General features: G+C 43.4%; 48 protein-coding genes and 2 pseudogenes (1 of these 50 running past the window's edge). 11 read left to right on the top strand and 39 right to left on the bottom strand.

From position 1 onward, the window contains the following. Both UQ64_RS09880 and UQ64_RS09875 read left to right on the top strand, forming a co-directional pair. Nucleotides 1-62, top strand: the 3' end of a protein-coding gene (locus UQ64_RS09880) for a YpdA family putative bacillithiol disulfide reductase (protein WP_060623325.1). The gene continues 943 nt to the left of window position 1, outside the view; 62 of the gene's 1,005 nt are visible here — the last part of the coding sequence; the start codon falls outside the window, past its left edge; its stop codon occupies nt 60-62. 1 nt (nt 63) lies between these two features. Then, complete coding sequence (locus UQ64_RS09875) at nt 64-507, top strand: DUF441 domain-containing protein (protein WP_042188929.1); 444 nt, start codon at nt 64-66, stop codon at nt 505-507. Nucleotides 508-568: 61 nt separating this feature from the next. Here UQ64_RS09875 and UQ64_RS09870 read toward each other — a convergent pair whose 3' ends face one another. The 3 genes from UQ64_RS09870 to UQ64_RS09860 all read right to left on the bottom strand — a co-directional run bounded on the left by UQ64_RS09870 (nt 569) and on the right by UQ64_RS09860 (nt 3,902). Then, nucleotides 569-1,507: a hypothetical protein gene (locus UQ64_RS09870; protein WP_060623324.1), complete on the bottom strand. Its 939-nt coding sequence runs from the start codon at nt 1,505-1,507 to the stop codon at nt 569-571. Continuing rightward, nucleotides 1,500-2,018: a sigma-70 family RNA polymerase sigma factor gene (locus tag UQ64_RS09865; RefSeq protein WP_060623775.1), complete on the bottom strand. Its 519-nt coding sequence runs from the start codon at nt 2,016-2,018 to the stop codon at nt 1,500-1,502. The genes UQ64_RS09870 and UQ64_RS09865 overlap by 8 nt, the downstream gene beginning before the upstream one ends. Nucleotides 2,019-2,153: 135 nt before the next feature. Next, entirely contained in the window at nt 2,154-3,902 is a 1,749-nt protein-coding gene (locus tag UQ64_RS09860) for an ABC transporter ATP-binding protein (RefSeq protein ID WP_060623323.1), read from the bottom strand. Between the two features lie 124 nt (nt 3,903-4,026). Here UQ64_RS09860 and UQ64_RS09855 point away from each other — a divergent pair, with 124 nt between their 5' ends. Further along, nucleotides 4,027-4,542, top strand: a complete 516-nt coding sequence (locus UQ64_RS09855) for a hypothetical protein (RefSeq protein WP_042128412.1) — start codon at nt 4,027-4,029, stop codon at nt 4,540-4,542. Nucleotides 4,543-4,618: 76 nt separating this feature from the next. Here UQ64_RS09855 and UQ64_RS09850 read toward each other — a convergent pair whose 3' ends face one another. Next, nucleotides 4,619-4,936, bottom strand: coding sequence for a HesB/YadR/YfhF family protein (locus tag UQ64_RS09850; RefSeq protein ID WP_060623322.1), 318 nt, complete (start codon nt 4,934-4,936; stop codon nt 4,619-4,621). A 546-nt stretch (nt 4,937-5,482) separates the two neighbouring features. On the opposite strand from UQ64_RS09850, the gene UQ64_RS09845 reads away from it, so the two are divergent. The 3 genes from UQ64_RS09845 (at nt 5,483) to UQ64_RS09835 (ending at nt 10,711) form a co-directional block, all read left to right on the top strand. Further along, the gene (locus UQ64_RS09845) at nt 5,483-7,231 is read left to right on the top strand and encodes an ABC transporter ATP-binding protein (RefSeq protein ID WP_060623321.1); all 1,749 of its coding nucleotides are present in this window, start codon (nt 5,483-5,485) and stop codon (nt 7,229-7,231) included. A 46-nt stretch (nt 7,232-7,277) separates the two neighbouring features. After that, a complete protein-coding gene (locus UQ64_RS09840) occupies nt 7,278-9,365 on the top strand; it encodes an ABC transporter ATP-binding protein (RefSeq protein ID WP_060623320.1) in 2,088 nt (695 codons plus the stop codon). Between the two features lie 107 nt (nt 9,366-9,472). Beyond that, complete coding sequence (locus UQ64_RS09835) at nt 9,473-10,711, top strand: winged helix-turn-helix domain-containing protein (protein ID WP_060623319.1); 1,239 nt, start codon at nt 9,473-9,475, stop codon at nt 10,709-10,711. Here the strand turns inward: UQ64_RS09835 and UQ64_RS09830 are convergent. From UQ64_RS09830 to UQ64_RS09820, 3 genes are all read right to left on the bottom strand, one after another. Next, entirely contained in the window at nt 10,703-11,167 is a 465-nt protein-coding gene (locus UQ64_RS09830; protein WP_060623318.1) for a hypothetical protein, read from the bottom strand. The two genes, UQ64_RS09835 and UQ64_RS09830, sit on opposite strands and share 9 nt — an antisense overlap. A gap of 241 nt (nt 11,168-11,408) precedes the next feature. Beyond that, nucleotides 11,409-11,756: a four-helix bundle copper-binding protein gene (locus UQ64_RS09825; RefSeq protein WP_060623317.1), complete on the bottom strand. Its 348-nt coding sequence runs from the start codon at nt 11,754-11,756 to the stop codon at nt 11,409-11,411. Nucleotides 11,757-11,850: 94 nt separating this feature from the next. After that, a complete protein-coding gene (locus tag UQ64_RS09820; RefSeq protein ID WP_060623316.1) occupies nt 11,851-12,876 on the bottom strand; it encodes a CobW family GTP-binding protein in 1,026 nt (341 codons plus the stop codon). Nucleotides 12,877-13,048: 172 nt separating this feature from the next. Here UQ64_RS09820 and UQ64_RS09815 point away from each other — a divergent pair, with 172 nt between their 5' ends. Beyond that, nucleotides 13,049-13,561, top strand: coding sequence for a MogA/MoaB family molybdenum cofactor biosynthesis protein (locus UQ64_RS09815; protein WP_156417504.1), 513 nt, complete (start codon nt 13,049-13,051; stop codon nt 13,559-13,561). A gap of 543 nt (nt 13,562-14,104) precedes the next feature. Here the strand turns inward: UQ64_RS09815 and UQ64_RS09810 are convergent. From UQ64_RS09810 to UQ64_RS09790, 5 genes are all read right to left on the bottom strand, one after another. Beyond that, the gene (locus UQ64_RS09810; protein WP_060623314.1) at nt 14,105-14,809 is read right to left on the bottom strand and encodes a hypothetical protein; all 705 of its coding nucleotides are present in this window, start codon (nt 14,807-14,809) and stop codon (nt 14,105-14,107) included. A 94-nt stretch (nt 14,810-14,903) separates the two neighbouring features. After that, nucleotides 14,904-15,908, bottom strand: coding sequence for a carcinine hydrolase/isopenicillin-N N-acyltransferase family protein (locus UQ64_RS09805; protein ID WP_060623313.1), 1,005 nt, complete (start codon nt 15,906-15,908; stop codon nt 14,904-14,906). Next, a complete protein-coding gene (locus tag UQ64_RS09800; RefSeq protein ID WP_209445745.1) occupies nt 15,905-16,411 on the bottom strand; it encodes a helix-turn-helix domain-containing protein in 507 nt (168 codons plus the stop codon). The genes UQ64_RS09805 and UQ64_RS09800 overlap by 4 nt, the downstream gene beginning before the upstream one ends. 130 nt (nt 16,412-16,541) lie before the next feature. Beyond that, nucleotides 16,542-18,848 (bottom strand): thiamine pyrophosphate-dependent enzyme, encoded by a 2,307-nt coding sequence (locus UQ64_RS09795; RefSeq protein ID WP_060623311.1) that lies wholly within the window; start codon nt 18,846-18,848, stop codon nt 16,542-16,544. A 25-nt stretch (nt 18,849-18,873) separates the two neighbouring features. Next, nucleotides 18,874-19,884: a 2-oxoacid:acceptor oxidoreductase family protein gene (locus tag UQ64_RS09790; protein WP_060623310.1), complete on the bottom strand. Its 1,011-nt coding sequence runs from the start codon at nt 19,882-19,884 to the stop codon at nt 18,874-18,876. A 322-nt stretch (nt 19,885-20,206) separates the two neighbouring features. On the opposite strand from UQ64_RS09790, the gene UQ64_RS09785 reads away from it, so the two are divergent. Beyond that, nucleotides 20,207-21,550, top strand: coding sequence for an amino acid permease (locus tag UQ64_RS09785; RefSeq protein WP_060623309.1), 1,344 nt, complete (start codon nt 20,207-20,209; stop codon nt 21,548-21,550). 113 nt (nt 21,551-21,663) lie between these two features. On the opposite strand, the gene UQ64_RS09780 is transcribed toward UQ64_RS09785, so the two are convergent. From UQ64_RS09780 to UQ64_RS09705, 16 genes are all read right to left on the bottom strand, one after another. Next, a complete protein-coding gene (locus UQ64_RS09780) occupies nt 21,664-22,350 on the bottom strand; it encodes a DUF6273 domain-containing protein (RefSeq protein ID WP_060623308.1) in 687 nt (228 codons plus the stop codon). A 100-nt stretch (nt 22,351-22,450) separates the two neighbouring features. Continuing rightward, nucleotides 22,451-23,902: a nicotinate phosphoribosyltransferase gene (locus UQ64_RS09775; protein WP_082651053.1), complete on the bottom strand. Its 1,452-nt coding sequence runs from the start codon at nt 23,900-23,902 to the stop codon at nt 22,451-22,453. A 52-nt stretch (nt 23,903-23,954) separates the two neighbouring features. Next, nucleotides 23,955-24,494 carry a cysteine hydrolase family protein gene (locus UQ64_RS09770; RefSeq protein ID WP_060623307.1) on the bottom strand — a complete coding sequence of 180 codons (540 nt, stop codon included), beginning with the start codon at nt 24,492-24,494 and terminating at the stop codon, nt 23,955-23,957. A gap of 30 nt (nt 24,495-24,524) precedes the next feature. Then, nucleotides 24,525-25,295 (bottom strand): NUDIX domain-containing protein, encoded by a 771-nt coding sequence (locus UQ64_RS09765; protein ID WP_042128449.1) that lies wholly within the window; start codon nt 25,293-25,295, stop codon nt 24,525-24,527. A 165-nt stretch (nt 25,296-25,460) separates the two neighbouring features. Continuing rightward, nucleotides 25,461-25,925, bottom strand: coding sequence for a YlbF/YmcA family competence regulator (locus UQ64_RS09760; RefSeq protein ID WP_410477492.1), 465 nt, complete (start codon nt 25,923-25,925; stop codon nt 25,461-25,463). 13 nt (nt 25,926-25,938) lie between these two features. Beyond that, entirely contained in the window at nt 25,939-27,525 is a 1,587-nt protein-coding gene (gene miaB / locus UQ64_RS09755) for a tRNA (N6-isopentenyl adenosine(37)-C2)-methylthiotransferase MiaB (RefSeq protein ID WP_060623305.1), read from the bottom strand. 472 nt (nt 27,526-27,997) lie between these two features. Further along, a complete protein-coding gene (locus UQ64_RS09750; RefSeq protein WP_060623304.1) occupies nt 27,998-29,218 on the bottom strand; it encodes a VWA domain-containing protein in 1,221 nt (406 codons plus the stop codon). 2 nt (nt 29,219-29,220) lie between these two features. After that, the gene (locus UQ64_RS09745; RefSeq protein ID WP_060623303.1) at nt 29,221-31,560 is read right to left on the bottom strand and encodes a DUF5682 family protein; all 2,340 of its coding nucleotides are present in this window, start codon (nt 31,558-31,560) and stop codon (nt 29,221-29,223) included. Further along, on the bottom strand, nt 31,560-32,654 hold the full coding sequence (locus UQ64_RS09740) for an ATP-binding protein (RefSeq protein WP_060623302.1): 1,095 nt from the start codon (nt 32,652-32,654) through the stop codon (nt 31,560-31,562). The genes UQ64_RS09745 and UQ64_RS09740 overlap by 1 nt, the downstream gene beginning before the upstream one ends. Nucleotides 32,655-32,660: 6 nt before the next feature. Then, nucleotides 32,661-34,538: a HEAT repeat domain-containing protein gene (locus tag UQ64_RS09735; protein WP_060623301.1), complete on the bottom strand. Its 1,878-nt coding sequence runs from the start codon at nt 34,536-34,538 to the stop codon at nt 32,661-32,663. Between the two features lie 54 nt (nt 34,539-34,592). Continuing rightward, a complete protein-coding gene (locus UQ64_RS09730; RefSeq protein ID WP_060623300.1) occupies nt 34,593-36,032 on the bottom strand; it encodes an SWIM zinc finger family protein in 1,440 nt (479 codons plus the stop codon). Between the two features lie 102 nt (nt 36,033-36,134). Further along, nucleotides 36,135-37,229 carry an NADH:flavin oxidoreductase gene (locus UQ64_RS09725; RefSeq protein WP_060623299.1) on the bottom strand — a complete coding sequence of 365 codons (1,095 nt, stop codon included), beginning with the start codon at nt 37,227-37,229 and terminating at the stop codon, nt 36,135-36,137. 167 nt (nt 37,230-37,396) lie between these two features. After that, nucleotides 37,397-38,242, bottom strand: a complete 846-nt coding sequence (gene rhaD, locus UQ64_RS09720) for a rhamnulose-1-phosphate aldolase (RefSeq protein WP_060623298.1) — start codon at nt 38,240-38,242, stop codon at nt 37,397-37,399. A 49-nt stretch (nt 38,243-38,291) separates the two neighbouring features. Beyond that, nucleotides 38,292-39,548 (bottom strand): L-rhamnose isomerase, encoded by a 1,257-nt coding sequence (gene rhaA, locus UQ64_RS09715; RefSeq protein WP_060623297.1) that lies wholly within the window; start codon nt 39,546-39,548, stop codon nt 38,292-38,294. 38 nt (nt 39,549-39,586) lie between these two features. Then, complete coding sequence (rhaB, locus tag UQ64_RS09710) at nt 39,587-41,053, bottom strand: rhamnulokinase (RefSeq protein ID WP_060623296.1); 1,467 nt, start codon at nt 41,051-41,053, stop codon at nt 39,587-39,589. Between the two features lie 27 nt (nt 41,054-41,080). Continuing rightward, nucleotides 41,081-42,232 carry an iron-containing alcohol dehydrogenase gene (locus UQ64_RS09705; RefSeq protein ID WP_060623295.1) on the bottom strand — a complete coding sequence of 384 codons (1,152 nt, stop codon included), beginning with the start codon at nt 42,230-42,232 and terminating at the stop codon, nt 41,081-41,083. A gap of 356 nt (nt 42,233-42,588) precedes the next feature. Here UQ64_RS09705 and UQ64_RS09700 point away from each other — a divergent pair, with 356 nt between their 5' ends. Next, nucleotides 42,589-43,344 carry a DeoR/GlpR family DNA-binding transcription regulator gene (locus tag UQ64_RS09700; protein ID WP_060623773.1) on the top strand — a complete coding sequence of 252 codons (756 nt, stop codon included), beginning with the start codon at nt 42,589-42,591 and terminating at the stop codon, nt 43,342-43,344. 87 nt (nt 43,345-43,431) lie between these two features. Here the strand turns inward: UQ64_RS09700 and UQ64_RS09695 are convergent, their stop codons facing one another. From UQ64_RS09695 to zwf, 3 genes are all read right to left on the bottom strand, one after another. Beyond that, complete coding sequence (locus tag UQ64_RS09695; RefSeq protein ID WP_245237914.1) at nt 43,432-44,076, bottom strand: class I SAM-dependent methyltransferase; 645 nt, start codon at nt 44,074-44,076, stop codon at nt 43,432-43,434. Nucleotides 44,077-44,244: 168 nt separating this feature from the next. Next, a complete protein-coding gene (gene gnd, locus UQ64_RS09690; RefSeq protein WP_060623294.1) occupies nt 44,245-45,138 on the bottom strand; it encodes a phosphogluconate dehydrogenase (NAD(+)-dependent, decarboxylating) in 894 nt (297 codons plus the stop codon). A 72-nt stretch (nt 45,139-45,210) separates the two neighbouring features. After that, nucleotides 45,211-46,746 carry a glucose-6-phosphate dehydrogenase gene (zwf, locus tag UQ64_RS09685; protein ID WP_060623293.1) on the bottom strand — a complete coding sequence of 512 codons (1,536 nt, stop codon included), beginning with the start codon at nt 46,744-46,746 and terminating at the stop codon, nt 45,211-45,213. A gap of 581 nt (nt 46,747-47,327) precedes the next feature. On the opposite strand from zwf, the gene UQ64_RS09680 reads away from it, so the two are divergent. After that, nucleotides 47,328-48,215 carry a fructose bisphosphate aldolase gene (locus UQ64_RS09680; protein ID WP_060623292.1) on the top strand — a complete coding sequence of 296 codons (888 nt, stop codon included), beginning with the start codon at nt 47,328-47,330 and terminating at the stop codon, nt 48,213-48,215. 198 nt (nt 48,216-48,413) lie between these two features. Here the strand turns inward: UQ64_RS09680 and UQ64_RS09675 are convergent, their stop codons facing one another. Continuing rightward, a complete protein-coding gene (locus UQ64_RS09675; protein WP_060623291.1) occupies nt 48,414-48,776 on the bottom strand; it encodes a DUF1304 domain-containing protein in 363 nt (120 codons plus the stop codon). Between the two features lie 467 nt (nt 48,777-49,243). Between UQ64_RS09675 and UQ64_RS09670 the strand changes: the two genes are divergently transcribed. Continuing rightward, a complete protein-coding gene (locus UQ64_RS09670; RefSeq protein WP_342447584.1) occupies nt 49,244-49,741 on the top strand; it encodes a DUF559 domain-containing protein in 498 nt (165 codons plus the stop codon). A gap of 177 nt (nt 49,742-49,918) precedes the next feature. On the opposite strand, the gene UQ64_RS09665 is transcribed toward UQ64_RS09670, so the two are convergent. The 7 genes and pseudogenes from UQ64_RS09665 to UQ64_RS09635 form a co-directional block, all read right to left on the bottom strand. Continuing rightward, entirely contained in the window at nt 49,919-50,974 is a 1,056-nt protein-coding gene (locus tag UQ64_RS09665; protein WP_060623290.1) for a glycoside hydrolase family 76 protein, read from the bottom strand. A 33-nt stretch (nt 50,975-51,007) separates the two neighbouring features. Beyond that, nucleotides 51,008-51,895, bottom strand: coding sequence for a carbohydrate ABC transporter permease (locus UQ64_RS09660; RefSeq protein ID WP_060623289.1), 888 nt, complete (start codon nt 51,893-51,895; stop codon nt 51,008-51,010). Nucleotides 51,896-51,928: 33 nt separating this feature from the next. Beyond that, on the bottom strand, nt 51,929-52,816 hold the full coding sequence (locus UQ64_RS09655) for a carbohydrate ABC transporter permease (RefSeq protein WP_060623288.1): 888 nt from the start codon (nt 52,814-52,816) through the stop codon (nt 51,929-51,931). Between the two features lie 65 nt (nt 52,817-52,881). Next, nucleotides 52,882-54,186: pseudogene (locus UQ64_RS09650) on the bottom strand (ABC transporter substrate-binding protein). Nucleotides 54,187-54,229: 43 nt separating this feature from the next. Next, nucleotides 54,230-55,495, bottom strand: a complete 1,266-nt coding sequence (locus UQ64_RS09645) for a glycoside hydrolase family 125 protein (protein WP_060623287.1) — start codon at nt 55,493-55,495, stop codon at nt 54,230-54,232. 484 nt (nt 55,496-55,979) lie between these two features. Then, nucleotides 55,980-56,390 (bottom strand): DUF1579 family protein, encoded by a 411-nt coding sequence (locus UQ64_RS09640; protein ID WP_245237913.1) that lies wholly within the window; start codon nt 56,388-56,390, stop codon nt 55,980-55,982. 615 nt (nt 56,391-57,005) lie between these two features. Further along, nucleotides 57,006-57,671 (bottom strand): annotated as a pseudogene (locus UQ64_RS09635) (MerR family transcriptional regulator); the annotation flags it as partial.

Genomic DNA, 57,671 nt, shown 5'->3' with positions numbered 1-57,671 from the left:
AACTTATCGCTGATCATATTCTTGCGAAGCGCAGTTCTCACAATAAGGAGTTGAACGATTAAGATGGACATGACCTCTTTGCTTTTGCTTGGACTTGCTGCGCTCGGTATTATAAGCAGTAATTCCCCTGTAACAATAGCAATGGTCGTCCTACTACTGCTAAGAGTTCTTGGCCTGCAGCAGACCTTCCCCTGGCTTGAAAAATATGGTTTAACCATCGGGATTATCATTCTTACGATCGGGGTCATGACACCTTTGGCCAGCGGAAAAATATCGCTACAAATGGTCGGGCAGTCCTTCCTCCACTGGAAGTCTCTTCTTGCGATTGCGATCGGCATTCTCGTCGCTTATCTTGGAGGGCGTGGAGCCATTCTTATGACCAACCAGCCCACAGTTGTTGCTGGACTTCTGATCGGAACAGTGATTGGCGTTGCATTGTTTAAGGGTGTCCCTGTAGGACCACTTATCGCAGCCGGTATATTGTCGCTCTTGATTGGCAAAATGTAAAAGAATACAAAAGAAAGAGCAGCGATTCTCCACTATCGAGAGAATCGCTGCTCTTCTTTTTTTATTCAGCCTGAGAAATGGACTGTGGAATTTCCTGAGACGATCGTTTTTCCACAAACAATAAATCACCAATACCATACTCTGTTTGAATTTTTTTCAGCTGGGCCAAAGCTTCTGCTTCTGTATTGAAATACCCAGCTTCCACTAGGAATAATCCCTTCTGATCCTTTAATACGCGCACATCCTTTAACCCGAATAACATCTCTTCAGCCATGCCTTGACTCTCGCCGGAAGGCTCTGAGACCGTTCTAAGTGAATATATCGAAGTTCCTTCCCCCACATCACCCTTCTTATCCTTCAATGTAATTGCTACCTGTGCTGGCTCCTTATATTCCTTCACTTCATAAGCAACTGGCTCTTTGAAGGTGACATTAAAACGTATGGCCGAGTCATCCAATGTAATTAAACGATAGGCATCTTGAACATACTTGCTTTGTTTTAATGTCTCAAGATCTTTAATAGCTGAGAAATTTCTCGCCCCACTCACGGTTACGGTCATTGTAGAAGGATTGTCTGTGAATTTCACGTTATAAGAGCTTGCAAGGTCTTGTGTATTGTCCGAATTTGCAAAGTTCAATATCATCTGATCACTGTTTTTTTGATGTTTCAAAGCTATGAAATTAACATCTACTCCGTCCTGAATCGTACCGCCGCCTGCACTTCCATCCGTAAATTTCAATACACTTACTAACTTACCGAGAACTGGAACATGATTCATACTATCCGCGAAAGCAGGTACCGTGTTTACGCCCACTGTAAAAGAAATGATAACTGCTGCTGCAACTGATCCTGTCCATTTTAAACCACTCATTTTTATTCCTCTTTTCTGTTGTTTATGAAGTTTTCCTCTTTCAATACCTTTACGAGAAGCTTGTGATAGTTCTTCAGGGATTTCAATATCGTTGTATGCTTTCTGTAAACGTTCAAGTCGATTATCCAAAGTACTCACTCCCCTTCATATTAATTTTTAATTTTCCTAATCCCCGATAGATGACGGTTTTCACTGAACTTTCTGGCATGTCTAATACCCCGGCAATTTCCTTTATGGGCAAGTCTTCAAAATATCTCATAACAATGATCATTCTCGATCTTTTATCAAGGACACTTAACGCCTCCTGTAGATCTATAACATCTTCTATAGGTTCTGAAGCGTAGCTGCCTTCGGGATCTTTCTCCATATACACGATTTTTTTAGATTTCCGAATAAAGTCCAAGGCACAATTGACGGCTATTTTTGTGAGCCAAGTTTTAAAATATTGAGGTTGCTGTAGTTTATGAATAGAGATATACGCTTTATAGACGGTCTCCTGCACAATCTCCAGCGCATCATCCTTATTCCTCACATAGGAGTACGCCATACGGTAAAGTCGCTCTTGCATCCCATCTATCAATGCAGTAAAGCTGTCTTCATCACCCGCTATCGCCTTTTCCTCCAGCTCTGTTGTATTCAAGTTCTCACTACCTTTCATGTTGCTTATATTTTTTAGACGCACTTGATATTCAAAAAGACTCAAATAAGTTTTAAAAAAAATGGCCCTCTCTCCCGAGAAGACCACCAAAGTAATTTATTCTAATGTTATATCTTATCATGTATCCAAATGCTGTACGTTAAACAATCTCGCATAACTTCCATCAAGCCCCATTAGTTCTTCATGTGTACCACATTCTGTGATTTCACCGTTCTCAAGCACCACGATCTGATCAGCATGAGTAATGGTGGACAGTCTATGCGCAACAATTAGTGTAGTTCGTTCCGACGAGAGGGATTGCAGCGCTTGTTGAATTAAATGCTCTGATTCCAGATCCAGCGCTGACGTAGCTTCGTCTAATATAAGAACCTTCGGGTCTTTAAGAAACACCCTTGCTATGGCAACCCGTTGCTTTTGCCCACCGGACAGCTTGACTCCACGTTCTCCCACTTCTGTATCATAGCCTAGCGGCAGCTGCTCAATAAAATCATGCGCGTTGGCAGCTTTCGCCGCCGAGAGAACTTCTTCCTCTGTAGCATTAGGATTACCGAACAAAATATTATCACGTACTGATCCACTAAATAAGAAATTATCTTGAAGCACCATCCCAACAGCTCTTCGCAAACTCTCTTGTGTCAAACCTTGTATATCCTGACCATCCATCTGGAGGCTACCCTTGCTGATATCATAGAATCGCGGGATCAAGCTTATGAGAGAGGACTTCCCACCACCACTCATTCCGACAAAAGCGACCGTCTGTCCAGGTTTGATACTTAAATTGATGTCCTTCAGTACCCAATCATTCTCTTCGTTGTATTTGAACCATACATTATGAAAATCAATTTCACCTCGTGCATTCATCAGAGGTCTTGCTCCCGGTTTATCCACGATATCATAAGGCTCTTCTAGCAGCTCAAGCACCCGTTCAAGAGAAGCCGAGGCTTGTGTAAGCACTGTCGAGGAATTAATCAATCGCCGCAACGGCGCATACATCCGATCAAGATAGCCGAAGAAGGCAACAAATGTTCCCACTGTCAAATTGCCGTGAATGACCTGATATCCACCGTATCCGATGACTAGCAATGGTGCAATATCCGTTAGTGTGTTGATAATCGCGAAGGTGATCGCGTTCCAGCGGGTTTGAGCCATCGCTTTTTTGAGAAAGTTACTGTTGATATCTTCAAACTGTTTCTGATCCACTTTTTCCATGGTGAAGCTGCGAATGATCGATATACCTTGAATCCGTTCATGAAGATAGCCTTGAATGCCAGCCAGAGCTTGTGAACGGTCCTTCGTTAACACCTTAAGCCTTTTATATAGTTTACTTACCGCGAAGGCGTAAAACGGAAGTACAGCGATAGATACTAGCGCCAGTACCGGATTCAAATAAAACATAAAACCGAGCGCAAACACTAGGGTAAATAAATCCAGCCATACATTCATCATGCCGACTTCTACTAAATTCTTGGTCTGTTCCACATCATTTATAAATCTCGAAATCGCTTCGCCTACTTTTGTATTCTGATAATACCGCAGTGACAACCGCTGTAAGTGACTGTATAACTTATTCCGCATGTCGAACAATACTTTGCTTGTAATTAACTGGGCAAAATATTGCCGGTAATACTCCACCGGTCCTCTTACGATTACGAACAAAACAAAAGCGCCTCCGAGGATGAGCATCAATTGGGATACCCGCTCCTCAGCACTCATGGCAGGGTTCATCAGCAGGTCATCGACTACGTATTTCAGAATCATAGGCAGTGTCAACGGGATGCTGAACTTGATCATACCTATAAAGAGCGTAAACACAATCCATTTCATGTAAGGACGTACAAAAGTAAAATATGATTTCCATTGCTTCACAGGGATATTCTGTCCTTTCTCTTTACTGAGTTGCTAAGTACAGTTGACTTTTGCGCTCTACAGTGTTTTTATATTTTTAAGTCCATAAGTACGATAGCAGTACCCGAACTTCAGGAGGATAAAGATGTCTAGACAATTTGTGACGGAAGCCGTCATGATGGCGATTTACGGCCAGCTTCTCATATCGAGCAGCCCTGTAGAATATATAGTGCCTTATACGACCGTGATGGAATTATACGAACTGAGGGACAGTGATGATCCTTTAATGAACCGTCCAGATGATGACAAGCATGTCAAACTCAAGATTGGTGAGCTCATTGCCTATTTCGAAGAGCCGCTTAATGCTAAAAAAATCAATCGCTGTCTGGCCGTTCCTTGGGCAAAAAGCTCTGGTATTCTGCTCGGCGGACAATCAAAGATTACCATCATTAACAGCATGGATACCGCTGTCTACGGCGAAACGTTCGATCCCATTGAAACGGAGCTTCTATTGTCCTCACAACGTGAGAAGGTACCTATTCTTACTGATCAATTCGAGCTGATTCAACGCATTATTGAAGGCGGTGTCCCTGTTCAAGTATACGACATTGACGATTTCGATTTTGCTATGGAGGAAGAAACGTTCCGCAATTCGCACTGATTATATCAACGTAGAAAAAGCCCCTGCCTTTTGGCAAGGGCTTTTCATCATTAGTTAATACACAAAATTAACACATTTAAACCTGTGCTCCGCCAGGCACCGATTGGGCTTCATACTTATATTCAATGTCATCCTCTGCCTCAGAATACACGATAGTTAAGCCGTAGCCGTCCATATACCATAAGTCCTGCTCCTCCATGTAGAACACAATGCCCTCTTGTTCAACTTGTATTGCTGAACGTCCAGGTGCCTCTGTTGCGATACCCAGTGAGAAACCAGGGTGAAGTCCACCTCCCGAGCTATAGCGGGGAAATAAACGAATATAGTCTCCATTCTTAAGATCCAGTTCTCTTTTAAACCAAGCTGCCGCTGCTTGACTAATTTCCATGTTCATCTCTCTCAGCTCCTTTGTATAGTCTAATCATACTGAAAATGAATCGATATTCAAACACCTTTATACAATTAATGTTTTCCCAAGCTCCTCAAAAATTAATTTGACAACTTTGCGAAGCGAGTGATAAACTCTGAACATAACTTACCGTCTACTAGTTATTACCAAAAGTTATTATTAAATCAATGAAAGGGGTGAGCGCGGTGTTTACGAAGTTACAGCCATATCAAATCACTATTGTTGGAATTTCCAATCAACCGAATACCGAAGCAGCCCAAGTGGTGAAACCATCCTGAAGTTCCCTGCGAGTGTAATTGATCGTATAACTTTAGTTCTTGAAGGTCTCTCACATGCCTGGTGCTGTATAGCACCGTGCGCATGATAGCTGTAAATTACAGGCATATCGTCCGTTTTCGGATGATATGCCTTTTTTGTCGGTTGTCATCTTTGAAGGACGACAACTTCGTTTCTTCTTGGCTGTTGAGATAACCACTTGCGCTTTTTTTCAACATCACAGCTAGTACTTTAACTTGAAAGGAAGGGATTTACTTGTTCTCCGTTCTCCGTAATCTCGGCTGGTTCTTTCGCCGAGAAAAAAGGCGTTACCTGATTGGCCTTATCTTACTTATTGGTGTAGGTGTTCTTGAATTACTTCCCCCACGTCTGCTAGGCAATGCCATTGACGACATAGTACGCGGTTCAATTACTACAGCATCATTAGCCAAATATATCGGCATGATCCTCATTTTACTACTAGTCATTTATTGGATTACCTACATATGGATGCACAAATTATTCGGAGGCTCCAACCTCGTAGAGCGCCTGCTGCGCTCGAGATTTATGAATCATTTGATGACCATGACCCCGTCGTTTTTCGAACGCAATAGAACTGGCGACCTGATGGCTCGGGCAACCAACGATATCAGAGCTGTCTCCGCTACCGTTGGATTCGGGATGCTCACACTGGTGGATTCTACAATCTACCTCACAGTCGTATTGTTCGCAATGGGTTTTCTCGTCAGCTGGAAGCTGACTCTTGCAGCAGTATTACCATTACCACTAATTGCAATAGCTATGATTTTTTATGGTAAAGCGATCCATGATCGTTACAGCTTAGCACAAGATGCGTTCGGAGATATGAATGATCAGGTGCTCGAATCTGTCTCAGGTGTGCGAGTTATCCGTGCTTATGTACAAGAAAGACTTGATGAGAAACGATTCTCGGATATAACAGAAGATGTATACAACAAAAACATGGCCGTCGCCCGTGTTGATGCCTTCTTTGAACCGACGATTCGGTTCTGCGTAGGGCTCAGTTACATTATCGGTCTTACCTACGGGATTTATCTTGTGTTCCGTAATCAGATCACACTAGGCGATCTTGTCTCCTTCAATATGTACCTCGGAATGATCGTATGGCCGATGTTCGCCATTGGAGAGCTAATTAACATCATGCAACGTGGTGGCGCTTCTCTCGAACGTATTGATGAGACGCTAAACTCGAAAGCGGATGTTCAGAGTGCTGCAAACCCGGTTCATGTTGCAAATCCTACCCAAATTGAACTTAACGATGTGACCTTCCGTTATCCCTCATCGACGATTGACAATCTAACCAATGTCAGTCTGACCTTAAACCAAGGGCAAACACTAGGTGTAGTCGGTCGTACGGGAAGCGGTAAATCAACGCTCCTCAAACAGCTGCTCCGCGAATATCCGACAGGTAATGGTGAAATTCTCATCTCTGGAGTTCCGATTCAACAGATTTCATTGGATCAACTGCACAGCTGGATGGGGTATGTTCCACAAGAACAGATTCTTTTCTCCAAATCAGTACGTCAGAATATTCAATTTGGTCTAGACAACGCGGATGACGATACGATCATGAAAGCCATCACAGCAGCCGCCTTCCAAAATGACTTAGGAACATTATCCGATGGTTTAGATACGTTGGTAGGTGAACGTGGAGTGTCCTTATCCGGCGGACAAAAACAACGTGTGTCCTTATCCAGAGCCTTTATCGCAAATCCAGATGTACTAATTCTGGACGATGCCTTATCCGCAGTTGACGCTCGTACTGAAGCTCAGATCATTGAGAATATTCGCCAAGAGCGTGCTGGAAAGACTACATTGATCTCTACACACCGCCTCTCTGCTGTTCAACATGCCGACATGATCGTCGTACTTGATAACGGACATATCGTTGAACGTGGTACGCATCAGGAGCTGCTGGATATGAATGGCTGGTACAGAGAGCAATATGACCGGCAGCAAGTAGAGAATAATTTATCCAATGATTAAAGACATACTAGCTATGACTAAGCAAAACTTTTAGGAGGTGTCACCGTTGACAAAGAGTACAGGCAAACGCCTGCTTGAATATGCATTGACCGCAAAAAAAACCTTTATCGCAGCCCTTCTACTCCTCTCCATCGGGGTAGCAGCAGAGCTGGCAGGTCCATTTATCGCCAAAAGCATGATCGACAATCATATGTTGGCCATCGAAAAGCCTTATTTTAGTACCACATCACCAGATGAGGCGGTTCAGTATAACAACGCTTATTACAAACGCGGAGACCGTTTTGAACCCGGTGAAGCTAAGGGTCAAGAAATCCGTATTCTTCAAGAGGGAAGAAGCTTCTACTTTATTGATGAAGCTGTAACGCAGCCTGATGGTGAGCGAAAGTTCAGTAATGGTGAAATGCGTATCACGCGTGGCCAAGATGAAGCCATCTATCCTGCGGTTAAACTTTCAGCAGATGAGCTGTTCGATTTTTACAAACCTGAGCTTCCTGGTATTTATCAGTTGGTAGGTCTGTACGCTATATTCCTAGTGATCTCAATCTTTGCCGAATTCGGCAAGACCTATTGGCTACAATCTTCGGCGAATCAGGTGATCCGAAAACTACGAACCGATGTGTACGCGCATATTCAGCGACTTCCGGTTTACTTTTTTGACAACTTGCCAGCAGGTAAGGTAGTCTCCCGTGTGACCAATGATACCGAGGCGATTAAGGATCTATTTATTGCTGTTCTCTCCAATTTCAGTACCGGTATTATTAATATTACTGGCGTATACATCGCCTTGTTCTTGCTCGACGTTCGGTTAGGTCTGATCAGCTTGTTCATCATCCCGATTCTTATTCTTTGGATCGTGCTTTATCGCAAAATCGCTACAAAATACAATACGATCATCCGCTCACGTCTGAGTGAGATCAACGCTATCATTAATGAATCGATTCAAGGAATGTCCATTGTTCGTATATTCCGCCGTCAAAAGCAGCTTGGTGAAGAATTTGAGCATCTGAACGATGACTACTTGAAATATCAGAATAAAATGCTGAATCTGAATGCCTTCACCTCCCACAACCTGGTGAACTCTCTACGCAGTCTCTCTTTTGTGATGGTGCTTTGGTATTTCGGACATGGCAGTATTACAGGTTCTACATTTGTATCTTTAGGTGTACTGTACGCCTTCGTCGATGTGCTTGGACGTTTGTTCCAACCGATTACAGGTATGGTGAATCAGCTCGCAAACCTCGACACTTCTATGGTGTCTGCGGGTCGCGTGTTTACACTTATGGATGAGCCCGGTGAGAATGTTACCGACGGTTCCATGACGCGCTATAAAGGAAAAGTGGAATTTAAGAACGTATCTTTTGCTTATAAAAAAGACTTCGTCCTTCGCGATATTTCCTTTGAGGCACGCCCGGGAGAAACTGTTGCTTTAGTAGGTCACACCGGTTCCGGAAAAAGCTCGATTATCAACTTGTTATTCCGGTTCTATGATCCACAAAAAGGGGAAATCACGATTGATGGCCAGAAGGTTACAGATATTCCGAAGCAATGGCTACGCAATCACATGGGGATTGTTCTACAAGACCCTTACCTCTTCACAGGCACTATTGCTTCCAATGTCAGCCTAGGGGATGAACGAATCTCACGCGAACGGGTAGAACGTGCTTTACGGGAAGTCGGAGCAGATAAATTGCTGGCCCACCTTCCTCAAGGCTTTGATGAACCCGTAATTGAAAAAGGGAGCACTCTTTCTGCAGGTGAGCGGCAATTGATTTCTTTTGCCCGAGCACTCTCCTTCGACCCAGCTATTCTGATTCTTGATGAAGCTACCTCCAATATCGACACGGAGACTGAAAGCGTCATTCAAGATGCGCTAGAAGTCCTTAAAAAAGGACGCACCACATTCATCATCGCGCACCGTCTATCCACGATTCGCAGTGCAGATCAGATTCTTGTTCTGCATCACGGCGAGATCGTAGAACGCGGTAGCCACGATGAGCTAATGGCACTCGGTGGTAGATACTTCCGGATGTATCAGCTACAAGTAGGCGCTGGTTCTAACAGTATAGACAATAATAATGGTGCACCCTCCCGACCTTCGTTAGGTAGCTTGCAACCATCGTTAGAGAAAATGTAATCGATGCCCTGAGTCACATCCTGTGATTCAGGGTTTCTCTATACTTGATATTAGAACATTTGTTCTGTAAAATGAAATTTAATACATATAGATGGAGGAGGCATTTGATGCATACATACACTATAACTAAGAAGCAAGCTCGACTTTTTCTCCTGGCTCACCAAAAGTTAGCTACAGGCGCTCTTCCTGCCGGTAAGCTTAGCATCTATGATTATGTCCGTCACGTAGGCTGTATCCAATATGATCCGCTTAACATCGCCGGCCATAATCATGAGCTTGTACTCCAAGCAAGAGTTCCTGGCTTCACACCTGAACAAGCCCAAGAGCTTCTTTATCAAGACAGACTACTAATAGATGGCTGGGACAAGAACATGTCCATTTATTGTACAGAGGACTGGCCTTATTTTAAACGTAGAAGAGATGCATCAGCTACATACCATCAGGCCAATGAGCCAGTAATGGCTACAGTAGAACAGGTTCGTGTAGAGCTATTAAAGCGTGGTCCCCTCTCCTCTCTGGATCTAGATGGTAAGGATAAGGTGAATTGGGCTTGGGCTCCTGCCAGATTAACACGGGCCGCTTTGGAAAGCATGTACTTTTGGGGGGAAGTAGTCGTTCATCATCGTGTTCATACCCGTCGGTATTACGATTTTACTGAACGTCTGCTTCCACAAAATCTTTTAAACACTGAAGACCCTAACCCCACTGATGAACAATTTCATGATTGGTATGTGCTGCGTAGAATAGGTAGCATCGGACTGTTATGGAATAAATCTGGCGACGGTTGGCTTGGGATTTCTGGTCTAAAGAGCAAGGAACGTACTGCTGCGATTCAAAGACTGTTAATGGCAGATAGTCTCAGAGAAGTTCTAGTGAAGGGTATTAAGCTTCCACTCTACATCCGTAGCATGGACGCTCCAACTCTAGAAGCTGTAATACAGCAGGAGTCTGAGGATGCAGAGATTCATTCAAGTTATTCGTTTGCGGCTGTCTTAGCTCCACTGGATAACTTGATATGGGATCGAGAACTGATCCTGCAATTATTTGGATTTCATTACCGCTGGGAAGTCTATAAACCAGCCTTGGAACGGGAGTATGGTTATTATGTACTTCCTTTATTATATAATGATCGTTTTATTGCGAGATTTGAACCGGTGATGGATAAGAAGAGCCAAACTTTGAACATTATGAATTGGTGGTGGGAACCGGGTGAGCGCCTAACGCCAGAGATGCTTCCGGCATTAGGCGAAGCTCTATCTGCACTGTCACGCTGCGTTAGAGCTTCTAAGATTCATTTTAGACCTGAGGTTGTAAAGGAGTGCGGATTAGAAGGGTTATTAGTGTAGAGTCTCCTCTTCTAACCCTAGTTTCGTGAACATTTCTGTACAATAGCCTTGTAATTTGATCTCTAGCCTTCTTGCTTTATTTTTAAATCGTTTTAATTCCACGATCATTTTAGACCTTCCAGCCGGGGTGAACGTTTCTTGTATCCGTTCTTTGAAATAATCGTGAACGATATGGTTACGCTGTTTCCACACTTCTTCTAGCTGAGCGGTCTCTTGCTCCGAGAAAGGAAAGTGATGCTGGATTTCTTTGATGAGTTGACCGAGTGAATTGCTGAGTTTTCGCTGATACAAATCAGTCAGATCTGCTTCAGTAGGGGTCTTCCCTTGTGATAATTTGGTAAGCAATAACAAATTGGTCAACTGCTGTTCTAGGGCTTGACCATAATAAACTGCTAGTCCAAAATACGCAAATAACTCCTTGGATTGTTCACTCTCTGGTACTTGTGTATGCTTCATCTTTCCCCTCCACTTCTGTTCGGCCTGCCAGAGCTATAATAAACTGATATCATCCAGATGATTTGGAGAAGTTTATGTTCGCTTCACATCTACTTGTAATTCTCCAGTTCCCTACATATTTCCTCTTCTAGAAACAAAATTAAATCTAGCACAGTGCTAAAAAGAAAAACAGACCATGCTGTACATCCACAGCAATGGTCTGGTCATTTACTTGTTGTATAGATAGTTTGGATATACAGCCTTACGCGTATACCTTAACTGCATCGCTAATCAAACGGCACGCCTCAGCACATCTACGGCAGGCATCAATACATTCCTGACAATGTGTATGTATGTGCTTGCTGCTTTCATCTGCACAGGCTTCACAAATTTCAGCACAGAGTCGGAGAATTCCGGCTACAAACGGACTTTGGCGAGTCATCGCTTGTACGGCATAAGAACAAATATCCGCACATTCACGATCTAGCCGCATGCTTTCACGCAGAGAAGCAAGGTCATATTCTTTTAGGCTTGAGACATAACTATAATTACAGGCATTCATACTTTCTAAACAAGCGTCAATGCACTCCTGATATTGAATTCGGGTCATAGCCTTAAACCTCCTGTATTATTATAGGGTATGCGATACTATTAACCTACAAGATTAGGAATGAACCATTACAACTTCTGACAAGGAGATCTGATTATAGACTTCTCTTAACTGTACTAGGACGAACGAAGGTACGTCCCTCCATCTCCAGCAGCCTAGTGCGCAGTTCACTTGATGAGAAATGTTCACCGATAAACACGGCTACATCAGGCACCTCACCCTGTGGTGTGATTTTCATAAAATCAGCTTCACGATAGGCATATTGGAAAAGAAACCGGCTGGAGGTGTCATTAAAGGTCACGATTCCTTTAGCTCTATATACATCACGCGGCAGTTCCTTAACGAACTGTTCGAATTCCTCACTGTTTACCGGACGTTTGAAGTAATGTGTGTACGCCATAACATGATCGTGGGTAGTATGTGTGCCACCAGTGGTGTGTTCATCTTCATCATGCAAGAAGCTTTCGCTCGCGTCCTCAACCTCTTCCAGCTGTTTATCCGTAAGAACTCCACCTGCATCACGCAGCAGTTTCTCCGTTTCCACCTCACAACGCACAGTTGGCAGAATCGGTGCATAAGCATTCCATTTCCGCAATACAGAGGTAACCTCTTCTGCCTCTTCAGCGGTTACACGGTCGACTTTATTTAATAACAAAACAGAAGCGCAGCGAATCTGCTCCTGCATCAAACGATAAGTCGCACCCTGCTGTGCGCGATACAGTTCAAGAAGATGTACGGCATCAACGACAGTGATCAAACTTTTCAGTTCTACTTTTTGATATAACGAAATCTCTGTTACGCCATCCACAATTTCCAGCGGATTCGCAGCGCCTGTTGCCTCAATCACTACGACATCCGGAGACTCCTTCTTGATCAGTGTTGCCAGCTCTGTACTGAGATCACTTCGGATAGAACAGCATATACATCCTCCAAGTAGTTCTGCCATAGGGACCGTTTGCTCAACTAGCAATCCATCCAGATTCACTTCCCCAAGCTCATTCATCACAACAGCCGGGCGTAAACCCTGATTTTTCCAATGATCTAGGAGACGCTGCAGCAATGTTGTTTTGCCGCTTCCCAGAAATCCTGACAATATATACACAGGTACGACCTGTTCCATGTTTCATCGCTCCCCAGCAAATTACGGTTATGTGTAGCGAGTGTACTACAAGCACGCGAAGCACGCAAGCGGCACCCATAATTTCAGCTGCATTCTGTGAATATAAGACAGCTTGTCTTTACTTCAGCCATACCCTATCATGATAACATCTATAATTTAGGAGTTGAGCCATTTGTCATCTGTTGAAGAACATCGGAAAGAAGCACCTCAAACCGTTTCCTGCTATATCATTACTGTCTCGGACACTAGAACTATTGAAACAGATACCGGAGGCGCCTTGATTAAATCTTTAATCGAAGAAGCCGGGTATGAAGTAATAGGCAGCACCATTATTAAAGATAATTATCAGGATATTCGTGAGCTATTGTATAAATGTGTCGACCATGCCGGAATAGAAGCTGTACTCCTGACTGGTGGAACAGGGATTTCCCCACGGGATACGACCTATGAAGCTGTTGCCTCTTTGCTAGATAAAACATTACCTGGTTTTGGTGAGATTTTTCGGATGTTAAGCTTCACGGACGACATCGGTTCGGCCGCTATCCTTAGTCGAGCCATCGCCGGCACCATGGGAAAGACCGCTATCTTTTCTATGCCGGGCTCTATTGGAGCCGTAAAACTGGCTATGGAACGGTTAATTATCCCGGAACTTCGCCATGTTATGCGTGAAATTTACAAGCGTTAAGTTAATACCCATTTTTAAACACAATAGACAAACAACCAAGCAGGCTTTTGTTCTGTGCGTATAATACGGTAAGTCCACACAAAAGGAGCTGAAGGAAATGTCTGATTGTCCAAAATGCCCAGCCCAAACTGTTACAGACCCACCTAAAGTCATTTATCAGGATCACTTCCACCCACAAGTAGTAAATGTAATTCATCCTGTTGAAATTGTAAGACGTCACCACTGTGTACCTGTACCTCGCCATTGCTACACCTATTCTGTTAAAGATGTATTTGTTGATAACTCTATGATGCCTAGAGGCGGAAGATAATTCTACTACACAACACTATTAAAAGTCCCCTGTAAGTGAGAGACAGACTCGTGCTAAATGCATGGGGTCTTCTCTCGCTTTTTTCTTCAGAAAGCATTTGACAGCTTGGACTGTTCCATTTTCATAGATTCGATGCTCTGAGTATTTATCTTACAGTGTCCGATATCGACTTTTTACGCGCTAATATCCCTTAATTAGACGTAGTTTAGTGAATAACCTCCATTTTTAAATGATCAAGGGATTGGTGGGTTATTTGTTTTTAACCGATCAAACTCAAAAATCTTCCGCAAATAGTAAGGACTTGTCGAATTCTCTCTTTCAAAAACACCCATGTATCCAACCTCATTAAAAATAACGTATTCCAATGTAACTACCTGATCTGGGCGGTTGGATTGCCAATAGTAATGTAATTCTAACGGAGCCTTATACCATAACCAATCTAAATCTTTAAGAGCTACATTTCTATGCTGGAGAACCCATATTCTGAAGGCTACATGAGGATCGTCTACAGATATTTCTGACTTTGGATTTTTATCTTTTAAATGATTTGCTGACGTCCGGAGTACATCGTTAATATCTGATTCGACGGAAAATTGTGAAACGGATTTAATCTGATTAAATTGCTCAGTATATTTATTAGCCTTCGTTAGCTCATAGATTTCATTCAAACTAATCTTAGGGGCATAGAAAATAACACAGACACTAATCAACCCAAAAATAAGCGCTTTTAAAAAAAGAAACTGCTTCTTTTTATTCATAACAATCAATCCAATGATAAAACCCACAGGAATCAATAGACCGAACAAATTGACATAGAACTCACAAAGTAAAAAAGCCCCAATAATTAGCGCCCAATCCTGTAATCTCAATGTTTTTCGCTGATCCCAATAGGACACTATTAATGAAACAATAAAACAAATCCAAAAGATCCAGCTCATTAAAATCAGTCCTCCCCTCTCCAACATTCTCCATATAATACCACATCCAACGTGGCACCAAGAGGACTCCGGCATGTCTTACAAACCAAAATTGTTACTCAGTTCTCAAAAAAGAATCCGGATAATTAGCTAAAAATCGAATCATGTCATCAGAGATCTTCCATCTAAAGACGGAAGTCAAAATCGGATCTCTAAAAAAGGATTGGACTGCTATATGATTGAGTTCAGCGGAGTAATTCTCGAATTGGGCTCTTACGTGGTTTGCATACAGCTTTTGTAGGTTAGCAGCTTGAGCAGGCGCTTTTACAGAAAAATCAAACTCATCTAAACGAATCTTAATTCGTTCTTGATTTCGTTGAGTCATAACCTCTATCTGTAGTTGAGTCAGATCGTATACAAGGCTATATACAGTATCCTCACGCCGTGCTGCGGCAAGTACCCTAAATGCAAAATCGGTGTCAGTCGTTTGCTTCTCTAATGTGTTTAAAGCTTCACAGACAATCTCAAAGCGATCCATAGAATTCTGTTCATAAGCATTCCGATCTTCCGAACCATTGAATCCCCCCTGAATCTCCTGTACAGCATCCTCATACGCAGTATTAGCGATAATAGGAACGGAAAGCTTGCCTTCATGAACTACCAGCCTTCCGTCCAAAAACTCGACGATTGCGTGTGCGCCTCTCCGGTCAGCCAGCAGATAGTGCAGACTTGAAGTGCTTTGATCGATACGAACCTTCGTAGATGCTGCCAATGCTTCCTGAACAGTAGCACAGGTATCAAGTAAATATTGAATAAAATGCAGTTCACCTAAAGCGGGCCGTTCATCTACTGCAGGATATTTAGTCTGCCAAAGTGTCGTTTGCTCCACCACCAACCCAGCTTCATTGATCCCCCCATTGGGATTTTCCTTCCCGATTTGTGAGATGGTTAAGCTTCCATAATGAGAAATCCAAGAAGCGGATTGAACTGGAGGCATCATTAAAGCAGTCTTCCGTAAACCGCTTTGGTTCGTAAAAAGATACACTCCATCGTAGATCACATCCTGATTTTTACAGACTCTATTGAATCCATTTTTAAGCATATGTAAAGCCGTACTCATACCTCAGAACTTTCATTTTCCATTTGATGCAAAAAAGCTAAACATAACTCTTCAATCTGCTTATTCTTATGATCTAAGAGGGTTGAGAACCTAGTGATCAAGCTTTGCTTTCTTTTTTCCCATTGCAGCTGTTGCAATTTCTGCTGATAGCCTTCCTTCTCCGGATTCTCCTCTTCATTCATTAACATCCGGGTTAAAAAAAGAATTTGCACCTCGATTTTTGTTTCTGGTGTTAGATCAAGCAAGTAATTGTTCTCATCAATCAACAGTTCTGCTTCCACTTTGAAAAACTCTGCCAATGCTTGCAGTCTTTCTTTGGGCACCGGACGACGTTTCTTGACCCAATCACTAAATTGTTGCGGGGTCAGCCCAACTTCTCTGCATACATTGGTGTACGTCACTTGATGAATTAATGCAAGGTATTGCAAAATTGTTAGGGCAGATACAGCAGTATTACTTTCCATGATCACCATTCCTTCTAAAGGCACTATTATTATTGACATAAAATATGTCTAATCCAATTCATCCCATCATATATCTTGACGTATTTTATGTCAATTACAAATCTCTTCTATAAAGTTAAATACAAAATAACCCGACAGAGAAATCTGCCGGGTTATTCATCATTATATTTTACAAATCAGGATGCTCATGTTTCGCTTTCAGACGACTCCAGCGACGCTCAACCTCTGCCTCGAAGCTGCGTAAAGCTGGCTCATTCTCCGGCTTCAGTAAATGACGGGTTTTGCCCATCGTCTTCAGCCAAGCAGAGAGCTCAACGCGTTTGCCTTTGTCCTCTGGGTTGTACGTAATATTAGTAGAGCCGTGTTCCACTTCATACAGCGGGAAGAAGCAAGATTCAACCGCCAGCGAGACGATGTTGGTGCCTTCCTTATCTTCAGACATCCAGTTCAGTGGGCAAGCAATCAGGATTTTACCATAAACCAATCCTTCGTTCTGTGCGTACCACTGTGCTTTTGCTGCTTTCTTCACGAGATCCTGCGGGTAAGCTTCTGATCCTGTGAAGACATAAGGAATATTGGTAGCTGCCATGATCTGCGCAGTATCTTTATGCTGTGTAGCTTTTCCTTGTTGATTCTTACCAATACTCGATGTAGAAGTCCGGTGGCCCAGTGGTGTGGAATAGGATTGCTGAGCTCCGGTATTCATGTAACCTTCGTTATCGTACTCTACGATAATCATTTTGTGACCGCGCAGTGCAGCCCCAATCGCAGGTCCCATTCCTATGTCCATACCGCCATCACCAGTTACCATTACAAATGTAAAGTCGTCTTTAAGCCCTAAACCATCAAGCTCACCACGACGTTTGCGTTCCCAGAACATTTCTACAACACCAGATAAGGTAGCTGCACCATTTTGGAACAGATTATGAATAAACGTAGATTTATGAGAAGAATATGGATATCCCGTCGTCGTTACCATTGCACAACCCGTGTGATAAAGCGCTACGATATCCCCTTCGATGCCTTTGAAGAACGTCTCGAGTCCTGAGAAAATTCCACAGCCCGGACAAGCGCCATGACCTGGTGCAAGCCGTTTAGGTTTCTTCGTTAAGCTGCGCAGAGGGGGTATCCGTACACTTAATTTTCCTGTTCCTTCATCCTGTTTAACCGTAATTAGTCCTGTCTTCAGCGAATCAAAGTCCATCGGCTTCAATAGACGCTGTGGCGCTTTGTCCGGTGCACCTGGATTGTGACCATAGTAGTCAAACGGAACTTCAACACGGTCTGCAGCAACGGCATCCAATGCCAGTTGGAAGAATGCATGACCATCTTCTGCGTAGAAGTCCTTACCGCCCAACCCGTAAATACGGCTAATTACCTTTGTAGTAGTGTTACCATAGGTGAACAAGGCTGCTTTGATCTCATTTACCATATTACCGCCGTGACCACCTACCGAATCCGCACGGTCGCCTACGGTGATTGCCTTAACATTCTTCAGCGCTTCAGCCATTTGCTTCTGCGGGAAAGGACGTATCATATTCGGCGAAATTGCGCCTGCTTTGATCCCTTGCAAGCGAAGCTGATCTACAACGTCTTTAATGATCTCTGACGCAGAATTCATCAAGAATACAGCTACTTCTGCATCTTCCATCCGATACTCTTCGATCATTGGATAGTGGCGTCCGGTCAGTTCAGCGAATTCTTTAGCGATTTCTTCGAAGACCTCACCCGCATTATACATCGCTACTGACTGCTGATAGCGGTTGTTGATATAGTCAGGTTCATTCATGTAAGGACCTACGGTAACCGGATTATTGCGATCCAGGGTATCCGTAAAGCCTGCCGGAGGTTGTGCCCCGACGAATTTATGAACATCCTCACGGTGAGTAAATGCCTGTACACGGCGCTTCTGGTGAGAAGTAAAATACCCATCTGATGCTACCATTACTGGAAGACGCACTTTGGCGTGCTCAGCAAGCTTAAGTGCCATCAGGTTCATATCATAAACGGATTGTGGATCACGGCACATCAGAATCGGCCAACCCGTGTTTAGTGCAAAATACAAATCAGAATGATCACCGTGAATATTAAGCGGACCGGAAATCGAGCGGCAGATCAAATTCATTACCATAGGCATCCGTGTACCAGCTTGTACCGGCAATTGCTCCAGCATGAACATATAACCTTGGGCACTGGTAGCATTAAATACACGTCCACCAGCCGTCGAAGCTCCATAACAGATTCCTGCAGAACTGTGTTCGCCATCTGATGGAATAAGCATAATATCATGCTGACCGTTCGCTTTCATGGTATCAAGAAATTGAGAGACTTCTGTCGATGGGGATATCGGAAAATAACCCATGACATGATAATTTATCTGATGGGCAGCATAAGCCGCCATTTCATTGCCGGATTCATATAGGAATTTCTGCTCAACCTTCGTAGAGCTTACTTCTTTTTCATAATCAATAGCCACATGTGTTCCACCTTTCCTCCGTTAATTAAGCCTCAGTAACAAGATCAAAAATATGCCGGACCGTATGGCTCTCAGCGTAGCCCTCTTCCTCGCGTTCGCCAGACAAAGCCGTTGTAGGACAAGCTTCTACGCATTTCAAACAGCCTTTGCAGTATTGATAATCAATCCCTTGCAGGAACATTTGCGGACGTCCCTTCTTATCAGGCTGCTCATCCCAAACAAAACATAAATCAGGACATACCGTATCGCACTGCGCACAATGAATACAATCATCTAATTTAAAATGAGGCAATAAACCGGATCTTGAAATGCTTAGATTCTTTAAAAAGCTGCTGCCAGGATTCGTAATGGTACCACCAATAGGCTGAGTTTCATAACCTAAGGCCGAAATATCGGTCCGAACGAACTCAGGCATAACCGCACCATCTGGTAAAGGGAAATGCATGAAGGTAACTTCATTAAATCCACGTTCGAAAGTAGTTAGTGCTGATTGAACAGCCTGCGGATATTTTTTGCCAAGTGATTTCTCGATAACACCCTTCATAATTTCAGGATCCAAGAAATCACACATCCGGAACAACGCACCTAACATTGCCATGTTTACGCGGTTCTTCTCATCTAATGCGATCGATGTAGCATCAACAACAGCTATAGTTCCTGCCATCATATTCAGAGAGGACTTCAATTCCTCCGGTGACTTAGCCGAGTTCACTAACACCGTGCTATGATCATAAATTCCGCTAGTCACTTTGACGGTCTTTGCCAATGCTTCATGGAATATTCCTACGACATGAGGTCGTTCTACTGGTGAAGTGTCACGAATATGCGTGTTCAAATCACAAAAACGGATATGTGCTTTTACCGCTGATCCCTTTTTCTCAGAACCATAGGATGAAAAGCTCACTCCATTCATTCCTGCACCGACAACGCCTGCTTCTGCAAGCATTTTACCAGCTAAGTTCGCGCCTAGCCCTCCAATTGATTCCAGACGAATCTCAAAAAATCCGAGTTCGTTCACTTTTGGTAACTGTACCACCGACATAGCCCCTTTCAGAATGTCATCAGTATAATATCCTTATGACTTTTTCAAAGATTGTAACTTCATTTAGCAAGTCGCGAAGTGACAAATCTTGCATTTTCCATGTGTTACCTAAGATTATTTAGCTACTCTTATTTAGCAATAAAATTAAAAATTAAGATGTTAAATTCATCACATTCCACATGATAAATATCACACTCCAGTGAAAAGTCACGCCTCTTTCAATAAATGTGTGTTATTTTTACTTTTCAACTAGTCCATTTCAGGATAAACTGATGCTTGGTGTAATTTTTCGAAGACAGCTTAGGAGGCATTAATTGTGAAGTCAAACGAAGCATCATTACAGAAGAAATTGCTTCCTCGGCATATCAGCTTTATGGCGATGGGCGGAGTAATCGGTACGGGTATTTTTAAAGGAAGTTCAGAGACCATAAGCATTGCTGGACCTGCGGTTATTCTTACTTATGTATTAGCAGGTTTACTACTCTTAGTGGTTATGGGGGCAATAGCCGAAATGGCTACGGTATACCCGAATAGGAACATGAAGGACTTCATTCGTGAGGCATTTGGAGAACGACTTTCCTTTATCGTGGGCTGGTTATATTGCTTCATGTGGTTGACCGTCTGTGTGATTGAAGTACTGGCAGCAGGCAGCTTCTTGCAATACTGGTTACCGGATGTTCCATTATGGCTGCTAAGTCTTGCAAGTGGAGCTTTAATTATCGGCATCAACATGATGAGTGTAGGTGGTTATGGAGAAACGGAGTTTTGGTTAGCCGGTATCAAAATTGCTATGATCATCATCTTCATTATCTTAGGAAGCTCATTAATTTTTGGGCTGTTGCCAATGACTGAAACTACTCCTTACTTACACAACTTTACAGACTATGGTGGATTTCTCCCACGAGGCTGGGCCCCCATTTTCTCTGCCCTTCTTGTCGTCATGTTCTCCTACGGTGGGTCAGAGTTGATTGGGCTAACCTTGACGGAGACACAGGATGCAGAGAAGGTCTTACCTAAGGTTGTCAAAAGCTTCATTCTGCGCGTTATTCTGTTCTATACCTTGCCGATCCTAATCATCTGTGGATTAATACCCTGGAATCAACTGAATGAGCATACAAGCCCGTTTGTTCAGGTATTAGCCGCAACAGGACTTAAGGGTGCCGATCACATCATGAACTTTATTCTGATTACAGCGGTGCTCTCTGCTGCCAATTCTGGTATTTATGGCGCCACACGGATGCTGCACTCTATGGCGTCACATGGCGAAGCACCACGTAGCTTAGCGAAAACTTCTGCAAAAGGTGTGCCCATCAATAGTCTGAAGCTCTGCGCCGTTGTTCTTGTTATGGGATCTATGTTAGCGTACTTCGCGCAGGATGGACTGTTCCGATTACTAATGGCCGTTCCGGGCTTTGTGGTTATTCTCGTATGGATCAGTATTTGTATGTCACAACTTAAACTGAGAAAATCCTATCCGAAAGAACCAACCTTTAAAGTATGGGGATTCCCATATATAACCGTCCTTACACTTGCTTGTTTAGCGGTTATCGCAGTTTCCTTCCTCTTTGATGCTCAGAACCGTATCAGTATAGGCACCTGTTTGGGAGTCCTGTTGATGCTTACGATCTGGTCCTTTGTGAAATTCAAGAAGAAGAACTGAAGAATTTAGCTCGGTCCGATTTATTAAAAAGAGGCGTATCCCTTATTCTTCACATTAGCGAAGAGAGGGTTACACCTCTTTTATTATTGTAGCCATTCAAGACCGGATTTTTATCATGGAAGATTTATTACTAAAGCTGGGCGGACGCCATCGCGAGCTATACTGACATTAGCATAGCTGCGAATACTGCAGCTCGGCCCGACAAAAAACGCACGCGTAGGTTTGTTTCCCTGTGTTCGCAGCCACCACCAAGAGCAGCCAACTTCTTCGCTGTCTTTGATTATATAGTTATCTTTATCCGTTTTATCATATACGTATAAGCTGCATCCATCGGACTTTTTCGCTTTGGCAAACACAGTTCCAACAGCACGCCTTAGATCTTTACCGTGTATCTCAGAGAATGCCTTTATCTCGTCAACGCTAAGCAAAAAGACGTTGTCCTCTGTATCCGGAGTACCCTCTCCGTTGTCTGTGCAACGTTTTGTCTTTATTAATTCCTTCTCAGCAGCATTGAACGCGGTGTTATAGAATTCATCGTTCAGCCACTCCCGTAAATCACAGTCGTGCCACGTAATATCCACACAATCACGCCATTTTATATCTACGCTCTTGCCGTGATACCTCTTGCATTCCAAAATATACTCGCTCAAAACAAACAGTTCGCCACCCGAATTTTGGAGAACACGCCATTCAATAGGCATTTCATCACCTTCCTTTGACTGTGAATACATGCCGAAAGTGATGATTTCGCCTGGTTTAACGTTCCTATTCGGCGCTAAAGTTAGCTTCCCCTTTTCCATTAAGTTCTCCTCCTTTATTACTAGCCTTTGAAAAAACAAAAAAACGCGGGTACATCACTCTCCCGCGTTAACACTGTTAACAGAATTAATCCTGCAAAATCTATTCAATATCCGGTCGCATATGCTCAGCGATTAACTGCTGCTTGCTAGTCCAGACCTTTTCACTCAAATTCACCCGGTATACCTCGGGATTCAGCTTACGTTGATACTCCGGCCAGAATAGGTCCTTTTGCTCCCGATGATAGCGGCGGACTTCATTCAAATCTGGCAAAGTATACACTTGGAATCCGTTAACGTATATCGGTACTAGCATAGGTAGTGCCTCGTAACGCTCAACATACTTATGCATGTATGGATGTAAAGGATTAAACAGCTTCAACCGCGCACCATTACGGGGAGCTTCCTCTTCAGGGAAGCAGATATAATCCGCAAGCGCTTTGCCATTTTTACCAATAATCCGGAATACGTCCTTCTTGCCAGGCGTGGATACTTTCTCAGGGTTGGAGGAAATCTTGATCGTCGGGATCATTTCTCCAGTAGCAGACTCAATTTCCACCAGCTTATAGACGCCACCCAAAGAAGGTTGGTCCGAAGCGGTGATCAGTTGTGTACCCACACCCCAAGTATCAATAGCTGCACCTTGCAGCTTCAGATCCATGATCGTGTTCTCATCCAAATCGTTGGAAGCGACTATCTTCACATAATCCAGGCCAGCATCATCTAACATCTTACGCGCTTGACGGGATAGATAGGCCAAGTCACCGCTATCCAAACGGATACCGACCATCTTTTTACCTTGTGCCTCAAGCTTCTTCGCTGTATTGATAGCATTAGGCACCCCACTACGGAGTGTATCGAAGGTGTCGACCAATAACGTAACTTCATCCGGCATCACCTTAGCATAAGCATCAAAAGCCTCCTGCTCGCTGCCAAAGCTCTGAACCCAGGAATGTGCATGTGTTCCCTTAGTCGGAATACTAAACATTTTGCCTGCCAGCATGTTGGAAGTAGCATCAAAGCCGCCAATATAGGCTGCTCTAGCCCCCCACACCGCTGCATCGGCTTCTTGCGCACGACGGGTACCAAACTCCAGCAAGATATCATTCGGGGCCACCTGCTTAATTCGTGAAGCCTTTGTAGCGATCAGCGTCTGATAGTTCATGAAGTTCAGAATGGCTGTCTCCACCAGCTGAGCCTCCATAATTGTCCCTTCGACACGGATTAATGGCTCATCTGGAAAAATCAATGCGCCTTCTTTCATCGAATGAACGGTTCCCTGAAAATGAAACTGCAACAGTTCCTCCAAGAAAGCGGGAGCATAGTTCTCTTCTTGCTCCGACAAATAACGGATATCATCTTCGGTAAACCGCAGACCGCCGATATAACCAACAATACGCTCTAATCCTGCGAACACAGCATAGCCGTTACCGAAAGGTAGCTTCCGAAAATAAGCTTCAAATACAGACTTTCGTTTATGAGTTCCATTCACCCAGTGAGCGTACATCATATTGATCTGATATTTATCCGTATGTAGCGCAAGTTCTCTTCTCAAGTCCTCATCTCCTAATATCTACGCTGCTATATGTGTATGTTCTGTTTTAGTATTATGCCTTAACAACATCTGTGCCTAAACTTCCCCGGAAATGTTCTAATGCCCAAGAATGTCCATCGGGATTAAAACTGGCAACCGCATCCTCGTGTACTGTAATTGCAAACCCTTTGTTATATGCATCTACTGCTGTGTGCAGTACACAAATATCTGTGCAGACCCCAATTAAATGAAGTTCAGTAATGCCTCGCTCCCGCAGCTTGATCTCCAGATCAGTTCCACTAAAGGCGCTATAACGTGTTTTGTCCATCCAATAGATGGAATCACGGTTGTGCTCATAGACAGACTTCAAACTTCCGAACAACTCACGTCCTTCACTCCCGCGTATATTATGAGGAGGAAAAAGTTTGCTCTCCGGGTGGTAAGGGTCATTCTCTTCATGTAAATCCACGGCCATAACGACATAATCGCCACTTTGGACAAACTCCGACGTTAATTGGCTGATTCTAGGCTCGATATCTACGGCTGGCTGACCAACCGGCAGATTTCCGTTAACAAAATCATTCGTAAAGTCGATCACTATTAGTGCTCTCATGAGATTAATCCCCTCTCCTGATTTAAGCCACTACGTGTAGATGGATAATAAAGGCTCGTGATCTGTGAACATATAGAGCTGAGCTGGACGCTGGGAATATTGATTTGAACTAAGCGCATTCCCCTCTTCGTCTCTCACTTCTTTTAATATACCCTGACGGCTACGTGTTGAAGTGATTTTACGAATAAAATTCGGTTCCTTAAATTCCGGTACTACCGTTTGAATCACCTGATAGAGCTCACTAAGGGTGAAATGTCTAGGTAAAAACTGTCTTGCGATCGTAGTCTGAAGCATTTGTTGTTGAATACGCAAGTATGCATCCTTGATGATATCATGGTGATCAAAAGCGAGCTCTAGCTCTTCAAGCGCTTCCTGCAACGTAAATAAACCTACCTCGCCAGCATCATCCGAAGCTTGTCTTTGCTCCAACATCCATTCTTCTACAAGGGCAAAAAAAGCATGACTGATAATCCATCCGCGAGGGTCTCGGCCTGGTGTACTGTAAACGCCCAGATATTCCAAATGACCACCATCTACACCAGTCTCTTCTTTGAGTTCACGCGTAGCCGCAGCATAAATGGACTCATCCTCCTGACAGAATCCGCCTGGGAGAGCCCACATTCCAGCACATGGCCATTTCTTTCGTCTAATTAACATTACCTTAAGCTCCCGTAAGGGAAGCGTCTTCGTGACCGTCTTACGTTCGCGTTTGGTCAATGTAAACATTACGATGTCGGCCGGAACTCCATCCGGTGTACGATATTTTTTGGCGTTATAGGTTTGTTCCCCATTTTCGCTCATATTTGCCCCATCCTTTTCCGAAGCTATAATTTTACTAATTCGTATCTTTAAATGTACCAAACCTTCACTTCTAAAATCAACAACTGGACATAGAAAGATTAGAATTATGTATTATGTGAAACTTAAAGGGGCGGATCTGCATCCGCCCCCTAAACTGAGTGTGGGTTATCCGCATGTGGTCGGAGGTGCTTCAGTGCCGGCTTCCACATTTATTTTTTCTGAAACGGTATCTCTAATCACGGAAATGACAAGCTGAAGTAAATAATTGATGTCACTTTGGCTCTGCTGAAATTCGTTCACGACCGGAATGCCGTCAATTTCATCCTGCAACACTTCAATTTCACGCTCGATCTTAGCTACCATATCTTTATTATTAAAGCTTTCGAAGGCAACAATTTCCTTCTGCTTTTTCTTAATCGTTGCAATCAGGCCTTGTACCCGCTCATGGTTCAAGATTTTTTGCTCAGCCTGCTGAAAATGCTTTACTTCTTCACTTGTCGAGATCAACGAAGCTAGTTCTTTAGCTTTACCCATAATATCCTCGCGTACAATTAAGTCACGGGTATTATAAGTCTTCATTCCATATTTATTCAAACGTTGTTCCTCTGTACTCACAAGCCATCTCCCCATTCGTATGTGATAATTAATGAACAGCTGCAGCTTCTGCCACAATATCCCCTTTGATGTACCATGTTTTGGTATCTGTAATTCTCACTTTTACAAATGTGCCAATAAGCTCCTTCGGACCTTCAAAATGGACCAGCTTGTTCGCACGGGAACGGCCGGAAAGGACTTCCGAGTTATTCTTACTCTCCCCTTCTACCAGTACCTCGACGACTTCACCTAGCATACGGTCATTAATGATCCGACTATTCTCTTTAATGAGATCATTTAGTCTTTGCAGACGTTCGCTCTTCACTGACATAGGTACATTATCCTCCATAGCAGCTGCAGGGGTACCTTCACGAGGTGAATAAATGAACGTATATGCCATATCATACCCAACCTCGCGCACAAGTGAAAGAGTATCTTCGAATTGCTCATCCGTCTCACCAGGGAAGCCAACGATAATATCTGTACTTAATACCGCATTAGGCACACTTATCTTGATCTTGCGAACTAACTCCAGATAAGCTTCACGAGTATATTTTCGACTCATTTTCTTAAGTACGGCAGTACTCCCCGATTGAACCGGTAGATGGATATGCTCCACCAGGTTGCCGCCTTTGCCGAGCACTTCAATCAATTTATCATCAAAATCACGTGGATGCGATGTCATAAAGCGGATGCGCGGAATATCAATTAAACGCATGTCATCCATCAGGTTACCAAACGTGTAATCGATGTCTGTAAAATCCTTACCGTATGCGTTTACGTTCTGCCCCAGCAAAGTCACTTCCTTGAATCCTTGACGCGCGAGCTCTCTTACTTCAGCAATAACGTCCTCCGGACGGCGACTGCGTTCTTTTCCCCGTGTAAAAGGTACGATACAGTACGTACAGAACTTATCACAGCCATACATAATGTTTACCCAAGCCCGCATGCCTTCGCGTTTCTTCGGTAAGTTCTCAATAATATCGCCTTCCTTGGACCATACCTCCACCACAAGCTCTTTACTGAATACAGCTTCTTTAATGAGGTGTGGCAGACGGTGAATATTATGCGTACCGAAGATCATATCCACGAATCCATGCTTAGACATAATTCGATTGACTACGCCTTCCTCCTGCGACATGCAGCCACACACACCCAGCAAAAGACCTGGCTTCTCGATCTTCAAGTTCTTAAGGTGACCAAGCTCTCCAAACACTTTATCCTCGGCGTTCTCACGAATCGCACAAGTGTTAAGCAGAATGAGATCCGCATGATTCCGATCATCGACGCTTTTGTAGCCCATCTGTTCTAACAGGCCTTTCATCGTTTCCGTGTCATGCTCATTCATTTGGCAGCCATAAGTCGTTATATGATAATACTTGTCTACTCCGAAATTCTGCATCTCTTCAGGAATCTCGAAATCATAATGCACTTCTATTTCTTCCTTGCCGCGCCGTTTTCCTTCTTTATAATCAGGCTGGCTATTAATTTGCACATTTCTTCCTTTAATCCGGTAAGTAATCTTACCCTCTTCTTCACTAATTACCTTCGCATCGCTAAAATCAAAATATTTCGAAAAATCTTTCGAACCCTTGCCGGATTTTAAGTCCGGTGAGTTATGGTTCCCCTTAGTCATGCTGTTTTCACGTCCTCTATCTAAATTGTAGCTTATCGATGTTTTAACCTAATATAAAATTATAGCACATTCTATAACATTACATCCATCATTGATGTCAATCCCAATATGCACTGATTTAGGTTTATTAAGCAATAACGCCTTTGGCGTCCCTAAAGGGAAGGTAGCGTTTATGCGAGAAATATAAAGATAATGTATAGCGTGAAACTTAACTTTCGTATATTTTTGAAAAATCAGGTCTATTTTACCACAGCGTAAGTGCAGAGCAAACTCTAAAAGAAAATTTTAATAGGTCAAGATAATAGTTCTCCTAAAGACTTTCATAAAAAAATACCCTGCCGACGAGCGACAGGGCCAAATTATATTGTATAAAGGGGGGTATGATATCTATATACGCCACAAAAACTGTAATGAAACACAGTTTCTTGTCTGAATAACACTTTTTATGAAACTTGTAATAGCACGACTCTTGTTAAATCCCTTTTGTACCAAGTTTCTTTGCTAATTCAGCAAGATCCTGTCCTTTTAGTGCACCTTCTACTAACTGTGGCAGCAGTGCAGGGGTACACGCAAAACAGGGCGTTCCATCGCGAGTCAAAGATCTCGCCACCTGCTCATCATAGAAAGGTTTGCCTTCATCAGACAAAGCCAGCAAGCACATCGTTCTAACTCCAGATTCCTTCAGATGACGCATACGACGGATTAAGCCTGCCTGGTTCCCACCTTCATAAAGATCCGAAATAACGATAAATAATGTCTTCTTCGGTTGATCAATAAACTGTTCGCAATAAGCAACAGACTTTTGTATATCTGTACCGCCACCTAGCTGAATCCCGAATAACATGTCAACAGGATCGTTCGCACATTGCTCTGTCAGATCAACGACCTCTGTATCAAATACAACTACTCGGGTACTTAGTGATGGGATGCTTGCAAAGATAGAACCAACTACTGAAGCCCAAATAATCGATTCTGCCATCGAACCACTCTGATCGATATCCACAATGACTGTCCATTCCTTACTGCGTCTTGCCCGATCATAATAGTAGAATCTCTCAGGGATAATCTGTTGTCGCTCTGCATCATAATGCTTCAGATTGCGTTTTATCGTCCGTGTCCAGTCTATACCACTAAGTGATGGCAATGGAGAATGCTGTCTGCGATTCAGTGCACCCGTCACCGCCCGACGCAGATCTTCCTCCATACGCTTTACAAGATCATCCACAACCGCCTTCACTAACAGGCGAGCCGTATCTTTTGTCTTCTCAGGAATCTTCCCTTTTAGGGAGAGTAGTGTACCTACTAGCTGTATGTCAGGCTTCACTGTTGCCAGAACTTCCGGCTCAAACAATAATTGCTTCCAGCCCTTCCGCTCCATCGCATCATGTTGAATAACCGATACGATATCCTCTGGGAAGAAATTACGAACATCTCCTAACCATTTTGCCAACCGAGGTGCTGATTTACCTGTTCCTGCTCCTCTTTGTCCCGTGGCTGAAGAGTTAGCAGCACCACTATTTACGATATCGCTTGTCTCATCGTAGATAGCAGCCAGTGCCTGGTCCATGATGAGCTCATCTTCAGTCAGGTGAATACTTGTGTTTCCACTAGAAACCGTCAATTGCTCTTCTACAGACTGACCAAGAATAAGGCGCCACCGAGCTACAACACTTGAATCCACTGATGTACTCATGGTCATATATCTCCAAAGTCAAATTCATTCAAATCCTCAATCATCTTCGCTTCGGCCTCCTTCAGCTCACCCGTCAGAATCTCAGCTGCCTGCTCGGTGTTCACACCCCACAATTCACCTAGAAGTTCGGCAATCATCGTCTTTTCTCTTGGTTCAAAGGTGCTGAAAGCACGCCGTAAGAACACTAACGCACGTACAAATTCTTCATCATCCAAAGAATTAATATATTCATTCAATTGCTCCCACAGACTTAAACGAGATAACAGAACGTATCGATTACGCATAGACATCCCTTCGAACCAGCCGGCTCCAAGTTCTGCGGGTATACCTGGTGACAGGCGCCTGGATACTTCTTCTGAACATTGCTGTGCAGTCATCGCATTACGCTCCAACAAAATGGAACATGCCACTCCAGATAAACGCGGATTGCAGTCATCCCTCTCCGACAAGTGCTTCAGCTCCTGTACCCACAGCAGCTCATCTACTTCCTCACTATGCTCAATAGCTGCCTGATTCAGTATGTTCATAGCTTTAAGCATCTCACCTGAAGCCTCATCGTTGCATTGGCTCGCATCCAGTAAGAACAGACTGGCTCGTCTGAACAGTTGTTCCAGCAAAGGAATAAGCGGCTTGGTATCGATCCGGCGACCATCGCCATACTGAATCAGAAGGGATAACTCATGTATAGAAGCAGCAATCTGCACCACATCTCGAGTGTCAACAGCTAAACGCTGAAGCGTCTGCCGTCCTGCTTCCATTTGGTGTAACATTCCACACTCATAAGCCGTTCGAATAAGTGCTGACGCTTCTGCAATTGTACTGCTGCCATCTAATTTTTGTTGCAATACATAAGCTGAAGCAATCTCAATCGTTTCCCCAAGTAGCGTAGATTCAACGACCTGGATCTCAACTTCAGGAGACCACTTCACTACCCAGTTCTCTGCCCACGTAGCGCTAGACTGACCACTTGCTCTTATGTTCACTAGATCGATCCCAAGTAATCTGAGCCTATGAAACAGAAAGGAACGGTTTAAGTCTAAATAAGCCGCTTCCTCAGAAGACACTCTTCGATTCTCTCGGAGATCTAGTTCAAGATCATTTGCTACTGGGGTCTTATATCTCTCAAGCTTCAAGCGCTTTAATTGCCGATTCAGATCATCTTGAATCGGTGTCTGACTGATCCCCTCTGCCAGCTCACCAATAGCCGTACCGATATCTGTACGAGCAAGCGCTTCAGCGATTACACTCAGCTCTCCACGTCCCAGTAAGGTCAGCGCAGCATCTCTTAGATCTCTTAACGTCGGAGCACTTCCACCGTGAAGAGCAGCCAATGATTCGGCTAAGCGCACGGCTTCGATAATTTCTGCTGTAGAACGGTGTGTCCCGGTATTCCGCAAGTATCTGGCTACGGTAGACAGATAATGATTCGGCAAGTCTTCAAGTGAGTCATTCATCATACGTTCCCACATCATTTGATAATAATGAGGAGCGAGGTTACCTGCACCATAGCCAGACAAAGAAGATAACTTATAGTACGTGTAGGGCATAAGTGTTAGCTTGGTATTTAGAGAAGGAAGAGCATCTATTTCCTCATCCGACATTCCAGACGCCAGATCAACAAGCGCCGCTGCATGGTATGCTCCACATACAACAACAATCTTATCTGGTTGATGGCCAGCAGCGATTGTATCCTGAATCTGACGACGCATATAAGCTTCACGTATCGTATTGTGTGCATACTCTATTACGTTGTTATGTCTCTCATTCTCTTCAGAAATCTGCCGCATTTGGGATGAGAAAGAAATGATCGCTTCCTGATACGCACCCTTGTTAGTGTTGTGTTCGAAATTGCGCTCCCAATACATATCATAATCAAGCTCACCAGCCAGCTCAGCTACTCTATCATATAGAGACGCTTCTTCAGGAGCCTTCTCATCAGCATTGTTAACTTCAGATTCCTCGCTCTGTTCAGCAGAATCTCTACTTTTGGTTCGTATATCCTGTAACGCGATGACCACTGATGAAGGTAAATCTATAAACGCTGTATAAGCTCCTTGCTGCTCCGCCCATCTCATCGCTTGATATTCGGGGGAATATAACGCAAGCGGCCATAAGGCTGTACGCACAGGAACTTCCTCCGTAAAAGCTAGAATAGCAATTGGAGGTTTGGTTGTCATGTTGATGACATGGCGAATCTCAGGTGTAGCATCCGATGGACCCTCAATTAACACAGCTGTGGGCTCTACTTCATGAAGGAAGCTTAATAGATGCTGCGCACCACCAGGAGACAAATGCCGCACCCCAAAAATATGCACGCCAGCTCCAGTAGTTTCGCTCTCCACTAGTTCATCTCCTTACAAGCCGTATATAACCCCCGCCAATCTGCGCCACGTTTCTTCATAATATTGTCGAGATACTCTCTCCAGACAAGTTGATCCTTATCATCATCTTTCACAATAGCACCTTGCAGCCCTGCGGCCAGATCCTCATCCGTCAGTTCTCCATTGCCGAAGCTTGCGGCCAGGGCCATACTATTCGTTAAGAGCGAGATCGCTTCAGCTGTGGAAATCACTCCTGCTGGAGACTTTACCTTCTCCTTCTTATCCAATGTCATCCCGCTACGCAGCTCACGGAAGATGGTCACGACCTTATGTAAAGCTTCATCTGCAGGGAGCGCCGCTTGCAAATCGTAGGATGAGGCAATTTCACGAACCCGTTTCTTCACAATCTCAACTTCGGTATATAAATCCGCAGGTGCTGGAAGGACGATAATATTAAACCGTCTCTTCAAGGCAGTTGACATGTCATTTACACCACGGTCTCTCGTATTAGCTGTTGCAATGATCGAGAAGCCTTTGCGCGCGCTCATCTCCTTACCTAGCTCAGGAACAGATATCGTCTTCTCCGATAAGATGGAGATCAATGCGTCCTGTACCTCAGATGCACAACGAGATATCTCCTCAAAACGTGCAATGCCCCCATCCTCCATCGCTCGCATGATCGGGCTCTTCACTAACGCTTCCGGCGTAGGGCCTTGTGCAAGCAGCATTGCATAGTTCCACGAATAGCGGACCTGCTCTTCACTCGTACCCGCAGTACCTTGTACGACAAGTCCTGACTGTCCATATATGGCAGCTGATAAATTCTCAGATAACCATGACTTTGCCGTACCCGGCTCACCAATTAATAGCAGTGCACGATCGGTTACGAGCGTGGCTATCGCCATCTCTATTAGTCTCTTGTTACCAATGTACTTAGGTGTAATCTCGGTACTTCCTGCTTTACCGCCAACGATAAACTTCAGTACAGATTGGGGTGACATCTGCCATCCTGCCGGAACCTTTCCAGTGTCTGCTTTACGAAGCGCTACCAACTCATGCTGATACAATCTTTCTGCTGGAAGTCTCATAATATCTTGTAATAGTTCTTGACTCATCGTTAGTTACACCTCTTCTATTGGGTTTGATGGTCCTTGCATAAGGCGAATGACATACTCAAGTTGTTCTTCTGCAACCTCACTGAATCGAGGTAGAACAGTTATTATTCGACTCGCAGAACTTGCTGGAAGCTGACATAGCTGCTCAAATGTATACGGTTCTATTAATCGACATTCTGTATTTCTGTCATCTTCCAAAGCCACCAGGAGAGCTTCTTGCAGGCGTTGCTTACCTACCCCTGTACGTGCTAAGCCCATCAAGAGAATATTGGAAAAACGATTACGAAATTCAGGATTATCGGTCAATTTACGTAGCAAATACTGCATTGCTTTGGCATGTCCCGGCCGTGCAAAGGCACTTACCAGTTCGTATTGATCCAGCTCTATGAAAGCATCAAGCCAGCGTGAATCCCATTGAATTGCCAGTACCTCAGGCGGCTGCATTTCAACTTTATACATATATTGGATCTGGTCTACAGGTGAATTCCAAACTGCATTATAAGTTCCATGATATCGCTGAACTACAACTTCAGATATTGTGCGTAGCAGTTGCTGTGCCATTGAAGAAGCATGGTTAGTTGAAGATGGCGCATAATGCTTTAGAACTTCTACGTATTGCTCATACACACGCTCAGGTGACAAGTAGAGATACGCATCTTTGAAAACATCATTTACGTATCTTCTATTGTTTCTATAGTAGACAAGATCACGCTCAAGTGTTTGTTGTAATATACGTTTCGCTTCCATTGAATCTAACTGTCTGAAATAGGAGTTCGCTTCCTCGATCAATGAATTCCACTTTAGCTGATTCATATATAACGGGTACTGCTCGAGAACATTAAAATATAGTTTTTCTAGTTCAGGACTGCATTTGTAAGATAAAACCCGAAGATACTGGACTACTCTAATCCATAATCCGTCTTTTTTCTTCGTATCGCCCATAATCTCAGGGACAGTTTGAAGCATATCTGAGAGCTCTTCAACCAGTCGTTTTGTAAGCTCTTGGGCTTGACACTGTCTCATTGCAGGAACTACAAGCTCACTATCTTTTCCCGTAAATGCCTCATGCAGCCGATTCACCGCATTTGCCGAGTCGCTCTTAGCCAACGCATTATAGGCAGCTTCGCGAATTTTTTTCTTCTTATCAGTACTCCAAGCAAGTAATTCAACTTCATATTGACCCTGACTTGCGAGCAGAGAAATAGCCATAGACCGAACATCTTCTGATCCTGAATCCGCAGCTTGATAGATCAGATCCTGAACGCTATCACCACCTAATACTGCGATCACGTACAGCTTTCTCGTCTCCACTATTCCTCCAGCTGGATCAAATTGATCGATAAGGATCGGAAGAATCTGAGGGCCATAGGCTGGCAGTATCTGCTTCATCACAAGCTCGGCGATCTCTACATATGGATCTTGGAGGGCCGCTAAAGCAGGATGAATCATTCGAAGATCTTGGAACAATCCTGTCTCAAAAGCTTCCTTGATAATCTCATAACGTCCTCCCCCACGAGTCTTTAATGCCGTCTGTACTGCTGACAGCTTACGATATGAGAACTGAGTAGGCAATCTCACCGGATGGACTTCAACCTCAAGCAGTTCGCCATCAGGCGAAGTTGCTCCCTGTGTATATAGTACCGAGCTAAGCAGCACACTGAGCTCCTGTAGGCTCTGAGCAGATGAAGATCCCTCGGAAGAATTCGGTTCAATGACCGCAACGACTCCCTCTCCTAATCTTTTGAATATGGGAGCTCGTTCACCTAGCTGTTGAAACTGAGGCAATAGCCGCTTTAAGCGGAAATCCTCAGCAGCGAGCTCACTTCCAGCTATATACAGCCGCTTTACTTCTTGGTGAAGCTCTTGTAGTAATGCTGTACTCATGGATATTCCTCCCAAAGTTTATGTGAAGATAGCCAAGCCTGAAACCTTATATTTTTAATATAAGAGACGGATCATATCCATCCCTTTAATAAGAGTTAAAGGTTGTGCTTTTAATCGTCCAGTATCGAGTTGGTGCTCAAACATAAGCAGCATCGTAGTATCCGATAATTCTTCGAGTGCAAAGTATTGTAACAGTGGCAGTGTATTCTGTTCGAGTGCTACTATTTGGTCTAACACCAAATGCTGACCCGATTCGTCCGTAATGACGAACTGATCTTGCTGAGACTTGCTAATCTTATTCACATGCAGCAACATCACAGGATTCTTGTCTGCTAGGGGATTCTTTAACTGATTTTTTATCTGCTTAAAGCTTTCGGAAAAAGAATATGATGCCTTAGAAACAATCCACTCTACATCCTGATTAGTCAGAGGTCGTGTTGACATACTCTCGAAACGTACCCTCCGGTTCCGGTCACCAGGATAACGATATAAGGAAGGAATGAGTGCAACATCAGTGAAACTATCTTCTTCATGAATATACTTGGCTGCTTTATAAGGGCGATACTGGAGCGTACGATGTATATCACCAGTAGACTTTTCTATCCAGTAGCCGAGGTCTACATATTCCTGTCTGGCCGCATCATCATAGCTGAGGAATGAAAGCTGGATCAGCTCTACATCAGAGCTCATCAGACCGCATTCCTTAAGCTCCGTTAGCTGCCAAGCATGACCAAGCCATTCTTCAATCGTAGATTCATGATTCAAAGACATATCCGGATCTTCCAGCTTCAATGTTAGATGAGCGCGCCCTTTCTTGATGAACGCATGAATTCGGGTTAGCTGCTCTATTGCTAATGAATAAGTCTTCTCACGATTATCAGAAGAAGAGAGCAATAAAGCTAATCGTCTTAATTCAATTTGTGCACCAGTTAAGTAATAATTGCCCATCATCTTCACGTGCACCTGAATATCCTTTACACCCTTGGCGTCTATTGTTCCAAGTCCTGCGCGTATAAGCGATTGGGTCAGTTTCTCCAGTACAGCCAAGCCCTCTAGTTGGGCTCCAATCTTTTTCTTAAGTGCGGACTTGTTCACTTTCTTGGGCTTAACAGTAGCCCCTTCTGCAGCAAGCTCAGACTTTCGTTCTTCACGCTTACTCATCTTCTCTCGTTTAACAGCAAGATCTTCAGGAATCGTCGCAGATACGAAATTCTCCTTGCCTACATAGGCATATAGCAGTCCGAGGACATGCTTGCAAGGAAGCTGCCTACTTGGACAAGTACAACGCATCACCGGCTTGTCAGAAACAACAAAATCAGCAGAAGGATAATAGTTGCTGCTACCGCTGCCACCGCACTCACCAAACAAAACCACACCGTCTTCCGACTGATTCAACTGGACGAATCGTCTCTTCTTAACTAGTCCTTGCCCGTTCTTAATTGCTGCACTGTTCGGTGCTAGAGTATCTATGAAGACTTCTGTGATATCTATCAACCCATATCCTCCCTACCTGTTATGCTTATTAATATCTATGATAATATTAGCTCTTAATGAAAATTATTCTAAGAGCTGACCAAAACCCGCTTTTCTATTCCTTTAGTATAGAGTTTTTGTCGATTCAGCCGTGAATGGAATGATCTCGTCTATCGTTCCGCTTTGAACTTTGGCAGGCCAAGCTGGATCGCTAATTAATGCTCTGCCAACAGCAGCCAAATCAAATTCCTCATGATCCATTCTTTCTAGTAATTCATTAATGTTATCTTCTTTCATCTGAGGTTTGTCTTCTGTAAAAAAATCACTGTGAAGACCGATAGAACCCACCGTAATACATGGTTTCCCCGTGATTTTCTTGGTCCATCCCGCAAGATTTAGTTCAGATCCTTCAAATTCAGGTTGGCTGAAGCGGCGAGTGGAGCAGTGGAAGATATCCACCCCAGCATTGCTTAGTGGAGTTAGGAATTTTTCGAGCTCATCCGCATTTTTTGCCAGCTTCTCATCATAGGCACCCAATTTCCATTGAGAGAAGCGTAGCACGATCGGAAAGTCTGGTCCAACCGCTTTACGGCATGCTTCAACAATCTCTACAGCAAATGTAGTTCTGCCTACCAAATCACCACCGTAACGATCGGTACGTTTGTTCGTTCTTTCCCAGAAAAACTGGTCTATAAGATAACCGTGTGCTCCGTGTATCTCGATACCATCAAAGCCCACCTTTTTCACGTTCTCTGCCGCTTGAGCGAATGCAGAAACTAAGCTTTCAACTTCAGCCGTAGTCAGTGGCTCTGTCACAGGTTCTCCTTCTAAATTTAGACCAGAAGGGCCGATAGGAAGCGCTTCAACATTAGGGCCTTCCCCTATAGTACGCGCCATTCCCACATGCCATAATTGAGGTATGATCTTACCGCCAGCCGCGTGAACCTCTTCTACAACCTGCTTCCAGCCCTCTAAAGCTGCTTCTTCATGTATATTGGGAATATTGGCATGGCTGACTGCCGAAGGATGATTAATGGCTGTACCCTCGGTAACGATCAATCCTACTCCACCCTCTGCCCGTCTGCGGTAATATGCGGCAACATTACTTCCTGGTACACCATCCGGTGAGTACACCCGAGTCATCGGTGCCATGACAATTCGATTTGACAGCGAAAGATTCCCCACTTGAAAAGGTGAAAATAATAGCTCTGTATTCATACACATTACCTCCAATTGATTATTTGATTACTTTAAGTAAGGCTAATTATCTCCCCAGAAGATGGAAAATGCAAATTTTTAAGATCTTTATGTAAGAAAAAAATCATAAAAAAAACCGGACCTCGCAAAATCTGCGAACGCCCGGTTTTCATCCCATTACGAACTTCCTAAACTTCAAGAATACCAGCTTTTGGAGTTACTCCGAACGCCTTAGCTAAATCCCACAGCTGCTGATCCGTGATCTTTTGCTTCATTTCTCTTCCGCCAATCAGGTTGTAGATCGTAGCAGCCTTTTCAACAGTCTCTACTAGACCAAAGGTGGCATCCATAGTGGAGCCAGTGCCAAAAATCCCGTGCTGCGGCCAGATCACTAGGCGGTGATCCTTCATTTTCTTAGCGGTTTCGCGGCCGATTTCACTGCTGCCAGGAACAATCCATGGAATGACACTAATGCCATCAGGGAATACAACAAGGCACTCTGTGCACATTTCCCAAAGCGTCTTCGTAAACTTCAATTCATCCAGATCATGCGTGAAGGTCATCGCGATAACATTCGTAGCATGTGTATGCAGTACGATACGGTGCGTAGGGTCCACCTTCAGTCGCTCAATATGACTCATGAAATGAGAAGCCAATTCACTAGTAGGTACAGCACCGTTCCGCAATCCCCATAACACTTCTACGCTTTCACCATTCGCACTAACCCGAAGCACACCGAGATTGGCTTCTGGGTCTTTGATCACATTTCTGAAATACTTGCCAGACCCCGTCACTATGAAATATTTACCCGCTAGTTCTGTTACAGGGAAGGTAAGTTTAATGGTGCGTAGTGGTTCTAGAACGTTGATATATTTAGCAACCTCATTCTCATCCAGCAGATAGCTGACATTACCGCCATTCAGCTCATCCCAGCCAAGCTCCCACATATGACGGGTAATCTCTGACATTTCCTGAATAAATGGAGCCTCACTACTGGCAATATACCCTTTGGATTCTAATACGGATGTACTCATTATCAATCTCTCCTTTGTATATGTTGCTCTCCACATCCACTCTAACACTCTATCTTGCAGACAGAACTTCCTGTTCATAACGCTTCACTTCAGCCAGCCATTGCTCACGAACGGGTGTATTTTGTGATGCACAATAGTAATCCCACACGGCTCCAAACGGATACGATTTGAATTCTTCCACCAGCGCTAGCCGTGAAGTATAATCACCAACCCGCTCGATTCGCTTCAATTCTTCCACCGGTTCTAGCATTGCGCGTAGTAACGCCTTAATGGTGTTGCGAGTACCAATCACCCAAGCAGCGATATGATTAATACTGCCATCGAAGAAATCCAGACCCATATTCGTTCGGGAGAGCAAGTCACCACGCACCAATTCACGGGCAATTTCCAGCATCTCATCGTCCATCGTTACAACGTGGTCACTGTCCCAACGGACGGGTCTGCTTACATGCAGCAGCAGCTGCTCACTAAACATAAGAATCGAAGATAACTTATTCGAGATCATCTCTGTAGGATGAAAATGTCCGGCATCCAAGCAGATGGCTTTGCCGCGAGTTAAACCATAGCCCATATAGAACTCATGTGAACCAACCACATAACTCTCAGAACCGATTCCGAACAATTTACTTTCTACAGCATCAATATTATAAAGAGGATCTATTTCTACACTAAAAATCTCATCCAGCGATTCCTTTAACCGCACTCTTGGAGCTAAACGATCGACTGGTGTATCTTTATATCCGTCTGGTACCCAAAAGTTAGTTACACAAGGCTGACCCAGCTCCTTACCAAAATGCTCAGCAATTATGCGAGAAGCCTTACAATGCTTAATCCAGAAGTTACGAATCTCCTTATCCGAGTGACTAAGCGTAAAACCGTCTGCTGCCTTCGGATGCGAGAAACAAGTAGGATTAAAATCAAGTCCCAGCCCCTGCTCCTTCGCCCAGTCTACCCAAGACTGAAAGTGGCGCGGCTCTAATTCATCTAAGTCAACTTCTTCATCTGTATCTGCATAGATCGCATGTAAATTCACTTTGTGCTTGCCGGGAATAAGGGATAATGCCTTTTCTAAATCTTGACGCAGTTGATCTGGCGTGCCAGCTCGGCCGGGATAACTTCCCGTTACCGCTATTCCCCCGCTTAGTTCTTTATCTTTAAAAAGAAACCCTTGTACATCATCGCCCTGCCAGCAATGTATGGAAATCTTTATTTGTGCGAGCCGCTCTAGCACTTTCTCCACATCAATACCGTGGGCTGCATATAGTTTTTTGGCTTCGTTATAGCTAGTGAGAATACTCTGATCCATGCTGTATTTCCTCCTAAAATCTTATAGCGTATGTTTGATTAGCTAGGATGTTTTACTTTGGACGACTGAAGTTCTTTCCACCGACTTACAATATCCTCCAAATGAGCTGTCGGGCTCGGCGAATATGATTTAATCTTAAAAGACTGGCCGATAATGTCTCTTGCTTCATTAATATCAACAATGCTGCCAGTGCTAATCATCTGCACCACTATATTTCCAAGTGCTGTGGATTCCGTTGGGCCAGCCTTAACTTCTCTGCCTATAACATCAGCAGTCAGTTGGCATAACAGGCTGTTGTTAGCGCCTCCCCCAACAATCTGCAGATCCTCGATTCGGCTGTCTATCAGATCTTCTAGTTCTTCCAAGTAAGTAAGGTACGATAACGCTAAGCTATCAAAAATGCAGCGGGCCAACTGGCCCGGCGTCTCTGGAACAGGCTGCCCGCTCTCTGCGCAGGCACTACGGATTTCTTCTATCATATTTACTGGATTGAGGAATCTTGGATCATTACAGCAGATTAGGCTTCGGAAGCCTTCCTCTCCTTGTGCAAGCTCTGCTAGCTCCGCAAAGCTGTAACGTCCGTCCATCTGCCTGCGAACTTCTTGGATGAGCCATAGACCCATAATATTTTTGAGGAATCTGTAGGTGCCATAGGCGCCCCATTCATTAGTATAGTTAGCCTCCATAGCCTTCATAGAATTAAGAGGCTGGGTTCGTTCCACACCCAGTAAAGACCATGTTCCACTGCTAATATACGCGGAGTCCTTTTGGAGAGGAGCACCCAGCACTGCAGACGCTGTATCATGAGTGGCTACACAGATCAGTTGGCAATCCGGAAGATCATAGGTCTGTAACAGTGCTTCGTCGAGGGGGCCAAGAACTGCTCCCGGTTCAGTCAATGCAGCGAACTGCTCTCTCTTAATATTCAGAAATTTCAACAGTTCATCGTCGAAATCTCTACTGTCCAAGTTCAACAGCTGAGTTGTTGATGCGTTAGTAACCTCATTGATCTTGCGTCCCGTTAATTTATAATACAGATAATCAGGCACGAGTAGGATTTGATCCGCCCCAGATAATTCTTCTTTACTATGAACATATAGCTGGTACAACGTATTGATGGATAATTTCTGGATTCCAGTCTTTTCATATATAGTTTGTGGTGAAATGTACTTTGCCACTTCATCCATTGCCAGATCGGTTCTACGATCCCGATAAGCGTAAACTTCCTGAACACGGTTTCCTTCTGCATCCACGAGTACATAATCTACAGCCCATGTATCTATACCTAGCGTACATGCTGTAATGCCTTTCCCCTTGGCTTTCTGAAGCCCTATAATGATCTGCTCGAATAAATAATCTATGTCCCAGAAACAGGAATTCTCTTGTTCTGTAAAACGGTTGCTAAACCGATGAAGCTCCTCTAAAATAAGGACGCCCTCTTGCAGTATTCCGCGTACTAACCGCCCACTAGAGGCACCAATATCAACGGCGATATGATTATTCATAAAGAATCTCCTAAAGTAAGGGATGATTTATAGTATTTTTTTGAAAAGAGCAATGACTTCTTCTTTCGTTGGAATAAAAGGGTTACCAGGCGCGCAAGCGTCCTTCATGGAGTTCTCTGCTAAAAGATCAAGATCGACCTCATCTACTCCAAGCTCGGATAGTTTAGATGGAATTCCTACTTCTTCAGATAACGCCTTGATCGACTCGATTACGAAGTCTGCGCACTGCTTATCGGTTTGATTCTCAACGTTTAGTCCAATCGCTTTAGCTATAGCTCTGAATTTCTCGGGTACGTATTTGGCATTCTCTTCTTCCACAAAAGGAAGCAGCATTGCGTTACATACACCATGTGGCAGATCATATACACCGCCAAGCTGATGCGCCATCGCATGCACATATCCAAGTCCTGCGTTATTGAAAGCCAATCCGCCTAGAAAAATCGCATACACCATTTGCTCACGAGCCTCAATGTCATGGCCATTCTTAACGGTACGAGCCAAGTTAGCGAAAATAATCTCCACAGCTGCAAGCGCGGTAGCATCGGTTACCGGATAGGCTCCTGGCGTTACCAGAGCTTCGATCGCATGAGTTAAAGCGTCCATTCCTGTTGCTGCCGTAAGCGCAGCGGGTTTATCAACCATAAGCTCAGGATCATTAACCGAGATGGTAGCAATGCTGTTCTTATCCACCATTACCATCTTCACTTTGCGTTCTTCGTCTGTGATGACATAGTTAATGGTTACTTCGGCTGAAGTGCCTGCGGTTGTATTTACTGCAACGATCGGCAGCGATTTATGCTTCGACTTGTGTACGCCCTCGTATTCTTTGATATGACCACCATTCGTGGCAATAATCCCAATAGCTTTAGCCGTATCCTGTGGCGAACCACCACCGATGGAGATCAGATAATCGCAATTCTGTGCTTGGAGATAATCCACACCATCATGAACATTTTTACAGGTCGGATTAGGTTTAACTTCATCATAGATGGCATATTCAATCCCCGCTTCGTCCAATACTGTCAGCAATTTACCAGCAATGCCGTTCTTCATTAGGAATTTGTCTGTGACTACAAGTGCTTTCTTTAAATTCAGTTCTTGAATATAAGGACCGATTTCCTGCAAGCATCCCTTGCCCATAATATTGATTGATGGAACGTAAAATACATGTGTGCTCATTTCTTGACCAGCCTCCTAATGTGAATTCATCAACACCAAAGTAATTCACTTTGCTCTCGAACTAGAATGTAGTATTTCGGCTTCAACGCCTAAGGCTGGCCCCTGAATCGTAACTCGACCGGCTCTGATTTCTCCCTAACTTGACTAATCTCTAAAGGATTTCTTTTCCTCCTTCATCGTATGCTCCATAATCTTCGTTGTCAACATTTTAAATATTTTTTATGTTGTTTTTATTTGTTTTATATCTGTTTCGTGAATATTATTGAGAAGTACAGATGTTTTTACGTTGTTTTTATTGCAAAACACAGATATTTAACGCTATGATTGTAAAATATAGCTTCGGAAAGGTGATTCCTATGCTTGCAGCCGAAAGACGCAAAAAAATAATAGATCTTGTCCATCAAGATAAACGAGTACTAGTCTCCGACCTAAGTAAAATGTTTGAGGTTACAGAAGAGACGATACGAAGAGATTTAGAGAAGCTGGAGAAGGATGGCATCCTTAGTCGTACCTATGGAGGTGCTATGCTAAATCGGCATACGAATGAAGATTTGCCTTTTGTTACACGTAATGCGCTAAATACAGATATTAAACGGGGGATCGCTCTAAAGGCGCTCGATTTAATCAATGATGGAGATACATTAATGGTAGATCCAAGCTCTACAGCCTTTGAGTTTCTAAAATTGCTCGGAAACAAAAACAATCTAACCATCATCACAAACTCCATTAATATCCTGCATGAGTTCTCGAATTCAGGGATGGATATCATCTCTACTGGCGGTTCACTTCGTTACCGATCGTTGTCGCTGGTGGGACCGGTAGCCCATGACACCATTCAAAGATACAATGTGGATACTGCGGTAATCAGTTGCAAAGGAATGGATATGGAACGAGGCATCACAGATTCCAACGAACCTGAGTGTGAGCTTAAGAAGTACATGCTGCGGCAAGCCAATAAGGTCGTACTCCTGGCGGATCACACCAAATTCGATAAGACTGCTTTTACAAAGTTGGTTGAGCTTGGCCATATTGATTTCTTGATCACTGACCGTAAGCCTTCTGAAGCTTGGCTAAAACGACTGAACGAGGAAAACATTGAGGTTCTCTATTAACAGAGGGTAAGAACATACTAAGCCTAATTTAAAAAATGCCGTTCCCCAGTGAACTATGGGTGACGGCATTCGTTTTATTTTTCATCCTTATCTTTCCGTAGAAACCTGAGAAATTGATATTACATCTACGGAAGGATGAATATGATCTGCCTGCTTTACTTGTGTAGAAGCCTTCTTCCTACAAATATAAACAAAAGCTGGCGGGAAATTTAACAGCACCCATTTAACACTCAAAATATCAAAATGCTGTATTAAATCCTTCTTCATTTGAGGAAAATATTCAAAAGTGATGAACCAACCGCCCTCTTTTAGAGAAGATATGATTTGTTCAATGTAAAGCGTCCGATCTGAGGCTGAGAAATTCCTAAAAGACAAACTGCTCACGATGCAGTCTAATTTTTGCAATCTACTATTATGAAGCGCTAGCCGAAGCCGCAAACAATCGTTATAAAAAATACGGTCAGGGAATTCAAGTCTTAGTTGATGACGAAAATCAGGATCCTTCTCAAACAGGAGCGTATTATTCCCAGTCTCTTCCCTGCTTGGAATAAATCTTGTGATGGCTCCAGTGCCCGCACCCAGCTCAGCTATATTATGCATTTGTTGCCATGGAATGATGCCGATCATCGTTTTTGCAAGCCAACGCGAACTGGGAGTAACGCTTCCTAATTGTCGGGGCGCATGCAGAAATTTATACAGAAAATGAAGTCTTTCTTGCATTCCGCTTCGCATGTCAACTCCCCCTTATATCGTAATTTCCCCATCTATCTCTAAAATATGTTAATAAGATTAAAGTCGTACTCGATCTATTCTCTCCATTTATTAATTTTTGCAAAACAAAAGCCCAAATTTCACCGCAGAATACATTGCGTGGAAATTCGGGCTAATGTTTAACTTTAGTTACTTCGATTCAACGGCATGTCCACCAAATTCATTCCGAAGCGCAGCCACTACCTTACCAGTGAAGGTATCGGTCTCAAGTGAACGGTAGCGCATTAATAACGCCATCGCGATCACTGGTGTTGCGGCTTGCAAATCAAATGCAGTTTCGAGCGTCCATCTGCCTTCACCGGAGGAGTGCATAATCCCTTTGATTTCATCCAATTTAGCATCTTTCGAGAACGCACGTTCAATCAGTTCCATCAGCCAAGAACGGATGACAGATCCATGATTCCACACCCGAGCGACTTCCTCAAAGTTGTAATCAAACTCACTCTTCTCCAGCACCTCAAAGCCTTCACCGATGGCAGCCATCATGCCGTATTCGATACCGTTATGCACCATTTTCAGAAAATGGCCGCTACCAGCTTTGCCGGCATATAAAAAGCCGCTTTCCACAGCCGTATCACGGAAGATGGGCTCCACAACCTCCCAAGCTTCAGGATCTCCACCAACCATGTAACAAGCGCCGTTACGTGCGCCTTCCATCCCTCCAGATGTACCTGCATCCATAAAGCTTATTCCGTATTCCTTCAATTGCTCATATCGGCGAATAGATTCCTTATAGTGCGAGTTTCCTGCTTCAATAACGATATCTCCTTTAGATAACAAAGGTGTGATCTCAGCAATGACAGAGTCCACAACCTGATGTGGCACCATGATCCAAATGATTCTAGGCGTCTCCAATTGTTGCACCAGTTCAGTAAGTGTTACTGCTCCTTTAGCGCCCTTTGCTTTCATTTCCTCCACAGCAGGTGCATTCAAATCAAATGCGACAACCTCATGTCCATGATCCAACAAATTCTGGCCTAAGTTGAAGCCCATTTTCCCTAATCCAACTAATCCTACTTTCATGCAATTCCCCTCCGATATATAGATTCTTGTGATGTAATTTCTCCTAAATTGGTAAAAAAAACAGGCAGGGGCTTAAGCCCCTGGCCGTATAGATTCTTGCGTTGCTGCAACTTCTGCCTGAGCAGAGAGAACTTCTGTATCCTGATCTGCCTCATCGAACCACCAGCGATCTTCACCCAATAGCTCCATAGCTGCATCGGGACCATATGAACCTGATGCATAAGTGTGAAGTGGCATAAGCCCCTCTTCCATCGCTTCCTGGATAGGTGTAACCCACTGCCAAGACAGTTCAACTTCTCTCCAGTGAGCGAAGAAGGTAGCATCTCCACGAAGTGCATCGAAGATTAAATTCTCGTAGGCTTCCGGAACATCTGAAGTACCCGCTTCATAAGTAGCTAGGACTGGCTCAAGTTTTCCTTTTTGCAGCTGATCTTTCGTGTTAAGTTGTAGCGTAATAGCTTCATTCGGTCCAATCTCGATAATCAGTAAATTCGGTACATCATTTCCTTTATTCAAGTTATTACTATCATTAAACGGTTCTTTAAACTCAATCACAATACGTGTGGATTTCTCCTTCATTCTCTTACCCGTACGAACATAGAAAGGCACTTCATTCCAGAGCGGATCATCTATAAATAAACGCGCTGCGATAAACGTCTCATTTTGCGAGGATTGGTTAATTCCTGGCTCATTCAAATAACCCGCAACAGAGTTACCTTTCATTTCACCCTCTGCATATTGTCCACGGACAACATGTTTATTAACCTCATCTTTGCTAATTGGAATGAGATGCTCCATGACGTATCTTTTCTTACCACGAATCTCTTCAGGTGTGCTGCCTTTAGGAAGCTGCATCGCCATCATCATAAGCAATTGCAGCATATGGTTCTGGAACATATCACGAAGAGCACCAGCTTTGTCATAATAGCCTGCCCGTTCTTCAACGCCGACAGTCTCACTCGCTGTAATTTGAACATTCGCGATATATCTGTTTTTCCACAGCGCTCTTAGCACTGGATTAGAATACTTCAGGACTTCCAAGTTTTGCACCATCGGTTTCCCTAGGAAGTGGTCAATCCGGAAGATTTCTTCTTCTGTAAATACGGCATTCAAGCTATCATTCAGCTCTCTTGCTGATTTCAAATCTGTACCAAAAGGCTTCTCAATAATTAGACGCTTCCAGCCTTTCGTGGAACCCAGACCGCTGGAGTGAATATTAGCTGCGATTTCCTTGAAGAACTCAGGACCCACAGACAAATAGAACATCCGATTCTCCGGAATATTGAACAACTGTTCGCGACGTTTAACATGCTCCAGCAGCTTAAAGTAATCTTCTGTATTCCCTACGTCTAGAACACTATATTCAAAAGCTTCCAAGAACACCTGCAATTGCGGTGAGTCAACCGCTGGTTGTCTAGAAAAAGTCTGTAACGATTGCAGTATTTGCTTACGGAAGGCTTCGTTCGAAACTTCTCTTCTTCCTAATCCAATCACGGAGAGAGGACCTGAAATTTGACCATCTAAAAAGAGGTTATATAGTGCAGGATAGATTTTACGTTTTGCCAAATCTCCTGTAGCGCCGAATAGCACAAATGTCGATGATTCCACTTTCATTCCTCCTGTTGTTATATATTATTTATATACTTACTTTTAATTACTAACATACTCAGTAGAATCAATCATACGACTGATATTTTCATACGTCAACCTCATTTCGACATTTACGAAAAGTTATTATTTTCACAAAGCTACGAATTGGTAATTATGATTTATGTCACAAAGAAAATCTTATTAGATTATTCGTATTAAATTACTCGGATATTCTCGTTAATTAAAGGAAAATCTCAATCGCAGCGCGGCTTTAGCCAATCTGATCCACACACTCCGATTAAAAAAATCATCACAACAGCTATTTTGAAACAAGAATAAAATTTCCAGTCGCCACCTTTACTCGTCCTCTCTCGTATCGAATTCGATTTTAATCTCAACTTAGATGTTAAGTATAAAAAAGGTCATCTTCGAGGAAGATTATCAGAGAATGTTTCAGAGGGACTAGCGCAGACAACTTTTGATGGCGTTGACAGCCTACTGAATATCCATTCCTCTTTGTTTAAGGCCAGTATTTTAAGTTTTATAATTAAAGAACGCATGAATTTCCATTCAGTTCACGAAAGGAAGGAGATTTTCTCATGAATATGAAGCAATGGGATCGAATTCGAACGGGACAGGGATTTATAGCTGCCTTGGACCAAAGTGGTGGAAGTACACCTAAAGCGCTGCTGCAATATGGCATTACAGAGGACAGCTACTCCAATGAAGATCAAATGTATGCAATGGTTCACGAGATGCGAACGCGCATTATCAAGAGCCCTGCATTTGATTCAAAGAATATACTGGGTGCAATCCTATTTGAGAACACAATGGATCGCCTCATTGACGGGCAATATACAGCCGATTATCTATGGGAGAAAAAAGGCATTGTGCCTTTTTTAAAAATCGATAAAGGACTCGCAGAGCCAGAAGATGGAGTACAACTCATGAAACCTATTCCCGGCTTGAATGATCTTCTGAAGCGAGCCAACGAACGGAATATTTTCGGGACCAAAATGCGTTCGGTGATTAAAGAGGCCAATCCATCTGGTATCAAAAAAGTTGTTGAACAACAGTTTGAAGTCGGTAAGCAAATTTTAGAAGCGGGACTGGTTCCGATCATCGAACCGGAGGTTGATATCCACTCTACTGATAAAACAACGTCGGAGAAGCTGTTAAAAGAAGAACTTTCAGCTCAATTGTCTAAGCTGGGTAAAGACGTGAAGGTCATGCTTAAGCTCTCCATACCCACAGAGAATAACTTCTACCGCGAGTTAATGGACGATCCTCACGTTTTAAGAATTGTCGCTTTGTCCGGCGGTTACACTCAAGCGGAGGCCAACGATAAGCTTGCTCATAATCAAGGATTAATCGCCAGCTTCTCGCGTGCTTTATCGCAAGGACTAAGTGCCGGGCAGTCTGAAGAAGAGTTTAACGCGCTCCTCTCCAAATCTGTAGAAGCGATTTATGCTGCCTCTATTCAATAAGCACTCTTCCTTCGTGAAGACGTCCGACATAAAAAGGGCTGTTTCACTGACAGGTAATTCCTGACGGGAAACAACCTTTTTTCAAAAAATCCGGATTTACTTTTCAACGCTATTGCTTGCAAGATGATGGTTGCTGCTTCTGCACGATTCAAATTATTGTATCAACCGTATGTCATCCGAAAGGAAAATGAACTTATCTTAAATCGAAACTACTAGTATTAAAGCGATGAAAGCTGGAAGGCCTTGCATAAACAAAATAGATTTTTTCACCGTCAGTGCACCATAAATCGCCGCCACTATAACAGTGCTGAGGAAATAGATTTCAATTTGGTGGCCGAAATTTACATTCGGATGAACCAATCCCCAAATTAAACCTGCCGCCAAAAATCCATTGTATAACCCTTGGTTCGCTGCCAGAGTTTTAGAAGCATCCGCAACTTCCTGTGTCATTCCAAAGACTCGAAGACCTTTTGGCTTTGACCAAGCGAACATTTCTAAATAAACAATATAAATATGTATTAATGCAACGAAACCGACCATGATATTACCTGCTATGATCATTAGATTAACTCCCTTTAATTTATTTTGTACACAATTTAATTGTATCACATATTAATTCAAAAATGTACAATCTATCATCATTTTCATAATAAGGTCACTCAAATTTCCTGCCTAGTAATCAACAATAGAATGTATAAATCAAGCTACTGATTTAAGGAGTTTTTAAAATCCTATTAGTCTGGTCAACTAATAGATTCTTAACTATAATTAAATGTACGAGACGAAGAACGTCCCGATTCATTCCTTTTTGAATGGATCGGGACGTTCTTTTTTTGATTAAGGGGGAAAGATTAAAGATGAACTTCGAAACGGCGCATGCTTCATTTATTCAATACCATTTACAAAAAAGATCAGGGGAACGCAAAGGTCGCTTAGAACGAGGACATCGGGAAGCCTAAATACTGTTTTGCCGTAACGTTTGGTGGTCTCTACGATTAAATTTTGACGATCTGCATCCAGAATTCGAAGTGCTCGATTGGCGGGGTCACTCCTATTTCTGTGACTTTGCTTATATAACTCGGAATGTGAAGCTAGTCATCGAAATCAAAGGTTTTGGTCCACATGTTCGAGATATGGACAGAATTAAATACTGCAATGAACTGAACAGAGAAACCTTCTTATCGGCAATGGGATTTCAAGTCATTTCATTTGCATATGACGACGTCGCTAGTCGTCCCGAGCTCTGCATGACACTAATGCGAATGCTGCTTAGTCGTTATCAGACGGAGTCTTCTCCAGTAAGCGTGGAGAGCGTGGCAGAAAGGGAAATCATCCGACTTGCCTATACGCTTGCTCGCCCGTTACGCCCCATTGATGTTGAGATTCATTTAAGTATAAATCATCGATCAGCCGTTCGAATGCTACATTCCCTCTGCACTAAAGGGCTGCTCTCACCTGTAACCGGACCAGAAGGTAAATACGTTGTGAAATATGAACTCCAGCCCAATGCGATGAACCGATTGTAGAAATCCTGCAATTTTACATCTTTTAGGTTCTATATTCATCCACGGATACCATTGGTTCATGATCCCCATCTCAGTATTATAATAATTACGTTCTAGACATTGTTGGAACCACTCGGACTTTTCCTGCCAACTGACTGCTTCTATGCTTTCCTTTGCTTGTGTCATTTAGAACTCACCTCAACTCTGATCCTTAGTCAATTCAGCCATCTTCTCCAATAACTTCATTGCACTAAGTTGGGAGCTGAGCTGAATTACACCAGTAGATAACAAAGTCCAATCTGTACCAAACAAAGCTGCGTCCTCTGACTTTCCTTGCTCCCAGAGAGATTCAGCATTCCTACGCAGAAAATCGACAGCTTCAACAGCTGCGGCATCAGCTTTGACCCATTCAGCTGTATATCGAATCAGGATTCCTTTAAACAGTCCCGCATCACCATTTCCTTCGTCTGGAAGTACACCGCCCTTAACCTCAGCAAGCTCATGAGCAGCAGCGGAAAAAGTTAATCGAGCATCCTCTAAATAGGATTGATTCTTAGTGATACGATAGAGCTCTACAGCTGCGCCAATATAGACACCTTGGTTATAGGAGTATTTCCAATCCTTATCAATCTGACCATCGCCAGTGCGATTCATGCCATCCCATACAAAACCCGTCGTCGGGTCTACCAAATGTTCTTTTTGCCATCTATAAATTTTTAGTGCCCATTCTAGATTTTCAGCTTCTCCGAAGGCTTGATACAAACGAGCTGCCAGAATAGCTGCCGGTGCATTGGCAGGTGTATTTTTATAATCTAACTGTGTCTTCTGCCAAGCAATCCCACCTCCCATATGCTCGTTCCAGCCTGTCTGAATGTCTTCCCATAAAAGAAGTGCTGTAGCTTTATATGCTGCTTGGCCAGTTGCTTGATAGGCACGGAGCCACGCGAGAGCCATCCATTCCATATCATCATACAACTCGTTGGGCCATACTCCGCCATTTCGTCGTAAAAGACCTTCATGAAGTGCGGTAAGCCGTTCAGCATACCCATTCTCACCCGTTCGTTGTAATCCATCTACCAATACATCCACAGCATGGGCCATCCACCAATAATGAAAAATGGTATTACATTCTCCGTTCGGACAAGGTGTTTCTATATTGTACATTTTGATCGCTTCATTCCAGAATAATGAATCCAGTGCAGCTTGTGCTTGATTCGCCCGTGCCTCCCAAATCCCTATTTCCAATTGGTTCATATAGACTCTCTCCCTGGTTCGAATTTCATAGCATTAACCCTTGATACCACTGAAGGCAATCCCCTGCACAAAATAACGCTGAAGTGCTAGAAAGAGCACCAATATCGGCAAGATCGCAACAAGCGCACCAGCCATCATTGGACCGTAATCCGTTTGAAAATTATAGGAGAAGGCTTGAAGTCCCATCTGGATCGTCGCTTTATCCGGGTCATTCAGCACAATCATGGGCCATAGGAAGCTGTTCCAGCCCGCTTGAAAAGTAAAGATACTTAAAGTAGCCAGCGCCGGTTTAGTCAGCGGCAAATAAATCCGCCAAAATATTTTAAACTCTCCACAGCCTTCAATCCGGGCCATTTCCATCATGTCACTAGGCAAGGTGAGAAAGAATTGCCGCATAAAGAACACAGCAAAGGTTCCAGAAGCGCCCGGAAGAATAATCCCCCAGAATGAGTTCATCAGCCCGTTACCCCCGCTGCCAAAAATATCGTTGCCTCCGAAAAATGGAATATGACGCATAACATAAACCGTAGGAATCATCGTCACAATGCCTGGTATCATCATCGCCGCTAGCAGTACGCGGAATATTGGCTTATTGAGCTTAAAATTCAGCTTTGCGAACGCGTAGCCACTGATAGAACCAAAAAACAGATTCGCCAATACACCCGCTACAGCAAGCACAAGCGAATTCCAGAAAAAGAGGGCAAATGGAGCCGTTGTAAATGCCTTACGATAATGCTCTAAGGTCAAATGTGAAGGAAACCACCGAATGGGCATGGCGAATATCTCTTCGTCAGGCTTCAAAGATGTAAGAACACTCCAATAAAAAGGTAGAAACATTACGATGGCAATAACAATGCACACTATATAATAAATAGATTTACTTAAGCTTCTTTTAAATAACGAACTTCCACTAGTATCCATACCTCTATCCCCTTTCTGCATGACAAGCCCAGCTTATACAATGGACTCCTCCGCCTTAGTGATCCGCATGTTTATAAGTGAGAATATGAGAATCGCCACAGCAAGCACAAATGCTTGTGCAGAGGCATATCCCATTTGCAGCTGATTGAAGCCCTGCTGATAGATCAGATAGACCGGAGTCTTCGTCATATTCGCCGGACCACCCTGCGTCAGCACAAAAGCTTGGTCGAACAACTGTAACGCGCCAATGATTGCCATCGTGCTGACTAGAAAGGTAGTTGGACGTAGTTGCGGCCAAGTAATATAACGGAAACAATCCAGTTTATTGGCACCATCCAGCCGTGCGGATTCATACAAATAGTCAGGCACGCCTTGTAGACCTGCCAAGTAGATAATCATATTAGAACCTACCGACTGCCAGAGGGTAAGCATGATAATGGACAACATCGCCGTTCGGGTCTCGGATAACCAAGCTGGACCTGTAATCCCAACATAGGACAACAAACCGTTAACCAAACCAAACTCAGGATGCAAAAGCCATATCCATACGGTAGCAGCAGCAACGGCGGATGTAAGGGTTGGCAAATAATTCAGTGTGCGGAACAGCTTTACCCCACGCCAGGAACGACTAAGTAGAATCCCGAGGAGAAGCGAAATCAGAATATTAAGTGGAACGAAAATGATGGAATACAGAAATACATTTCGGAATGTTTTCCAGAGCAAACTGTCCTCTATCAAACGGCGATAGTTATCAAAACCGATCCAATCATTTCTACTAAGTACATCGTAATTGGTAAAGCTTAAATATAGCGCCATTACCACAGGGATGACCGTGAATACTGTAAATAGCAACACCGTGGGTGTAATAAACAGATAAGCCGTCCGCGCCTGATGTTTCTCTAGCTTTCTGATGGAAGCCATTTCAGCTACCCCCTCCTAAGCAAAAGGGAGGCAAAACCTCCCCTTTACTTCAAATGTCTTACTTATTACTTCACAACTTCATTATCCTTAAGCATTTTGTCGCCTTCTTCTTGCGATTTCTTTAAGGTCTCATCAATACTCATCTTGTTTTGCTGGTTAAGCTATAAATTAGGTGCCAAGGCGTCGGTTTCCATCACGGAATAACCAGGGTGGTTTGGACGGACCTTAGCGAACTCCAACGTTTCTAGAAACGGCTGCCACTTTGGATCATCCTTGAAGAATGGATCTTCCATTGATGGCTTATAACCTGGCAGATTAAGACTAGTCTTGGCCCAGAGCAAGGCGTTATCCTTGTTCGCCGTCCACCATTTGATGAACTCCCACGCCTCTTCCTTATGTTTGGAGCCTTCTGGAATCACTAGACCAAATCCACCCATCACACTGCCTTTATCCCCGCTTGGACCAGCTGGAGGAGGAACGATCCCATAATCCAGATCTTTACCATATTTGTTATAGGTGCTGAGCATCCACGGGCCGGAATACAGCATAGCAACTTTACCTGTAACAAAAGCATCTTGCCCTTCCCCAAGTCCAAGCTCGAACCCTACTTTATACACTTTATCCTTGTTCATCAGGCGATCCCAGAATTCTAGCACTTGCTTGCCTTGCTCATTATTAAAATTGGTCTTTCCATCCTCTGTAAGCATGGAGCCACCAGCTTGTTGGAGATACATATTAAAAAGCCCCAAGTCTCCCATTGAAAAACCTGCGATTTCTAATTTATTACCGTTCCATTTGGTTAGCTTGGTAGCTGCGGCCTCTAGCTCATCCCATGTTGTCGGAGGCTGAAGTCCCGCATCTGCGAGAAGCTTCTTATTATAGAAAAGAGCTCGGGCATCTACCGTAAGCGGCAGCCCATATAATTTATCATCATACGAAAGCTCCCTAAGGGACTCGCTGTAGAAATCATCTTTGGAAATGCCGTCACGCGTTAAGTATTCGTCAACCGGATGCAGTACGTTCTTCGGGGCATACAGTGATGTTCTCCAACGATCCCAAAACAGTACATCTGGAGTACCGCCATTGGTCGCGGAAGTCAGGAATTTCGTGATCATATCCTGTTGCAGCACATATTTTACGTGAATCTTATCCTGCGATTTATTAAAAGCATCCACCATGGTCTCGAATTGCTTCTGCCCCTCACCGCCCCAATCTCCCCAGAAGGTAAGCTCCGTCTTTTTCCCAGTACCGCTCCCAGCTTTGCTTGTATTTCCGGTCTCTTTACTGGCAGATCCGTTATTGCCACCGCAGCCCGTAGCAAGTGAAGCTGTCATAACCAAAGCAAGTGTGGTAACCAGCCATTTTTTCATGTTCTCTATCCCCTTTAGAGTCGATTTATAAACCTTGTAGACATCAACTTCGCTTAACTTGCATCCCACAGTGCATAAGCAGCAGCTCGCAGAACATCATATTTGCCCAAGAGAACCACGGACGTGTAAATTCATTCGGGTTATCCACATGGAACCCTTCATGCATAAATCCGGTGCCCGCATCCGTCTTCTCCAGCAGATTAAGCAAGGATTCCTGTTCTGCATTGCTAGTAGATGTCATTCCCTGAATCGCTAAAGCAATAGGCCAGATATAACGACTAGGCGTATGTGGACTTCCAATGCCAGCAGCCGCCTTTCCTGCGAAGAAATAAGGATTATTGCTGCTTAAAATAAGCGCACGGGTATTTTTGTAGATAGGATCATCGGCACTCACATAACCCAAATACGGGATAGAGAGCAGACTCGGCACATTTGCATCATCCATCAAATTCACCTGTCCACGGCCATCTACTTCATATGCATAGACTGACCCAAACTCTGGATGGTCTACGATTCCATATTGGCTTATCCCCTCATTAATCTGTTCAGAAAGTTTCCTAGCTTTCAATTCCAGTTCCTGATCCCTTAGTATCTCTCGGGCAATTTCACACACATACTCTAAAACAACCACAGCGAACATATTGGCAGGAACCAAATACCCGTATTCACAAGCATCATCACTAGGACGAAATCCGGACCATGTCATTCCGGTATAAGCCGTCAACGTCCCTTTGCCTTCGCGTGTTAATGTATCCGTAGGTGGACAGTTCATCCGCTGAAAAAGATATTTGGAATCGCTCTCATGATTCTGTTCGGTATTCCATAATGCAATGATTCTTTCTACACCCTTTACAAATGAATCATTAAACTGACTAGTTCGGCCCGAATTCTTCCAGAGCAGATAACTCAGTTGGATCGGATAGCATAACGAATCAATTTCATATTTTCTTTCCCATACACCCGGGCTCATCTCCGTAAGATCCTCCTGATGGCCATTCCCATTCCCTTCTTCATTGAACGCGTTCGCATAAGGGTCAAGCTGAATGCAGGCGAATTGTCTTTGCACAAGTCCCTCAATCATGTGCGCAATTTCTTCATCCTCGGAGGCAAGGATCAGGAAAGGTCTAACCTGAGCAGCGGAGTCCCGCAGCCACATCGCTGGAATATCTCCGGTAATGACAAAAGTGGTGCCGTTCGCCATTCGTTTTAAGGTTGTATTCCAGGTATTAGCCATACATTTCTCGAACATCTCTGCTAATTTTGGACGATCGTTCAGCTGTGCTTTTACATTAGATGCCAGTTTCTTCATCGACTCAGGGATTTCTCTGGTTGCTTTCAGTTATAATACCCCCTTTTTCTTTTTCCTTTGAAGCGCTTTCACAAATTAGTATATTGTCATGTAGTTAGTATGTCAATATGTTTATTTATCAATAATGATATATCAACATTTCTATAATGATAAACATCTATCTAAAATAACAAAAAAACCCATCCCAAAAGATAGGTTTTTATATCAACTAATTTATGGATAATAGTACTAAACTAATTGTTGAAAGCAAATAAAGTATTAGACTGGGGTCGTTGATTTGATGCGGTTTCAGAGTTAAAAAACTTCAGGTGTTTAAAAATAAGTTTTAGCTGAACGAGAAATTAAAGTCTTAGACTGCCGCTGCTTTGTTGAACTAACGTTCCCGTTAGTCTAACGATACAAGCAGGGAACTTCAGATTCTTACTTGTTTGTGTTTAGTTCTCATATTAAGCCCCGAAACTTAATATGTTTTGGTGATTTTCAGCTAAACGACTTTTGTCAACTTGATATCCATCCAAGGTATCCAACTGTCATCGTCGCCCGACAGCTCCCAACTGCCGGTTAAGGTGTTGCTGTCATCACTAAACATACCTGTAAAGCGCTCCGATTTTCCTGCAATGGTCCAGACTGCATCGAGCAAATTTGCTTGGTACGTTCCGACGCTGCCTCGGTTGTCATACGAGTGCGTGAAATACGTCTGGCTTGCAGTATCATAACCTATGATCTCGATGGCCCTAACCTCTTCGTTCCCCATATAGCCATCCACGTGGTGAATAAGGAAAAACCCACCAGGCAGCCATTCATAGATATCAGTTGCCTTCAACTTGGCAGCCGGCCCCGACGGGCTCGCCTTAATCAGTCCTTCCGTATTCCATTTGCCTACGAATACACTCAAGCGATTGAGCGCAGGATCCGGGTTGGGAGGATCGTGTGGAGCAAGGGAAGCATCCTTTTCTGACATTAATTAAGTTCCTCCTTTATCATCAGAGCGGTTGCCACTCTGCATGAATGAAATGATAATTTACTACTTTTATTCTATCATGCTACAGGTGATGTGGTTTCTTATCGATTGCTATTTTCAGAAGTCGAATCACCTCTCTGCGGACATCGACAAGCGCCTCACCCCAGGTACTCCTTATATAGTCATCAGGGTTGTCATTTATCTCAATTTCTCAAATTCCATCACGTCATTTTTATCACTTTTTCACCCTGTTACTCGTTGTGGCATTAAGCTAATCTGCCCGTAACTTCAATGATAAAATGGAGCAGCTGCCACGGCAAACTACTCCTTGTATCGTTAAACTAAAGTATCCGTTAGTTCAATCGTGTAAGACTCCGTAGAACTCTTTTATCTTCAGCCAAGACTCATACCAAAATGTTTTCGATTTATATGGTATGGCAATCTCTATCTGTTCATCATTTTTTATTATAAAAACTGCATGATCTGTGGCTTTCAAACTATCTCCAAAACCAAAATATGCCCTTCCTATTTTCAGCCGAATTTTCCTGTTCACGATTGAGATATATGATGCATAATAGCACTGTGTAGAAAATCTGCTAAATCCTCATTGCTATATTGATTAAAGTAGTTATTGAATCGTGCATCGAATTTGTAAGTATCGGCAATGCAAGCCAGTAGCTCTGTATCACATGGCATGAATTGCATTAGATTTTTTTCCACTCCTCGATTAATCGCTGAACTTCATCGGAGGAAGGATGCTGATCGACACAAGACGCAATTTGCTTGAATACTTCCTCCTTCGATTGAAAACGTTCATCTTTTTCATCTTGTGATAGTTTATCCAACGTTTCATTAAACACATTATACGCTTCTGTTTCACCATAGATGAATCTCGCCTCATTTGCATATTGTTCTTTAATGGCAAAACGGAAGAATTGTTGAAAATTTGCAAATTACTAATATTATTCCCCGAAACGTATTCTTCGAGAGCAACCATGATGGTTTCTAGTCTTTGTTTTCTTGAAAATAAGGTTTGTCTCTGCTTCTTTAATATTTGATTCTGTTCTTGCCTGGTCAGCTTTAAAATGTCCGCAATTTCTTTCAAGGAAAAATCCAATTCCTTTAAGAACAAAATCGTTTGAAGTTTTTCCAAACTGCTTCGATCATATAAGCGATACCCTTTTTCCGTCAGATGTGTCGGTTTAAATAAATCAA

This window comes from Paenibacillus etheri (assembly GCF_001012825.1).
Classification (GTDB): Bacteria; Bacillota; Bacilli; order Paenibacillales; family Paenibacillaceae; genus Paenibacillus_AQ; species Paenibacillus_AQ etheri.
Note: the sequence above shows the minus strand (reverse complement) of the source record. Positions and strands in the feature narration are given on the sequence as shown.

What these genes read in the sequence shown, in the direction of transcription:
- UQ64_RS09875 (WP_042188929.1), top strand. Translation starts at nt 64, where the DNA reads ATGGACATGACCTCTTTGCTTTTGCTTGGACTTGCTGCGCTCGGTATT.
- UQ64_RS09855 (WP_042128412.1), top strand. Translation starts at nt 4,027, where the DNA reads ATGTCTAGACAATTTGTGACGGAAGCCGTCATGATGGCGATTTACGGC.
- UQ64_RS09850 (WP_060623322.1), bottom strand. Translation starts at nt 4,936, where the DNA reads ATGAACATGGAAATTAGTCAAGCAGCGGCAGCTTGGTTTAAAAGAGAA.
- UQ64_RS09835 (WP_060623319.1), top strand. Translation starts at nt 9,473, where the DNA reads ATGCATACATACACTATAACTAAGAAGCAAGCTCGACTTTTTCTCCTG.
- UQ64_RS09830 (WP_060623318.1), bottom strand. Translation starts at nt 11,167, where the DNA reads ATGAAGCATACACAAGTACCAGAGAGTGAACAATCCAAGGAGTTATTT.
- UQ64_RS09825 (WP_060623317.1), bottom strand. Translation starts at nt 11,756, where the DNA reads ATGACCCGAATTCAATATCAGGAGTGCATTGACGCTTGTTTAGAAAGT.
- UQ64_RS09820 (WP_060623316.1), bottom strand. Translation starts at nt 12,876, where the DNA reads ATGGAACAGGTCGTACCTGTGTATATATTGTCAGGATTTCTGGGAAGC.
- UQ64_RS09810 (WP_060623314.1), bottom strand. Translation starts at nt 14,809, where the DNA reads ATGAGCTGGATCTTTTGGATTTGTTTTATTGTTTCATTAATAGTGTCC.
- UQ64_RS09805 (WP_060623313.1), bottom strand. Translation starts at nt 15,908, where the DNA reads ATGAGTACGGCTTTACATATGCTTAAAAATGGATTCAATAGAGTCTGT.
- UQ64_RS09800 (WP_209445745.1), bottom strand. Translation starts at nt 16,411, where the DNA reads ATGTCAATAATAATAGTGCCTTTAGAAGGAATGGTGATCATGGAAAGT.
- UQ64_RS09780 (WP_060623308.1), bottom strand. Translation starts at nt 22,350, where the DNA reads ATGGAAAAGGGGAAGCTAACTTTAGCGCCGAATAGGAACGTTAAACCA.
- UQ64_RS09770 (WP_060623307.1), bottom strand. Translation starts at nt 24,494, where the DNA reads ATGAGAGCACTAATAGTGATCGACTTTACGAATGATTTTGTTAACGGA.
- UQ64_RS09765 (WP_042128449.1), bottom strand. Translation starts at nt 25,295, where the DNA reads ATGAGCGAAAATGGGGAACAAACCTATAACGCCAAAAAATATCGTACA.
- UQ64_RS09760 (WP_410477492.1), bottom strand. Translation starts at nt 25,925, where the DNA reads ATGGGGAGATGGCTTGTGAGTACAGAGGAACAACGTTTGAATAAATAT.
- miaB (WP_060623305.1), bottom strand. Translation starts at nt 27,525, where the DNA reads ATGACTAAGGGGAACCATAACTCACCGGACTTAAAATCCGGCAAGGGT.
- UQ64_RS09750 (WP_060623304.1), bottom strand. Translation starts at nt 29,218, where the DNA reads ATGAGTACATCAGTGGATTCAAGTGTTGTAGCTCGGTGGCGCCTTATT.
- UQ64_RS09740 (WP_060623302.1), bottom strand. Translation starts at nt 32,654, where the DNA reads ATGAGTCAAGAACTATTACAAGATATTATGAGACTTCCAGCAGAAAGA.
- UQ64_RS09735 (WP_060623301.1), bottom strand. Translation starts at nt 34,538, where the DNA reads ATGAGTACAGCATTACTACAAGAGCTTCACCAAGAAGTAAAGCGGCTG.
- UQ64_RS09725 (WP_060623299.1), bottom strand. Translation starts at nt 37,229, where the DNA reads ATGAATACAGAGCTATTATTTTCACCTTTTCAAGTGGGGAATCTTTCG.
- rhaD (WP_060623298.1), bottom strand. Translation starts at nt 38,242, where the DNA reads ATGAGTACATCCGTATTAGAATCCAAAGGGTATATTGCCAGTAGTGAG.
- rhaA (WP_060623297.1), bottom strand. Translation starts at nt 39,548, where the DNA reads ATGGATCAGAGTATTCTCACTAGCTATAACGAAGCCAAAAAACTATAT.
- rhaB (WP_060623296.1), bottom strand. Translation starts at nt 41,053, where the DNA reads ATGAATAATCATATCGCCGTTGATATTGGTGCCTCTAGTGGGCGGTTA.
- UQ64_RS09705 (WP_060623295.1), bottom strand. Translation starts at nt 42,232, where the DNA reads ATGAGCACACATGTATTTTACGTTCCATCAATCAATATTATGGGCAAG.
- UQ64_RS09700 (WP_060623773.1), top strand. Translation starts at nt 42,589, where the DNA reads ATGCTTGCAGCCGAAAGACGCAAAAAAATAATAGATCTTGTCCATCAA.
- UQ64_RS09695 (WP_245237914.1), bottom strand. Translation starts at nt 44,076, where the DNA reads ATGCGAAGCGGAATGCAAGAAAGACTTCATTTTCTGTATAAATTTCTG.
- gnd (WP_060623294.1), bottom strand. Translation starts at nt 45,138, where the DNA reads ATGAAAGTAGGATTAGTTGGATTAGGGAAAATGGGCTTCAACTTAGGC.
- UQ64_RS09680 (WP_060623292.1), top strand. Translation starts at nt 47,328, where the DNA reads ATGAATATGAAGCAATGGGATCGAATTCGAACGGGACAGGGATTTATA.
- UQ64_RS09675 (WP_060623291.1), bottom strand. Translation starts at nt 48,776, where the DNA reads ATGATCATAGCAGGTAATATCATGGTCGGTTTCGTTGCATTAATACAT.
- UQ64_RS09665 (WP_060623290.1), bottom strand. Translation starts at nt 50,974, where the DNA reads ATGAACCAATTGGAAATAGGGATTTGGGAGGCACGGGCGAATCAAGCA.
- UQ64_RS09660 (WP_060623289.1), bottom strand. Translation starts at nt 51,895, where the DNA reads ATGGATACTAGTGGAAGTTCGTTATTTAAAAGAAGCTTAAGTAAATCT.
- UQ64_RS09655 (WP_060623288.1), bottom strand. Translation starts at nt 52,816, where the DNA reads ATGGCTTCCATCAGAAAGCTAGAGAAACATCAGGCGCGGACGGCTTAT.
- UQ64_RS09645 (WP_060623287.1), bottom strand. Translation starts at nt 55,495, where the DNA reads ATGAAGAAACTGGCATCTAATGTAAAAGCACAGCTGAACGATCGTCCA.